Genomic DNA, 55,033 nt, shown 5'->3' with positions numbered 1-55,033 from the left:
ACGGCCACGCGGTGGCGCAGGGCGGCGGAGAGCAGGCTGATGCCGACGATGCCGTTGCAGGTGATCATGACGGCGGCGAACACCGTGTCCCGGGCGAGGGTGGCGCTCTTGTCGCCGCCGTCGGCCATCAGCGTGACGATGAGGGCCACTTCGATGATGGTGACGGCGACGGCGAGGACCAGGGAGCCGAAGGGTTCGCCGACGCGGTGGGCGACGACCTCGGCGTGGTGGACGGCCGCGAGGACGGACGCGGCGAGGACGACGGAGGCGATCGCGACGACGGCACCGGGCAGATCGCGCCCCCAGGTGAACCCGAGCAGCACGACCGCCACCACCGGGACGACGACGTACCACTGGGTGGCGAGGGCCCGGAGTCTGGTGATCATGCCTCGATGGTGCCCGGGGGCGGGCGGGGGCGCGACTTCGGCGCGGGCCGTCGGGTGGGTCAGGCGGCGGTCGGCGCCGGAGCGGCGGGCTGCCTCACTTCAGCTCGCGGGAGTCGGTCAGGTCGCAATTGGTGAAGACCGGCGGGCGCGTGCACAGGGCGACGAGCTGCTCGCTGAGCTTGTTGATCTCGGGCCGGTCGTTGTTGCGCATCGCGTCCTCGTACGACTCGAACTCGACGATCGCGAGGTGGCGGCCCTCGGTGTCGCGGTCCGCGAGCATCATGCGGTGCGTGGGCGCGCTGTCGGGACGCGGAGACTGCGCCATCATCTGCTGCTCGAAGTCGAGGAGGAGCGCTCGCACCTCGTCGATGCGCTGCGTCTCGAAGTCGATGATCTGAACGAATTTCTGGCTCATGGGGTCCATCCCCGTCGTGCCGTGGCTCCCCGGAGCGGGGAGCCCTCATAGCCAAACAAGCACCGGGAGGCGCGTGCGGCAACCGGACGCCGCACCTCCCGGTGCTGGTGTTTTCTACGCCTGCTGTCGTCAGGCCTCGACGCTGTCCTTCGCGGACTCTTCGGCGGCTTCCCGCTGGGCCTGCTTCTTGGAGGCGACGAGGCTCGTGATCGTCGTGATGACGAGGACGCCGCAGATGACCGCGAGCGAGACCGGGATGGAGATCTCGGGCACGTGCACCCCGGACTCGTGCAGCGCGTGCAGCACGAGCTTGATGCCGATGAAGCCGAGGACCACCGACAGGCCGTAGCTGAGGTGGACCAGCTTGCGCAGCAGACCGCCGATGAGGAAGTACAGCTGGCGCAGGCCCATCAGCGCGAACGCGTTGGCCGTGAAGACGATGTACGGGTCCTGGGTGAGGCCGAAGATCGCGGGGATCGAGTCCATCGCGAACAGCACGTCGGTCATGCCGATGGCGAGCATGACGACCAGGAGCGGCGTCATGACCTTCTTGCCGTGCTGCACGATGAAGAGCTTGGTGCCGTGGTAGCGGTCCGCGACGCCGAACTTCTTCTCGATGGACTTCAGGAGCCGGTTCTCCTCGAACTCCTCGTCCTCCTCGTCCGCCATGGCCTCCTTGATGAGCTTCCAGGCGGTGTAGATGAGGAAGGCACCGAAGAGGTAGAAGACCCACGAGAAGCTGGCGATGATCGCCGCGCCGGCCGCGATGAAGATCGCCCGCAGGACGAGCGCGATGAGCACGCCGAAGAGCAGCACGCGCTGCTGCAGGTGGGACGGCACCGAGAACTTCGCCATGATCAGGATGAACACGAAGAGGTTGTCGACACTGAGCGACTTCTCGGTGATGAAGCCCGCGAAGAACTCGCCGCCGGCCTGTCCGCTGCCCCAGATCGTGATGCCGACGCCGAAGAGCGCGGCGAGCACGATCCAGACCACCGTCCAGATGCCCGCTTCCTTGATCGACACGTCATGGGGCTTGCGCCCGATGAAGAAGTCGACCGCGATGAGGGCACCCAGACCGAGAACGGTCAGTACCCAGAGAGTGATCGATACGTCCACTGCGCCTCCGGCGTCGTACGGCTACTGATCAGCGTCGTCGCTGCCGGAGGTCTCTTCCACCCGGGCGCGGGGACCGCGCCGCGGGCCGACGCCCCGGGATCCACGGCATCGGGCCGGGTCCGTATTGACGGGAACGTCGCGCATGGGGAGTACTCCCCTCCGCGTAAAGGAGAGTACCCGAATGCCCCACGAAAGGTAAAGGCTTAAGTAAAGGAATCTCCAAATACGCAGGTCAGGGGCTCAGCGACCTCTTTCCCCTCGAAGATCCGCACGCGCTCTGGCCACCTCGGCGAGGGCCTGGCGCAGCACCGCGCTGCCGTGCGGGACGGTGGGCGGCTCGTACGTCCACGCGTGCCCGACCCAGGGATCGGCCAGGTGGTCGTCCGGCACGGGCGTCAGGCGGAGCAGCGCGCGCCACAGCGGGTCCAGGAGCGGCCCGTACTCGGCGGCGTCCTCCCGATCGGCGACCAGCATCAGGTGGACGCCGACCCGGGGGCCCTCGTCCGCGAGATAGCGCAGCCGGGTCACCGCGCGGTCGTCGAAGCCGTGCGGGAAGTCGTGCACGATCAGGAGCTGCTCGGCGAGGTCCAGGTCGGGCGGGAGCGCGTCGGCGGCGCCGGCCCGGACCGCCATCTGCACCAGGTCGACGCGCTCGGTCAGCCGGGCGAGCGTCTCGGAGACCCCGGCCGCTCCCCTGGCCACCGGTCCGGCGAGCACCCCCGCGTCGACGAGCGGAGCGAGCGCTCCCGCCGCCGTGCCCGCGGGGTCGATCACGTGGACGGCGAACTCGCCGGCCGGGTAGGCGGCGAGGAGCCGGGCCGCGTGCAGGACCGCGGTGCGGGCGGCGCGGGAGCGCAGCTCGTCGGCGTTGGTGAGCGCGTCACCGGCCGCGGAGCCGGAGTCGATCCACAGGCCGCGCTCCAGCGGAAGGCGCACCAGCATCGGGATGCCGATCCCGGCGGCCTCGCCCTCGGGCAGCCGCAGATCGCCGAGCCGGACCGCCATGGGCATCTCCATGGGGCTGCGGTAGGCGTGCCAGCACGGGTTGTCCCAGCGGGCGTACGGGGCCGGGAGCGCCGGCTCGACGACATCGGCCTCGGCGGCGAGCTGCGCCAGGTCCCGGTCCAGGGCCTCACGCGCGCGGTCGACGAGGGAGTCGTGCTTGGCACGGGCGGCCTCGCGCGCCGCGTCCGCCTGCCCGCCGATGCGGCTGCGCGGGTCGGAGAGGACCTGGTCGAGCTCCTGCTCCCGGCGGGAGTCGGCGAAGTCGACGGCGCTGCGGTAGGCGGCCGTGCTGCGGGCCATGTCCTCGAACATGCCCCACACCTGGTTGTAGAGCCGCTCCTCCATGGACCAGCCGGTGGCGTCGCCCGCGACCGGGGTCGCGGGGTGGTCCGGCTCGGCCGGTGCCGCGGCCGGGGGCGGCGGGGGTGCCTGGCGGCCCGGGTGTTTGTAGTCGATCGGGCCGCCCGTCGGCGGGGTGCTGCTCGGGGGCGGCGCGGTGGGCGGCAGGCCGCCCGTGGCGGCGCCGGCGGCCGCCGTCTGGCGGACCTGCGTCTCGTCGCTCGACCGGGGCGGCGGCGCGACCGCGCGGGCCAGTCCGCGGGCGACCGCGTCGTGGACGGCGCCGGCGAGTGCGGGCGCGTCGGTCAGGCCCTGGTCGGCGAGGAGCGCGGCGAGGCCGTCGGCGTAGCCCTGGCCGATGGCGCGCACCTTCCAGGCGCCCGCTCTGCGGTACAGCTCCAGGGCGACGACCGCCGACTCCGTGTCGAGGTCGGTGATCGTGTAGCTGGCCTGCTCGGCGCCGTCGAGACCGGTGACCGCCAGGAACGGGGCCGCGACGGCACCGAACCGGCTCGGGCCGCCGGTGCCGAGCGGCAGGGCGAGGAGGACGGTGACACGGTGCACGTCCTGCGGCATCGCGTCGAGGTCGACGGCGATGCGGTGGTCGGCCGCCGCCTGACGTGGAACCTCCAGGCCCGGCAGCGAGGGCGCGCCGGGATGGGCCACGCGCGCGGTGCCGTGCACGGCACCGCGGTCGTCGGCGAGCGTGGCGCCCGCGACGACCGGGTGCCCGGCCGACACCCGGATCTCCAGACGGGTTTCGGTGAGGGGATGGTTCTGCCCCCTCACCAGTTCGGCCGCCATCCCGGGCCCGCTACAGGGCGGGCAGGATCGCGGGCATCAGGTCCTGGAACGTACGGCCGTTGGCCGCGTTGCCCAGGGCCGTCATCTTCCAGCCCGCTCCGGCACGGTGGACCTTGGCCATGATCTGCGCCGTGTACTGGCCGCCGCCGTCCAGCGTGTAGCGCGCCAGCTCCTGGCCGTTCGACTCGTCGACCAGGCGGCAGAACGCGTTCTGCACCTCCTGGAAGGTCTGGCCCGTGAACGAGTTGACCGTGAAGACGATCTGGTCGATGTGGACCGGGACGCGCTGCAGGTCGACGAGGATCGCCTCGTCGTCCCCGCCCTGGCCGACGCCGCCGACCAGGTTGTCCCCGGTGTGGCGGACCGAGCCGTCGTCGCTGACGAGGTGGCGGAAGAAGACCACGTCGACGGGCTGCTTGTCGGCGAAGAGGACCGCCGAGGCGTCCAGGTCGATCTCGCGGGTGCGCGAGCCGAACAGTCCGCGACGCGGGGCCGCCTGCCAGCCGAGCCCCATGCGCACCGCGGTGAGGGTGCCTCCGTCCTGCTTCTCCAGGCTGATGGCCTGACCCTTGGTCAAGTCGATGCCCACGCGCTGTCCCCTCTCGAACCGTCCCCTGTTGCCGCGGCCTGCGCTCGCGGTTGGTCCAAACCCTAGAGGGCGGCACCGGCAGCGCCGCCTCCTCGGGCAGGGTTTGTGTCGTTCTTGCAACACAGCAGGTGCCCCGCCCGGGCGCCGGTCAGGCGATGCCCGCCTCCCTCATCTGCCGCAGCTCCTTCTTCATCTCCGACACCTCGTCGCGCAGGCGTGCCGCGATCTCGAACTGGAGGTCCGCGGCGGCGGCCCGCATCCGCTCCGTCAGTTCCTCGATCTGCTCGGAGAGTTCGGCGGCGGGGCGGTCGGTGGGCTTCGCCGGCTCGGACTTGCCGCGCTTCTTCTTGGCCGTCTCCTTGCCGAGCGCGGGCACCGGGGTCTTGAGACCCTGCCCGTCCTTGCCGCCCTTGCGGTAGCCGCTGCCCAGCAGCTCCTCGGTGTCGACGTCCTCGCGCGCGATGGACGCGACGATGTCGTTGATCTTCTTGCGGAGCGGCTGCGGGTCGATGCCGTGCGCCTCGTTGTACGCGACCTGCTTCTCGCGGCGGCGATTGGTCTCGTCGATGGCCTTCTCCATCGCCGGGGTGATCTTGTCCGCGTACATGTGGACCTGGCCCGAGACATTGCGCGCCGCGCGGCCGATCGTCTGGATCAGCGAGGTGCCGGAGCGCAGGAAGCCCTCCTTGTCGGCGTCGAGGATCGCCACCAGGGAGACCTCGGGCAGGTCGAGGCCCTCGCGCAGCAGGTTGATGCCGACCAGGACGTCGTACTCGCCGGCGCGCAGCTCGCGCAGCAGCTCGACGCGGCGCAGGGTGTCGACGTCGCTGTGCAGGTAGCGCACCTGGATGCCGAGCTCCAGGAAGTAGTCGGTGAGGTCCTCGGCCATCTTCTTGGTGAGCGTGGTGACCAGGACGCGCTCGTCCTTCTCGGTGCGCGTGCGGATCTCGTGCACCAGGTCGTCGATCTGCCCCTCGGTGGGCTTGACCACGACCTCCGGGTCGACGAGTCCGGTGGGGCGGATGATCTGCTCGACGTAGCCGTCGGAACGGGCGAGCTCGTACTGGCCCGGTGTCGCCGACAGATAGACGGTCTGGCCGACGCGCTCCTGGAACTCCTCCCACTTCAGCGGGCGGTTGTCGAGCGCGGACGGCAGCCGGAAGCCGTGGTCGACGAGGGTGCGCTTGCGGGAGGCGTCCCCCTCGTACATGGCGCCGATCTGCGGGACGGTGACGTGCGACTCGTCGATGACGAGCAGGAAGTCGTCCGGGAAGTAGTCCAGCAGCGTGTTCGGCGGGGAGCCGGGCTCGCGGCCGTCGAAGTGCATCGAGTAGTTCTCCACGCCGGAGCAGGAGCCGATCTGGCGGAGCATCTCGAGGTCGTACGTGGTGCGCATGCGCAGCCGCTGGGCCTCGAGCATCTTGCCCTGCTTCTCGAGCTCGGTGAGGCGCTCCGCGAGCTCCTTCTCGATGTCGTTCGCCGCGCGCTCCAGGCGCTCGGGGCCGGCCACGTAGTGCGTGGCCGGGAAGACGTAGAGCGACTCGTCGTCGCTGATGACCTCGCCGGTCAGGGGGTGGAGGGTGGAGAGGGACTCGATCTCGTCGCCGAACATCTCGATGCGGACGGCGAGCTCCTCGTAGACCGGGAAGATCTCGATGGTGTCGCCGCGGACGCGGAACGTGCCGCGGCTGAACGCCACGTCGTTGCGCGTGTACTGGATGTCGACGAAGCGGCGCAGCAGCTCGTCGCGGTCGATCTCGTCGCCGACCTTCAGCTGGACCATGCGGTCCACGTACTCCTGCGGGGTGCCGAGGCCGTAGATGCAGGAGACGGAGGCGACCACGACTACGTCGCGGCGGGTCAGCAGCGAGTTCGTCGCGGAGTGGCGCAGGCGCTCCACCTCCTCGTTGATCGAGGAGTCCTTCTCGATGTAGGTGTCCGACTGCGGGACGTAGGCCTCGGGCTGGTAGTAGTCGTAGTACGAGACGAAGTACTCGACCGCGTTGTTCGGCAGGAGCTCGCGGAACTCGTTGGCCAGCTGGGCTGCCAGCGTCTTGTTCGGCGCCATCACCAGGGTGGGGCGCTGCAGCTTCTCGATCATCCACGCCGTGGTGGCGGACTTGCCGGTGCCGGTCGCGCCGAGGAGGACCACGTCCTTCTCACCTGCGCGGATGCGCTGGTCCAGCTCGGCGATGGCCGCGGGCTGGTCACCGCTGGGCTGGTAGGGGCTGACGACCTCGAAGGGCGCCACCGTGCGTTCGATCTTGGATACGGGCCGCATGGGATCCACCGTACGACCCACCACTGACAACCGGGTGCGAACCGGCGTCGAACCCGGCGCCCGGCGCCGCTCTCACCAGCGCTGCGGGCTCCGGGAAGGCTGCTTGTCGGGGGCGCGGCGGGGGCGCGGGATCCGGGCGGCGGGGGCGCCCACCTCGCGGGCGGCGTCCCGGGCGTCGCGCCAGTCGGGGCGGCCCATGACCATCATCGGGTCGAACAGGACGACCACCCCGGCCAGCAGGAGGAAGCACAGGGGGCCGATCAGCATGGGGGCGAGGATGCCGGCGGCCGAGTCCCCGGCGGGGCTGCCGGTCGCGGCGTCGTGCAGCTGGACGCTGACGCCCGCCATTCCCATGTAGTGCATGCCGGAGACGGCGAGCCCCATGACGAGGCTCGCGCCGAGGCTCCACAGGATGCCGCGCACCTGGACGGCCGCCCACAGGGCCGCGGTGGAGGCCACCATGGCGATCACCACGGAGGCCGCGACGGTGTACGTGTTGTACTGAAGCGTCCCGTGGAGTCGCATTCCGGCCATGCCCAGGTAGTGCATCGAGGCGACCCCCAGGCCGGTGATCGTCCCTCCGGTGAAGAGGGCGGGGCCGGTCGCGCCCTTGTAGCCGACGATGAAGACGCCCACGCCCACCATGACGACGGCGACGCCGAGGCTCGCGAAGGTCGTCGGCTTGTCGTAGTGGATCGGCACCCCGCGCACGGTGAAGCCCATCATCGCGATGAAGTGCATCGTCCAGATGCCGGAGCCGATGGCCGCGGACCCGAGACCGAGCCAGCCGGCCCTCCAGGTGTGCGCCACATGGAGGGATCTCGTGGTGCAGCGCAGACCGAGCGCGCCTCCCAGGCAGGCCATGAGATACGCCACCACCGGAGTGACGAGTCCATAACTGAAGCCGTCGACCGTGCCCTGCATACGACGCAGCCCTTCCACCCTTTTGCCCCTACATGTCCTGCACGTTCCCCCTTCTGCCAACGGCCGCCGGGGTGACCGTGGTTGAGGCTGAGAGTAGAACCCTCACCGGAACGTTCGAACGATTTTCCGGCAAAGACCTGGCGCGTACGTCACGGGGTGGGTCGCAGTTGGATAACGCCGTTCAACTCCTGACCGTTCTTCGCCTGTTTGGCGTTGGCCCCGCGGTGTCAGTCTCATGCGAGTCCGTGTTGTCACGACCCATGAGGAGCAGACGTGTACGCACGCGCAGCAGCCGCACTCACCTCGGTGACGGGATCCGTCGTCGTCGCCGTCCTGGTCCTTCCCGGCACGGCGCAGGCCGCCGACGGAACCGACAGACAGGTGGTGATCGCGCACCGCGGCGCCTCCGCCTACGCCCCGGAGAACACCCTGGAGGCCGTCGACAAGGCGGACGAACTGGGGATCTCCTGGGTCGAGAACGACGTGCAGCGCACCAAGGACGGCGCGCTGGTCGTCATCCACGACAACACCCTGGCCCGCACCACGAACGTCGAGCAGGTGTACCCCGACCGGGCTCCGTGGAACGTACGCGACTTCACGGCCGCCGAGATCGCCAAGCTGGACGCGGGCAGCTGGAAGGGCGCCCAGTTCGCCGGCGCGCGGATCCCGACGCTCCATCAGTACCTGGAGCGTGTCGACCACAACCACCAGCGGCTGCTCCTGGAGATCAAGTCGCCCGAGCTCTATCCCGGCATCGAGGACCAGATCCTGCGTCAGCTCGGCCGGGACGGCTGGCTGCGGCACAGCCGGGTCAAGCACCGCCTCGTCGTCCAGAGCTTCAGCGCGGACAGCTTGAAGACCGTGCACCAGCGCCGCCCCGACCTCAAGACCGGCTTCCTCGGCACGCCCGCCGTGGCCGACCTGCCCGCGTACGCGAAGTTCGCCGACCAGATCAACCCCTCGCACACGACGATCTCCGCCGGCTACGTCGACGCGGTGCACGCCCTCAAGGGCCCGCACGACAAGCCGCTCGAGGTCTTCACCTGGACCGTGAACGACACGGCGAACGCGGTGAAGGCCATCGGGTTCGGGGTCGACGGGATCATCACGAACAACCCGGACGTGGTCCGCGACGCCGTGGACGCCATGTCGTACTGACCGCCGGCGGCCGGCTCCGGCCGCCGGACGAGCGGCTCCGGCCGGGCGTTGTCAGTGCCCGGCCGTACCGTGGTCGGCATGGACTCCATCGGCCGTACCGGGCAGGACGGGCAGAACGAGAGCGCACGGGTCGTGTGGACCGTCGTGGGCAGCGACATCGGTCCGCTGCTGCTGGCGGCGACGGACACGGGGCTCGTGACCGTGGGCTTCCACGCCACGGACACCGTGCGCGACCAGGCGCTCGCCCGGCTCGCCTCCCGCTTCGGGACCGAGCCGGTCGAGGCGCCCGACGCGCCGCTGCTCGCCGAGGCGAGAGCCCAGCTGGCGGGCTACTTCGCCGGGCGCCGGCACGCCTTCGACCTGCCGCTCGACTGGTCGCTCAGCGCGGGGTTCAACCGGGAGGTGCTGCGCGAGCTGGCGAGCGGGGTGCCGTACGGGGCGGTCGTCGGTTACGGGGATCTGGCGCGCCGGGTCGGTCAGCCGGGGGCGGCGCAGGCGGTGGGCGCGGCGATGGGGTCGAATCCGCTGCCCGTCGTGGTGCCGTGCCACCGGGTCGTGGAGAGCGACGGGGGTCTCGGCGGGTTCGGGGGCGGCCTGGAGACGAAGCGGAAGCTGCTGGCGCTCGAAGGGGTGTTGCCCGAGCCGCTGTTCTGAGAAGGTCCCGGGGCGGGACGCGGTGATCGGTACGGGGTGTGCAGGGGGTGGGGTCGATGGGCGCGGGTGCGCTGGGATCGGGTGAGACGCCGGGCGCGGACGAGGTGCGCGCCGAGCCGGCCGGGGAGTCGGTGGGGCCGGGCGGCGGGGTCGGGGAGGCCGTTCAGAGACGGACGCAGCGCGTGCTGGTCGCCTCGCAGATACTCGGCGGGCTCGGCACCGCCACCGGGATCGCGCTGGCCGCGGTGCTCGCCAAGAAGGTGAGCGGCGACGAGGCGCTGTCCGGCCTCGCGTCCACGGCCAGCGTGGTGGGGACGGCGGTGCTGTCGATGCCGCTGGCCGCGTTGATGAACGCGCGCGGGCGGCGGGCCGGGCTCGTCCTCGCCTATCTGGTCGGTGCGGCGGGCGCGCTGCTGACCGTGGTCGCCGCCGCGGTGGGGAACTTTCCGCTGCTGCTCGTGGGCCTCGCCGGGTTCGGCGCCGCCTCCTCGGCCAATCTGCAGGCACGCTACGCGGCGGCCGATCTGGCGGAGCCGGACCGGCGGGCGCGCGCCATCTCGACGGTGGTGTGGGCGACGACGATCGGCGCGGTCCTCGGGCCGAACATCGCGGCGCCCGCGGGCCGCAGCGTGACCGGGCTCGGCATCCCCGAGGAGTCCGGGCCGTTCGTGTGGGCGGCCGGGGTCTTCCTGATCTCCGCCGTCCTCGTGCATCTGCTGCTGAGACCCGACCCCCTGCTGACCGCCCGGGCGCTGGCCCCGGCGGCGGAGCAGTCGGCGGAGGCGCGCTCGCTGCGCGCGGGGTTCGCGGCCGTGTCGGCGTCTCCCATGGCCCGGCTCGCGCTCGTGACGGTCGCGGTGGCGCACACGGCGATGGTGTCGGTCATGTCGATGACACCGGTGGACCTGGAGCACCACGGCGCCGGCATCGAGCTGATCGGACTCGTCATCAGCGGTCACATCGCCGGCATGTACGCGTTCTCGCCGGTGATGGGGCGGCTCGCGGACCGGTTCGGGCGGCTGACGGTGATCGGGCTCGCTGTCGGGCTGCTGGCGCTGGCCGCCCTGCTCGCGGGGACGGCGGGCGGCAGCCATGTGCGCAGCGCGGCCGGGCTGTTCGTGCTGGGGCTCGGCTGGTCGGCGGGGCTGGTCGCCGGTTCCGCGCTGCTCACCGACTCGGTGCCGCAGGCCGCGCGCGCCGCCGCGCAGGGCTTGTCGGACCTGACGACGAGTCTGGCGGCGGGCGTCGGCGGCGCGACGGCCGGTCTGGTGGTGGCGACGGCGAGCTACGCGTGGCTGAACCTGGCGGCGGCCTGTCTGCTGCTGCCGCTCGGTGCGCTCGCCCTGTTCACGAGACGGTTCAGCTCAGGCCTCAGCTCAGGCTGATCTGGTAGGCCTTGCGCAGCGTCTCGTGCACGGTCCACGTCGTCCGGTCGCCCTCGCGCAGCACGGCGGCGGTGCCGGGACCGAGCTCCAGGGTGTCGCCGCCCTCGATCTCGACGGTGGCGCGTCCGCTGACGACGACGAACAGCTCGTCGGCCTCGGTGTCGGTGACCACGCCGGGCGTGATCTGCCAGATGCCCCGCAGCTGCTTGCCGTCGGCGGACTCCCACAGCACCGCGCCGGTGACTTCGGGGGTGCCCGAGACGATCTGGGCGGGGTCGAGCGGCTCCGGCTCCAGGGTCACGTCGGGGACGTGGACGGCGAAGGAGGGGACGGGGCCGGTGGTGGGCTGAGCGTTCGTGGTCATGGCCGGACCCTAGTTGACCTGCGCCCCTTCGCTCACTGGACGCCTCGTAGCGTCGTACGGCCGCCGACTGGACGGGCCGTCGAGCCGTGGCGGCGTCGCGCCCGGAAGCCGGGGCGCGCGTGTCGCCGTCTTCCGGGTGGTGTTTGAGGAGGAGGCTCGTCCGCCAGGGATCTGAGGGACGGCACATCCGGGTCCGACCGGCGGAGGGATGACGGCATGGTGGTCGTGGCGGACGAGGTTCGGGACGCGCTCGCGCAGGGGCGTCCGGTGGTGGCACTGGAGTCGACGATCATCGCGCACGGGCTGCCGAGGCCGCGCAATCTGCGGGTGGCGGGCGAGCTGGAGCAGCTCGTGCGGGACGCGGGCGCGGTGCCCGCGACCATCGCCGTGCTCGACGGGAAGCCGTACATCGGCCTGGACAAGGGGCAGTTGGAGCGGGTCGCGAGCGAGGACGGCATCCGCAAGCTCAGCCGGCGGGACCTTCCGCTCGCCGTCGCCACGGGGGCGAGCGGGGCGACCACGGTGTCGGCCACGGCTCTGCTGGCGGCGCTCGTGGGGGTACGGGTGTTCGCCACGGGCGGGCTCGGCGGGGTGCACCGGGGCTGGACGGAGACGCAGGACGAGTCGGCGGACCTCGGGCTGCTGGCGCGGACACGGATCACGGTGGTGTGCGCGGGCGTGAAGTCCGTCCTGGACGTCCCGGCGACGCTGCAGCGTCTGGAGACGCTCGGGGTGTCCGTGGCGGGGTACGGGACGGACCGCTTCCCGGGGTTCTACCTGGCCGACTCGGGTGAGCCGGTGGACTGGACGCTGCGCTCGCCGGACGAGGTGGCGGCGGTGATGCGGGCCCAGGACGAGCTGCCCGGTACGGACGCGGCGCTGATCGTCGCCAACCCGGTGCCGGAGGCGGAGCAGTTGGATCCGTTGCTGCACGCGCGCGTGCTGGAGAACGGGCTGCGGGAGTGCGCGGAGCGTGAGGTGAGCGGGCAGGCGGTGACCCCGTTCCTGCTCGACTATCTGGTGCGGCACACGGACGGCGCGTCCTTGGAGGCGAACCTGGCGGCCGTCCGCGGGAACGTGCGGCTCGCCGGGCGGATCGCGGTCGCCTGGGCGGGGGCGTGACGGGGCGCGGGCTGCTGGTGGTCGGTGATGTCGTCACGGACGTCGTGGCGCGTCATCGCGGGCCGCTCGCCACCGGGACGGACACACCGGCCGCCATCCGTACGGTGCCGGGCGGTGCGGGGGCGAACGTCGCGTGCTGGGCGGCGTATCGGGGGTGCCCGGTCGTCACGCTGCTGGGGCGGGTCGGGGCGGAGTCCGCGCGCTGGCACGAGGAGGCGCTCGTACGGGCCGGGGTGCGGCCGCGCCTCGTGGTGGACCCCGACGCGCCGACCGGGTCCGTGGTCTGTCTCGTGGACGCGGCGGACGGGGGTGAGCGGACGTTCCTGACGGACAGTGGGGCGTGTCTGCGGATCGGGCCCGAGGACTGGTCGGCCGGGCTGCTCGACGGGGTCGGCTGGCTGCACCTGTCCGGGTATCTGTTCTTCTCGGCGACCGGCCGGGAACTGGTGGCGGTCGCGGTGCGGGACGCACGCGCGCGGGCGGGGCGTGCCGGTGAGTGTGGATCCGGCGTCGGCGGGGTTTCTGCGGGAGTGGGGCGCCGAGCGGTTTCTGGGGCTCGCGGAGGGGGTGGACGTGCTGCTGCCCAGCCGGGACGAGGCGGTGCTGCTCGCGGGCGGTACCGCTGCCACTGCCGGTGACGGTGGAGTGGACGAGGCTGCGGCGGGGTTGAGCGGGCGGTTCCCCGTGGTCGTCGTGAAGGCGGGGGCGCGCGGGGCCTGTGTGGCGCGGGATGGGGTGGTGCGCGCGTGGGTGGAGGCGGTGCCGGGGGTGGCGGTGCGGGATGCGACGGGGGCGGGGGACGCGTTCGTGGGGGCGGTCGTGGGGGCTCGGGTGCGGGGGGCTTCCTGGGGGGCCGCGTTGAGGGACGGGTGTCGGGCCGGGGCGGAGGCGGTCGGGGTGATCGGGGGTCGGCCGCCGGGCGGGTCATAGGCACCGGAGGCCTGGGGCGCCCACCGGGTTGCCTGTTCGGTTCGTCGGCGGCCAACGGCCGGTGGGGCTTCTCACGCAGTTCCCCGCGCCCCTGACGGCATGCGGCTTCGCCGCGCCCGCAGGCAGCGTGCGCACCCGCAGACGCACCCCTCCCCGACTGACGAGCCCGGTGACATCAGGGTCAGGGCTTCTTGCCCCAGGCCGAGATCAGCGGGGAGGTCGCCAGGTCCATCGTGCCGTGGGTGATGTTGGCGAGGTGGCGGTCGATCTCCTCGTTCGTGGCGAGGCCGGCCTGGACAAGGGACCCGCGGACCTGCTCGACCGTGGCCGCCTCCAGCGCCGTGCAGGCGGGCGAGGCGAGAGGGAAGTACGCGTCGGCCTCGACCTGACGCAGGCCCGCCGCCCGCAGCAGCCCCGGAAGCTTGCGCCCGTACGAGAGATCCGCACCGCGCCTGGCGAGCAGGGAGCGGAATCCGTGGCGCAGGCGGTTGGCGAGCTGCTCCTCGGGGCCGCGCTCGTCGGGGCAGAGCAGAGGCTGGAGCGCCGGGTCCGCGTCCTCCACGAGCAGCCGGCCGCCGGGCCGCAGGCCGCGGATCATCGACTGCAACGCCCGCTCCCGGTCGGGGACATGGACGAGGACGAGCCGCGCGTGCACCAGGTCGAAGGACTCGGCGGGCGGCTCGTCGGCGCCGATGTCGTGGCGGCGCACCTCGACGGGCGGACGGGGCGTGCTCTGCTGCCAGGAGGTATCGATGTCGGTGGCCAGGACGCGTCCGGTCGGCCCGACCTTGCGGGCCAGCCAGGAGACGACGGAGGTGCCGCCGGCACCGACCTCCCAGCAGCGCCAGCCGGAGCCGATGCCGAGCCGCTCGATGTGCCGGAACGTCGTGGGGTCGAACAGCGTCGACAGGGCGTCGAAACGCTGCCCCGCCTCGGGCTGCTGGTTGTCCAGGAGGTACGCGTGGCCGCCGGATCGCATCATGACCCGATCATCTCAGCAGGCCCCGGCCACACCGGACATTTCGGAACGGAATCCTCCGTTCCCCCAGGCCCTGACGCGCGGTCGGCGTTCGCTGGCAGACTGGCCCGCCAGGTCGTCCTCGTCGCGAGGACGACCCGGTCAGACACGAGTACGTGAGAATCCGGCGCGAGGAGCCGAGCATGTCGATGGCGGGCAATCTGCGGAAGGTCGGCAGCCTGCGCAAGGTGGGCGGGCTGCGCAGAGTGGCACGGCTGGCGCGCCGGCAGCCCCGGGTGGACCTGAGTCACCCGGCACGCTCGCCGCTCGGGTCCGCGGTGGTCAACTGCGTGACGTACATCGACGGACGGCGCAAGGAGGGTGACCACGACCTCCGCGAGGCCGTGCGGCGGGTGCGCAAGAGCGAGGAGGGCTTCGTCTGGCTCGGCCTGCACGAGCCGACGGAGTCGGAGATCGCCGAGGTCGCCGAGCTGTTCGACCTGCACCCGCTGGCGGTCGAGGACGCGGTGCACGCGCATCAGCGGCCGAAGGTGGAGCGGTACGGGCAGACGCTGTTCGCCGTGCTCAAGACGGTCTGCTACGTGGAGCACACCCAGGTCACCGCGACGAGCGAGGTCGTCGACACCGGCGAGATCATGGTGTTCGTCGGCGGCGACTTCGTGATCACGGTGCGGCACGGCCGGCACGGCTCGCTCGGGCCGGTGCGCGAGGGCCTGGAGGCGGATCCGGAGCAGCTCGCCAAGGGGCCGGCGGCGGTGCTGCACGCGATCGCGGACAGTGTGGTCGACGACTATCTGACGGTGCTCGACGAGTTCCAGGCCGACATAGACGAGGTCGAGGCGGCGGTCTTCGCGCAGAACGGCGCGAAGGTCGACCCGGGCCGGATCTACCAGCTCAAGCGCGAACTGCTGGAGCTGAAGCGGGCCGTGGTCCCGCTGTCCCGGCCGGTGCTCGAGCTGGCCGGGCGGCCGCTGCCGGCGGTGCCGCCGGAGATACAGGCGTACTTCCGTGACGTCTCCGACCATCTGCTGCGGGCGGCCGAGCAGATAGCGGCGTTCGACGAACTGCTCAACTCGATCCTGCAGGCCCATCTCGCGCAGGTGACGGTCGCGCAGAACGAGGACATGCGCAAGATCACGGCATGGGCGGCGATCGTGGCCGTGCCGACGATGGGCTGCGGCATCTACGGGATGAACTTCGACCACATGCCGGAGCTGCACTGGCGCTACGGCTACCCGCTGATGCTGTCGGTGATAGCCGGACTCTGTCTCGTCGTGTACCGGGGGTTCAAGCGCAACGGCTGGCTGTGAGGTCACGCCGGCCGGGCCGCACTAGTCTGTACCGTCCATGTCAGCGCCCAGGGGGGTGAGCGATGCCGTTGCGGGAGGACGATCCCGAGTCGATCGGCGGCTACCGGATCGAGTCGCGGATCGGCACCGGCGGCATGGGGGTCGTGTATCGCGCCCGCACGCCGTCGGGCCGGACCGTCGCCGTCAAGGTGGTGCACGCGCAGTACGCGGACGACCCGGAGTTCCGGGCGCGGTTCCGTCAGGAGGTCAGGGCCGCCCGCCGGGTGAGCGGGGCGTTCACGGCGCCGGTCGTGGACGCGGACCCGGATGCGGCGCGCCCCTGGATGGCGACCGTGTACGTCGCCGGGGACACGCTCGCGCAGCGGGTCGCCGAGCAGGGCACGCTGGACTGGACGCAGTTGCGCCGGCTCGGGGTGGAACTGGCGGAGGCCCTGCGGGAGTTGCACCGGGCGGAGGTCGTGCACCGTGACCTGAAGCCGAGCAATGTGCTGCTGCTCGGTTCGGGCAAGGGCGACGCGGGCGGGCCGGATCCGGACGGGGACGCGGGTGCGGTGCGGGTCATCGACTTCGGCATCTCGCGGGCCGCGCAGAGCGATGTGCGCACACAGACGGGCATGGTGCTGGGTTCGCCGCCCTTCATGGCGCCCGAGCAGTTCAGCACTCCGCGGGACGTGGGTCCGCCGGTCGACGTGTTCTCGTTCGGGGCGCTGCTGGTGTACGCGGCGACCGGTCGCAGCCCGTTCGAGGCGGAGAACGCGTATCTGGCGGCGTACCAGACGGTGCATCACGAACCCGAACTGGGCGCGCTGCCCGTCGAGTTGCGCCCTCTGGTGCTGTCCTGCCTCGCGAAGGCGCCGCAGGATCGACCGACTCCGGACGCGTTGCGGGAGGCGCTGGCCGCGCTGCCGGAGCGGACGGCCGGTGCGGAAGGGACCGCGCGGGCGGGGACGCCGGGCGGTCCGACACTGGCGCTCAGTGGCACTGACGCGACAGCGCCGGGTGCGTCGTTGCGCGTCGGCGAGGGCGGCGGCACCGACCTCACCCCCGTCACGCCGCGCGCCGGCCGTGACAGCGCAGCCGCTTCCTCCGGCGGCGACGACACCCCGGTCGCCGCGGTGAGCGGAGTGCCGGACGGCCCGGCCCCTGTCCGGTCGAGGTCGAGGCGCCGGCGGATCGCCGTGGCGGCGAGCGCGCTCGCCGTGGCCCTGGTGGCGGCCGCCGGGATCTCCGTCGCGGTGCGGGGCGGCGCGTCCGGCGGCGGTTCGGCGGCGCGGCAGGGCGCACCCGTGACCGTGGCGGGCTGGCGGCCCTGGACGACGTCGCTCACGAAGGCACCGAAGGACGGCAAGGACGGGCCGGAGGAGCCGGACCCGCGCGAGTTGCTGCCGGACTCGTACCAGTGCACCCCCTCGCGGCTCGGCGTCTACTGCTCGTCGTTCACCACGACGCTGATCAGGCTGGACCCGGCGTCCGGCAAGGTCGACTGGAAGGTCCCGATGGGCGACGCGGACCGGTCGGGCGGCACGCTGACGCGTCCGGTGGTGGCGGCGGGCGAGGGGCTCGTCTTCGCGTTCAGCGGCGACGGCACGCAGGGCGTGGACGCCTACGACGCCGACACGGGGCACCGGATGTGGCGGAAGAAGGGCCCGCACGCCGAGTTCGCGCTGATGAGCGGCGTACTGGTCGTGCATCTGGGCGAGCTGGGGCCGTCCTCCACGGCCACCTACGCGGCGTTCGATCCGCGCAGCGGCAAGGAGTTGTGGCGGCGCGCGCTCACCACGGACTCGCCGAGCCCGCTGTACGCGGGGGCCGACGGGACGCTCGTGGCCGATCTGCGCCGGGCGAAGGCGGGCGTGCGCGCGGTGGAGCGGCTCGACGCCCGTACGGGCCGGACGCTGGACCGGGCGCAGGCCCCGAACGGCGATCTGTGGCTGGCGACCGTGCGGGGGAACCGGGCGTACTACGCGCGCTGGGAGGACGACACGGGCGTCTCGTCCCGCATCTTCGTCCAGGACCTCATATCCGGCCGGGTCCGCTCCGTGGACTTCCCCTGGGCCGTCGAGCCGGAGGCGCCGCCGCTGGTCGTGGGCGACACGATGTACCTCTTCGACTACGCGAACGAGATCGTGCTGGCGCTGGACCTGAAGCGCGGCAAGGCGCTGTGGACGACCTCGCGCGAGCTGCGGCTGTTCAGCGAGCCGACGGTGAGCGGCGACACGCTGTACGCGACGACGCCGAGCAACAGTGTGGTGGCGATCGACACCCGCACCGGCAAGGAGCGCTGGCGCACCCGGCCTCCCGTGGAGCCCACGGGAGAGCACGGGAAGCCCCGGAAGAACGGCGGCACGATCGACCAGCGGTCGCCCAGCGGGACCGGCCCGCTGCGGGTCGGTGACGTGTTCTACGGGGTGACCGGGGACGGCGCGTTCTCGGTGGCCGCGCCGGGGAAGGAAGCACGGCCACCGAGATGACGACGGCGCGGAATCCGCGGCGGGTCGGCGCGGGTCAGGACTTGGCGTAGACGCTCTCGACCCAGGCGGCGATCTGGTCGTCGTTCAGGTGCATGGCCAGGTCGGCCTCGCTGATCATGCCGACGAGCTTCTTGTCCTTGATCACGGGCAGGCGGCGGATCTGGTGGTCCTGCATCTCGTGGAGGACCTCGCCGATGTCGGCGCCGGCGTCGATCCAGCGCGGGGTGCCCTTGGCCATCTCACCCGCGGTGACCTTGGCGGGGTCGTGCCCCATGGCGACACAGCCGACCACGATGTCGCGGTCGGTGAGGATGCCGCACAGCCGCTCGTTCTCGTCGCTGATGGGCAGGGCGCCGACGTTCAGTTCACGCATCAACTGGGCGGCGCGGTCCAGGGTTTCGTGGGCGGGGATCCAGCGTGCGCCGGAGTGCATGATGTCCGCGGCGGTGGTCATGGTGGTACCTCCCGATGCCGGGTCGAAGGGGGTTCCCGGCGCCGTCCCTCATTCTCGTCCCGGTCGCTACGGGGCGCATGTCATGGCTGTGACCTGCACCTTCGCACTCAGCGCCGCTCGGGTCAGCCGTTCCAGGCGGGGTGGCGGGGGTCGTCGGCGCGGATGACGAGGTCGGCCGCCGTGCCCGGGCCGGTCTCGTCGTCGTAGCGGGTGAAGGCGGGAAGGGTCCACTGCTCGGACTCGGGGGTGCGGCGGCGCAGCGCGCCCGCGGAGAGGCTGATGTGCACGGTGAGGTCGAAGGGGAACCAGTGGTTGAGGAGGAAGGGGCCGTGCAGCAACAGGGGGCTGCCGGGCGGGAGTTCGACGTAGTCGCTGCGGGTGGCGCGGTCGGTGGCCGGGTCCCACAGGTCGGGCAGGACGCGGCCGGTGCCGTCCGCCTCCAGGGGGCCGAAGACCTCGCGCCACAGGGCGCCGGTGTCGAGCCAGCCGCTGTAGTAGGCCTCGGTGTCCTGGTGGCCGTACTCGAGGCGGAGCGAGGCGGGGCGCAGGAAGCCGTCGGCGGGCACGACCAGGGAGGTGCGACCGCGGACCCGCAGGGCCTCGGCGACGCGGCCGGCGAGGTCGCCGGGGCGGGCGGCCGGGGCGCCGTCGAAGGCGATCCGCGGCCAGGGAGAGCCGTCGGCCGGGGCCAGGTCGAGCAGGCGCTCGGCGAGGGTGTCGCCGAGCCGTTCCCAGGTGATCGCTTGGAGTCGCACGGGTCCATGATGCCGGGGCCCGTCCGGGTGACCACGCGCGGTGCCGAAGGGGTGCCGGACGGTGCCCGGCCGGGCATGGAACGGGTATGAGCAGCGTCGTCCCGCCGTCGCCCCTCGCGGTGCGCGGCCCCCTCGTGTTCATGCCCGTCCGGCGCCAAAGGTGCGCGGTGTGCCGGAGCGGGCCGCTGCGGCTGCTGGTCCTGGACGAGGGACGGCCACGCTGTCTGGACTGTGCGGATCTGGCGCATCTGGTGTTCCTGCCGCGCGGCGACACGGCCCTGACGCGGCGGGCGCGGGAGGAGAGCGGACTGTCGGCGGTGGTGGTGCGCTTCCATCGGCGGCGTGGCCGGTACGAGCGGCAGGGGGTGCTGGTCGAGCCGGCGGGGCTCGCGCGGGCGGAGGCGCGTTGTCTGGCGGACGCGGAGGCGCGGGCGCGGCGGCGGGAGCGGGACGCGGCGCGGCGGGCGGTGCGGGACGAGGTGTTCGTGGCGGCGTTCGCGGCGGAGATCCGGCGGCTGTTCCCGGGGTGCCCGGTGGAGCGGGCCGAGGCGATCGCCGGGCACGCGGGGGCGCGGGGCAGCGGCCGGGTCGGGCGGACGGCGGCGGGCCGGGCGCTGTCGGAGGGCGCGGTGCGGGCGGCGGTCCGGGCGGGCGTCCGGCATGTGGAGACGCCGTACGACGCGTTGCTGATGTCCGGGGTGCCGTGGCGGGAGGCGCGGGCGCGGGTGGCGGCGCCGGTGGAGGCGGTGCTGGCGGCGTGGCGGGTGCCGGACGCGGAGCGCGAGCCGGCCGGGGCCGAGCCCGAGGCGTCCTGAGTCCGGACCCCGAACCCCGAACCCGGAGCCCTGAATCCCCGAACCCCGAACCCCCTCCCCTCCCCTTAATCCCCTGCCGCCCTCCGCCGGACTGCGGCATGATCTCGGGGTCGGTGGCGGCGGGGCCGTACGGGGCCGGGGGCCGGCCGGCCGAGGGGGTTGGCATGATCGAAGGACCGTACTTCGTGCTCGTCGTGTTCGGGGCCCTGTGGTGCGGGCTCGCCGCAGGCGTCTTCGTCGCGTTCTCGACGTTCGTGATGCGCGGCCTGGGCGCCCTGCCGCCGGACCGCGGGATCGCCGCGATGAACGCGATCAACGGGGCGGCCGTGAACCCGGCGTTCATGGTCGTCTTCCTCGGCGCCGCGGCGCTGTGCGCCGTGATCGCCGTCGTGACGTTCGTGCTCTGGCCCAAGCAGGGCACCTTTGAGCTGCTGCTGGGCTGCGCGCTGTATCTGGTCGGTTCGTTCGGTGTGACGGTGCTGGCGAACGTCCCGCGCAACGAGGCGCTGGCGAAGCTGGCCGGTGACGAGGAGGCGGAGGCGAGCGCCGCGTACTGGCGGACGTATCTGAGCGAGTGGGTGGGCTGGAACCACCTGCGCGGCGGCGCCTCGCTCGCCGCGTCCGCCTCCTTCCTGCTCGCGCTGACCTGAGATGTCCCCGGGCCTGGGCGGACGTATCGTGGCGAAAAGAGCCGCGGCGTAGGGAGACGGCCATGGCCGACCCCAAGGGCTTTCTCAGGACGCCCCGGCGGGAGGCGCCGCGCCGCCCCGTCGAGGAGCGCGTCCGGGACTGGGACGAGGTGTACGTGCCGGGCGGCCTGCTGCCGATCGTCGGCGGGCAGGCCGACCGGTGCATGGACTGCGGTGTCCCCTTCTGCCACGACGCGTGCCCGCTCGGGAACCTGATCCCGGAGTGGAACGACCTGGTCGCGCGGGACGACTGGCGGGCGGCGAGCGAGCGGCTGCACGCCACGAACAACTTCCCCGAGTTCACCGGCACGCTCTGCCCGGCCCCGTGCGAGGCGGGTTGTGTGCTCGCGATCAACCAGCCGGCCGTGACCATCAAGAACGTGGAGCTGGCGATCGCCGACCGCGCGTGGGAGGAGGGCTTCGTGTCCGTGCGCCCGCCGGATCGCCTGTCGGGCCGCAGCGTCGCCGTGGTCGGCTCGGGGCCCGCGGGGCTCGCCGCGGCCCAACAGCTGGTCCGCGCGGGCCACACCGTCGCGGTGTACGAGCGGGACGACCGGCCGGGCGGGCTGCTCCGGTACGGCATCCCGTCGTTCAAGATGGGCAAGGACCGGCTGGATCGCAGGCTGCGGCAGCTGGCGGACGAGGGCGTGCGGTTCCGTACGTCGACGGAGGTCGGCCGGGATGTCGGGGCGGCCGAGCTGCGGGCCCGGCACGACGCGGTCGTGATCGCCACGGGTGCCACGCAATGGCGCGAACTGGACGTGCCGGGGCGCGACTTGGCCGGGATCCATCAGGCGATGGAGTACCTGCCGTCGGCGAACCGGGTGGGCGGGGGCGATCTGCCGGTCTCCCCGCTGTGCGCCGAGGGCCGGCACGTCGTGATCGTCGGCGGCGGCGACACGGGCGCGGACTGTCTGGGGACGGCGCTGCGCGAGCGGGCCGCGTCCGTGACCCAGCTCGACATCTACGGCAGGCCGGGCGACGAGCGCGACGAGGAGGCGGAGCCCTGGCCGACGTATCCGAAGCTGTATCGCCTGTCGCCGGCGCACGAGGAGGCCGAGGCGCTGGGGTCGTCGCCGCTCGCGCACGCGGACGCGCGGCTGTTCGCGGCGTCGACGCTGCGGTTCACGGGGGACGAGCGGGGCCGGGTGCGGGAGCTGCACCTCGTGGAGGTGGACGCGGGCCGGCGGCCACGACCGGGTACGGAGCAGGTGCTGCCCGCCGATCTGGTGCTGCTCGCGCTCGGGTTCCAGGGGCCGGAGCGGCGGCCCGGGGGTCTCGTGGACCAGTTGGGGCTCGGCGCGGACGCGCGGGGCGGGCTGTCCCGGGACGCGGGGTTCGCGACGCCGGTGCCGGGCGTGTTCGTCGCGGGGGACGCCGGGCGCGGGCAGTCGCTGGTGGTGTGGGCGATCGCGGAGGGCCGGGCGGTCGCCGCGGCCGTCGACCGGTGGCTCACCGGGGCAACGGTGCTGCCGGCCCCGATAGGGGCGCACGACCGGCCGATGACCGCGTGAGGCCCCGCCGGCCACTGCCGGAGCGGGTCAGGACAGCAGGAAGTCCGCGTCCCCGGCCTTGGCGCCCTCGATGAACGCGGTGATCTCACCCGGGGTGTAGATGAGCGCGGGCCCGTCCGGGTCGGAGGACTGGCGCACGGCGACGCGGCCGTCGGCCAGCTTCATGGCCTCCACGCAGTTGCCCCCGTTCCCCCCGCTCCAGGGCTTGTGCCAGCCCTCGGTGCCGAGTTCGCGCGCGGGCATGCCGTTGTAGACCGGCTCGCCGTCCACGCCTCGTATCCGGTCCTTGATCCGGTCCATTCAGAGCTCCTTGCGGAGATCGCTCAGGATCTCCTTTGTGCGTTGTGCCGTCGCGGCGTGCGCCGCCATGCGGTCCATGACCTCCAGGTGGGTGGCCACCTCGGGGCGCGCGTCGAGGTAGACGGCGCCGGTCAGGTACTCGCTGTAGACCATGTCCGGGAGTTCGGGCACGGCGAAGCGGAACAGGACGAAGGGTCCGTACGTGCCCGGGTGCGGGCCGGACGCGAACTCCGCGACCTGAAGCGTGACGTTGGGCAGCTCCATCACGTCGAGCAGCCGGTCGATCTGGGCGCGCATCACGTCCGCGCCCCCGACCGGGCGGCGCAGCGCGGTCTCGTCCATGACCACCCACACGCGGGGCGCGTCCTCGCGGGTGAGCAGGGCCTGGCGCCGCATCCGCAGGTCGACGTGGCGGTCGACGACCTCCGGGTCCTCGACGAGCGCCCGGCCGACGGCCCCGGAGCGGAGCACGCCCCGCGCGTAGTCCGCGGTCTGGAGCAGTCCGGGCACGAAGTGCGGCTCGTACGACCTGATGAGGGAGGCGGCGCCCTCCAGGCTGACGTACATCGAGAACCAGCCGGGCAGGATGTCGTGGAACCGCTGCCACCAGCCCGGCTTGTTCGCCTCCTCGGCGAGCTGCACGAACGCGTCGGCCTCGTCACGGGCGACGTCGTAGGACTTCAGGAGCAGCTGGAGGTAGGGGATCTTGAGGGCGACCTCGGCGGTCTCCATGCGCCGGATCGTCGCGGCGGTCACGCGCAGTACACGCGCGGCATCCTCGCGCTTGAGCCCCGCGCTCTCCCGCAGGTCCTGGAGACGCCGGCCGAGGACGACCTGGCCGACCGTCGGCGCGGACCGCGGTTCGCTCACGCCCCTGCCCTCCCAGTAGTCCCTGTGTCGAGTTCCAGCCGCGGAAGAAGGCCGGGAACCATCAGGTCACCGGCCGATTCCCCGCGGTCCACCCGCATGGGGCGCCGCGCGACGAGCTGTTGGCAGCAGTGTGCCATGCCCGTTCCGAACGGCACACTGCACTCTGCACTTTTCAGAGTGGCTCTTGCCAAGTGTTCACGACGGGGAGATAGTGGCAAGCGTGACTCCGTCCGCGCCCTTAGGAACAGCAGCCCGCGAAGCTACGCTCGGTGACCTTTCCGGTACGCCGTTCGGGCCACCGGCCCGCCGCAGCAGCTTCGAACTGGCTCCCCACCCGGGCTCCGCCGCACAGGCCCGGCGCATGACGCGTGCCCATCTCACGGGATGGGGCGCGTGCGAGGACACCTGCGACGCGGCGGCTCTCGTCGTGTCCGAGCTGGTCACGAACGCGATCGTGCACACCGCCAGCCGCCGGATCCACTGCGAGCTGCACGAGCTGTGCGACGACGCGGGCGAGCGTGTGCGGATAGCCGTGCGCGACGAGGGCCGGATGCCCGGCGACTCGGCTCCGGCGGGCCGGATCGCACCCGAGGAGGAGCACGGCAGGGGGCTTCTTCTCGTGGCCGCGGTCTCCAGCGCGTGGGGCGCTCAGGAGACCGGGCCGGGCCTGGTCGTGTGGGCCGAACTGCCGCGCGACGGAGGGCAGGGCGCCGTCCCGGACCCGGTGGCCGAGGCCTCCGGCCCCGCCGACTGGTCCTGGTGAACGGCCGGTGCGTACAGCCGGCGAGAACGGCTGCACGGACGACCTGAACGTGCTGGTGAACGTCCGCCCCGAGCGGTTTGGCGGAGAACGACGAGCGTGCTGAGCGGGAACGGATGGGCGTGTTGACGACGAGGACGATGCACCTGGACTCGCTGGTCGGCCTCGCGCGGCGACGGCCGATATCGAGCCCCGTCCCACCGACCCTGCGCCTGGGCGTTCCTGACGGCATGACGGCTCCGCTCGGCTGCGACGCCGTGTCCGTCCCCGAGGACTTCGCGCGCGAGATGACGCGCCGGCTGCCCCACATGGGCTGCGTGTACGCGGACGGCGCGCACTGGTGGTGGATCGTGCCCTCGGACTCGGACGTGGCCCTGGAGTGGCCCGCGCCGGCCCGCTACACGACGGGCGCACTGGTGCCGGACGCCCGGCGCGCACCCGCGCTCATCCACTGCCCCGACGGGGCCGTGCCGTACACGCCGCCGATCCCGCTGTACCTGGCGCTGTGCCGGGTGACGGGGACGACGCCGTCCTGGTCCCGCTCGGCGGCCTGAGCGGGCGTCAGTCGACGTACTCGTCGTGGTAGCGCACCGCCGCGCTGCCCGCGGGAGCGCCGAGCGCCGAGGACCGCCCCGCGGGCAGCTCCCACTCCTCCTGCCGCCCCAGCGCGGTGAGGTCCAGCAGGTTCGTGGTGAAGCCGATGCCGTCGAGGCCGCGGTCGAACGTCGAGTAGGTGTGGAAGACCCGCTCGCCGTCACGCAGGAAGCAGCTGATCGCGGGGCGCTCCTGGAGGCAGCCGCCGACCTCCACGGTGGTGCCGAAGTCCTGGTTGAAGTCGCTGAGGTTCGAGGAGTACCAGGGCACCGTCCAGCCCATGCGGGCCTTGAACGGCAGGATCTTGGTGAACGGGGCGCGGGAGACGGCCGCGAAGGCGGTGCCGCGGGCCCGCAGATGGGCCAGGTGCCCGATCTGGTCGAGGAATCCGGAGCAGCTGGGGCAGCCGGCCTCCCACTCGGGCGCGAACATGAAGTGGTAGACGACGAGTTGGGTCCGGCCCTCGAACAGGTCGAGCAGTTCGGCCTTGCCGTCCGGGCCCTCGAAGACGTAGAGCTTGTCGATCTCGACCATGGGCAGCTCGCGCCGTCGCGCGTTCAGTGCGTCGCGCGCCCGGGTCGCCGCCTTCTCCAGTGCGAGCAGTTCCTCGCGGGCGGCGCGCCACTCCTCGTGCGTGACCACCTTCGGCAGCCCCATGGTTCCTCCTCGGATCGGGGTCTCTGGGAGGTGTGACCGGGGGTGTGCGCGGAACTCATCGCTGCCGCCGAAGTTTTTTCCGTCAATTCTGGTGGGGTTCCCGGGGGTTCTCCGCATGTTCGCTCAGGGTGCACTGTTGTCCGCTGAGCCCGACACCATCACAATGCTCATGCCAAACATGGCGCTCGGTGCACCACTCTCACCTCGGGAGAGGAACCCCCCACTATGAAGAAGTCTCTCGTCGGCGCGCTCTTCGGCGTGCTCCTGCTGGGCGCGACCGCCGCCCCGGCCACGGCCCTCGGCGACACCGCGACGTCCCAGCACACGGCGAAGGTCAGGCCCAAGGCCGTCAGCTTCGCCGGCACGGTGGCGCTCAGCAACTGTTCCGGCTCGGTCGTGCGCGTGCCGAACTCGCAGCCGACCGACCCGGCCCTGGTGATGTCCAACGGCCACTGCCTGGAGTCCGGTTTCCCCGGCCCCGGCGAGGTCGTCGTCGACCAGCCCTCGACCCGCAGCTTCAGCCTGCTCAACTCGTCGGGCAGCAAGGTCGCGACGCTGCGCGCGAGCAAGGTCGCGTACGGGACGATGACCGACACGGACGTCTCCCTGTACGAACTCACCAGCACGTACCAGCAGATCGAGAGCTCCTACGGCATCAAGGCCCTGGAGCTGTCCGCGGACCACCCCACGCAGGGCACGGCGATCAGCGTCGTCTCGGGCTACTGGAAGAAGATCTACAACTGCTCGATCGACGGCTTCGCCTACCGCCTGAAGGAGGGCGACTGGACCTGGAAGGACTCGGTCCGCTACACCTCCGCCTGCGACACGATCGGCGGCACCTCGGGCTCCCCGGTGCTCGACCAGGCGACCGGCAAGGTCGTCGCGGTCAACAACACCGGCAACGAGAACGGTGAGGAGTGCACGGACAACAACCCGTGCGAGGTGGACGAGAACGGCCAGGTGACCGTGCGCCAGGGCATCAACTACGCCCAGGAGACGTACGGGATCGTGCCGTGCGTCGGCACAGGCAACAAGATCGACCTGTCGGCTCCGGGCTGCGCCCTGCCCAAGCCGTGACCTGACCGGCCCGTCCTCGCGCCCCGCCCCACAGGGGGCGCGCGGACGGGTCTCCGGCACCGGTGTGACACTGGGGCACGTGAGCAGGGACGACACGGCGGCGGACGACGACGGATGGCCGGACGTCGCGGGCGACACCGCCCTGACGATCCACGTCCCGGAGGCCGACGCGCTGGTGCGCACCCCGTCCCGGGCGCACGTCACGGTGCTCTACCCGTTCCTGCCGCTCCCCCGCCTCACCGGCGCGCCCGACGCACGGCTGGCCGCCCTCTTCGCCGCCGCGCGCCCCTTCACGCTGACCTTCCGCGAGACGCGCCGCTGGCCGGGCGTCCTGTATCTGGCGCCGGAACCGGACGATCCGCTGCGCGCCCTGACGAAGGCGGTGCGCGATCTCTGGCCGGAGGCCGTCCCCTACCGCGGCGTCTTCGGACACGAAGGGCTCGACCCGCATCTCACGCTCGCGAGCGGAGACGGTACGGACGCCCTGCCCGCCCGCGACTTCACCGCGGCCCTGCCCGTCCGCACCCGGGTCGAGGAGGTCCGGCTGATCGTGACGGACGGGCCCGGGACCGGCTGGCGCGATGTCCGCACGTACCGGCTCGGCGCCGCTCAGCCCTGACCGCGCGCCGCGCGCACCGCACCCTCCAGCAACTCCCGTGCCCGGTCGACGAGTCGGCCCAGGTCCGGTTCGGCCAGGACGTCGTCGATGCCGCGCAGTCCGGCGCGGGCCAGCAGCCGCTTCTCGTTGGTGACCCATGCTCCGCGCGCGGCGAGCACGGCGTGCGCGGCCTGCATCGCCGCGACGCTCACGGCGCCGACGACCTCGGCCCTGCCCCCGTTCGGCACGTTCCCCCCGCGCGCGTAGCCGAGCGTCAGGGCGGCCTTGCCCCACCAGTCCTCGGCGGCGGCCTCGCGCAGCGCCGGCGGGTAGCGGTCGACCGTGGGGGCCGTGCCGCGCAGGACGCGGTTGAGGGCGAGTTCGGCGACGACGAGGTAGCTGGGGATCCCGGCGAGGTGGAACATGAGCGGCTCCCACCGCATGCGCCCCGCCTCCGCCTCCTTCACCTCGTGCTCGACCTCGTCGAGGTCGCGGTAGTGCACGTCGACCCGCCGCCCGTCGACGACGAGCCAGGCCCCGCCGTTGAACACCCCGCCGCCCCAGCCGCCGATCTCCGACGCCTCGCCCTCCCAGCCGAGGTCCCGCAGGTCCTGCGGGTCGAAGGCGCCCCGGTAGTACACGGCGAGGTCCCAGTCGCTGGACTCCGTGTGTGTGCCCTGGGCCCGTGATCCGCCGAGGGCGACGGCGTGCACGTGCGGGAGGGAGGCGAGGCGGTCGGCTACGGAGTCGAGGAACGCGGCGTCCTGGTCGAGGAGGCCCTCGGTGGCGGTCTGGGGGTCCATGGGGCAGCACGGTAGCGGGAGTTCACCGGCGGCCGGGCAGGAGGTGCGTCCTCGCGGGCGGGGGCGGGCTGTTGCGGGCCAGCTCCAGCGCGCCGCTCTCCCACCACTGCCCGGCCGGGGGTCCGCCGCGGCAGGTCCCGTCGGACTCGCCGGGGCGCTTGATCCAGAGGTAGGCGTCCAGGGCGGGGTCCGCCGTCTCGGTGGTGGGCGGGGTGCCGAGGGCGCGGCCGGGCGGGTTGCACCAGGCGTCGGTGCCTTCGTAGGGGCCGTTGCCGTTGCGGCTGCTGTCGATGACGAAGTGCGGGGTGCCGCCGAGGGCGGCGAGGAGGCGGTGACCGTAGGCGGACGTCTCGGTGTCCGTACGGTAGTTGGCGACGTTCAGGGCGATGCCGGTGGCCGCGGCGACGCCCGAGCGGCGCAGCGGGTCGACCAGGCGGGCGGGGTCGGGGATCCAGCCCGCGTTGCCGGCGTCGAGGTAGACGCGGGTGCCGGGGCGGGCGGCGAGGCGCTGGACCGCGTAGGCCAGGAGGGTGTAGCGCTCCTCGGTGTCGGCGCCGGGGCAGCCGGCGACGGCCGAGGCGACGGCGTCGGGCTCCACGACGACGTAGGCGCCGCCGCGGCCGAGGCCGGACGCGAGGGAGTCGATGTAGGCGCGGTAGGCGGCGGCGTCGGGGGCGCCGCCCGCGGAGTAGGAACCGCAGTCGCGGTGCGGGATGTGGTAGGCGACCAGGACGGCGATGCGGCCCGCGCGGGCGGCCGCTTCGGTGACGGCGCGGGCGGTGGGGCCGGGGTCGGCCCCGTTGAGCCAGACCGCCTGCGGGCGGGCGGCGATGCGGTCGACGAGCGCGGCGTCGGCGGTGCGGCCCTGCGCGCGGTACGCCGCGGCCTGGCGGGCCGCCGCGCTGTCCGGGTCGACCCAGAAGACGGTGCCGGCCGGGGCACCGTGCCCGGCGGCGGCCGGGGCGAGACTCAACAACGCCGCCAGCAGAGCGCCCAGTACCGGGCGCGAGGACTTGGCCATGGCGGGATGATGTCGGCCCCCGCCCGCGCCGGGGCACCCGGAGGGCCCCGGCGCCGGAAGGTGCACCCGTTCGGCCGCTCGGATCACCGCGGGCGGGCCGGGCCGCGGGTCCGGGGCGGCCGGGAACCGGCCCCGGACCCGTCCGCGCGGTCCCCTGTGATCAGACCTCGGCCGGTTCCACCGGCTCCGGCGTCGCCGACTCCGCTCGCTCCGCGCGGCAGATCAGCCCGTAGAGGAGCGCCGAGACCGCCGTGCCGATGAACCACGAGTACGCGGCGACCGAGTCGAAGGCCGGGACGAGCGCCAGGACCACGGCGAGGCCGGCGGAGGGGACGAAGGCTGCCAGGGCCTTCGGGTTGACGCCGCCGCGGTAGTGGTAGCGGGAGCCGGGGGTCGCGTCGAAGAGGGCTCGGTCGTCGATGCGTCCGCGCTTCACCCAGAAGTAGTCGAGCATGATGATGCCGAACAGCGGGCCGAGGAAGGCGCCCAGGCCGCCGAGGAAGTAGTTCACGACGGTCGGGTTGGAGTACAGGTTCCAGGGCGTGACGACGAGGGCGAGGACCGTCGAGATCGCGCCGCCGACCTTGAAGCTGATCTTCTGGGGCCAGACGTTCGCCAGGTCGTAGGCGGGCGAGACGAAGTTGGCGACGATGTTGACGCCCATGGTGGCGACGGCGAAGGTCAGCGCGCCGAAGACGAGGACCCAGGTGTTGCCGATGCGGGCGACGAGGAGCGCCGGGTCGGTGATCGCCTCGCCGAAGACCTCGACGCTGCCGGCGGTGACGACGACCGAGAGGACCACGAACGCGGTGGAGTTGACGGGCAGGCCCCAGAAGTTGCCGCGCCGCACGGTCCGGTAGTCGGGCGCGAAGCGGGAGAAGTCGCAGAAGTTCAGCATCAGCGTGCCGTAGGTGGCGAGGATCAGGCCGATCGCGCCGAACCACTGGCGGAACTGCTCGCCGGTGGACACCGGGTGCGGGGTCGTGGTCAGCGAGATGGTCCAGCCGGCCTTGGCCCAGATCCAGATCGCGAGGGCGAGCATCACGATCCAGATCGCGGGCCCGCAGAAGTCCTGGAACTTGCGGACGGACTCCATGCCGCGCGTGATGATCAGGGACTGCACGAGCCACAGCGCGAGGAAGGACGCCCAGCCCAGGGCGTGCAGGCCGAGGAAGGAGTGCTCGGTCCAGGACTTCATCCCGGGGAAGGCGGCGAGCACCATCACGTTGACGGCGACGGAGGCCAGGTAGGTCTGGATGCCGTACCACATGATGGCGATGACGGCCCGGATCAGGGCGGGGATGTTGGCGCCCCAGACGCCGAAGCTGATGCGGCTGACGACGGGGAACGGGACGCCGTGGCGCTGCCCGATGCGGCCCATCGCGTTGCAGCCGGCGTAGATGAGGACGAAGCCGATGAGCAGGGCGCTGAAGACCTGCCAGGCGTTGAGGCCGAGGACCAACAGGCCGGCCGCGAAGGTGTAGTTGCCGAGGTTGTGGACGTCGGACATCCACAGGGCGAAGAGGTCGTAGACCTTCCATTTTCGGTCCGCGGCGGGCGCGAGGTCCTCGTTGACCAGGCGCGGGTCGGGAGTGAAGGCGACAGCCTGCGTGGGCGTGGGTTCGGCCACGGGCATGGGGTACCTCCCAGGGTGCTGTGACGAGCTGAGTGCTGTGACGAGCAGAGGCTGTGACGAGCAGCGAAAGGGGTTTGGTATACCAAAGCGGCGTCATCGTCCCGCTCCCGAGGGCCCTCGGCAATGTCCCTACGGTTACGTCTCGGTAAAACCGCGGCCCCAACTCCCGGGCGTGATCGGGGAAGATGGGCGCATGGCGACGGCGGAACCCCTGGGGGCGGTGCGCGAGCGCGTGCTCGCGACCCTGCGGCAGGACATCATCGGCGGACGGTCACGACCGGGCGAGCGGCTGGTCGAGCGGGAGCTCGCGGAGCGCTTCGGGGTCTCACGGGTGCCGGTGCGGGAGGCGATCAGGGCGCTCGTGACGGAGGGCTTCGTGACGTTCGAGACGCCGCGCCGGGCCGTGGTCCGCACCCTGACCCGCACCGATGTGACCGAACTCTACGAACTGCGCGAGGTGTTGGAGGTGCACGCGGCCGGGCTCGCCGCCGAGCGGGCGGGCCGGGGCGATCTGGACGGGCTCGCGGAGCTGCTCGACGTGGCCGCGCGGGCCACGGAGCGGGACGACGCGGACACCCTCACGGACGTGAACTCCCGTTTTCACGACGTCCTGTTGGCGGCGGCGGGCAACAGCCTGCTGGCCGACGTGATGCGGCCGGTCGGCGGCCGGCTGCGCTGGCTGACCCGGCGCAACGAGGAGTGGGCCCAGCAGCTCGCCGAGCACCGGGAGCTGTACGCGGCGGTGGCGGCCGGCGACGCGGAGCGGGCCAGAGCGGTCGCCCTGGCCCACGTCCGCATGAATCACCGCTCCACGGTCCGCCACCTGTTCGACGACGACGCCCCGGACGGCTGAGGCGCAACGAGGGCACGCGCCAGGGTGCGTACAGCGCGGCTCAGAGGACGGCGAGCCGGTCCACCACGAGCTGGGCTCTGCGGTCGACGTCCCCGGCAGGCAGGCGGCCCGCCCGGGTCAGGGTCGCCTGGCCGTGCAGGGCCGCCCAGAACACCTCGGTGAACAGCCCCGGATGCACCCCCTCCCCCGCGACCTCGCCAAGAGTCTCCATGAGGGCGGCGAACGCGTCCTTCAGCGGCTCCGGAGTGTCCTCCTGGGCGTACGGGAGGCCGCCGTCGAGCTGGAACAGGGCGTCGTAGACCGCCGGGTTGCGCGCGGCGAAGTCGAGATAGGCGCGGGCGAGGGCGGTGACGCGCTCGCGCGGGCCGTCCGCGGCGGCGGTCGCCGCCCGCACGGCGACCGCCAGGTCGGCGGCGCCCTGGAGGGCGACGGCGCCGATGATCTCGCGTTTACCGCGGAAGTGGCTGTAGAGGACGGGCTGGCTGTATTCGATGGCCTCGGCGAGCCGGCGGGTCGTCACGGCGTCCCAGCCCTGCTGCTCGGCGAGCTCGCGGGCGGTGTCCACGATGAGACGCTCGCGGTCCGCCCGTTCACGCTGCTTGCGTTCCTGTACCGACATGACTCGATCCTAGCACCGCTAGACAAGCGAGCGACATTAGGTCTAGCGCTGCATCATCAGCTAGCAACGCTAGAAAGTTGGGGTCAGCATGCTCGCCCCGCTAGGGCGTCGCGGCGGACACCGTCCGCATGCGCCCGTACGCGTACACGCAGCCGGCGAGCGCCAGGTCGGACAGGAGCATGAAGCCGATGCTGTACGAGTCCTCGGCGCTGTAGATGGCGCCCATGACGAGCGGCGGGACGAAGCCGCCGAGGCCGCCCATCGCGCCGACGATGCCGGTGACGGAGCCGACCTGGGGCTGCGGGGTGACCTGCGAGACGAGGGCGAACACGCTGCCGCTGGCGGTGCCGAGACCGGCCGCCATCAGCATGAAGCAGACGGTGCCCATGGGGTTCAGGGCCGGGTCGAAGGCCTGCATGATGGCGAACAGGGCGACGACGGCCAGCGCGCACGCGGTCACCACGGCCGGGTGGATCCGGTCCGAGAGCCAGCCGCCGATGGGCCGGAAGACGACCGTGACCAGGGCGAATCCGGCCGCCTTGGTGCCGGCCTCGGTGGGGCTGAGCTCGTACCAGGTCTTCAGGTAGGTGGGCAGGTAGACGCCGAAGGCGACGATGCCGCCGAAGCCGATCGCGTAGAGGGCCGACAGCTCCCAGGTCACGCGCAGCTTGCCGGCCGCGCCGAGCCGCGTGCCGAGCGACGTCGTGGGGATCGTGCGGTCGGGGTGGTCGGTGATCAGGAGGGCGGCGACGACCGCGTAGACGGCCAGGGCGATGGCGACGACGAGGAACGGCAGGTTCTCGCCGTGCCGGGCGATGCGCGGTGTGAAGTAGCCGGACAGGGCGACGCCGCCCATGCCCATGCCGAAGACGCCGAGCGCGAGGCCCCGGCGCGCGGGCGGGAACCAGGAGTTCACCAGCGGGATGCCGATGGCGAAGGTGGTGCCGCCGAGCCCGAGCAGGAAGCCGACGGCGAGCATCGCGCCGAAGTGGTGCCGGGCCGGGATGACCAGGAGCACCGGGACGATGGTGAGCGCGGAGATCAGCGGGAACAGCAGCTTGGCGCCGTAGCGGTCGGTGAGGGCGCCGACCGGGATCCGCCCGAGCGACCCCACGAGCACGGGCACCGCGACGAGGAAGGACTGCGCGAACGAGCTGAGGTTCAGGTCCGAACCGAAGACACCGGCGAGCGGCGCGATCAGGTTCCAGGCCCAGAAGGTGAGCGCGAAGCCGACGGTGGCCACGATGAGATTGCGGTAGGCGGCTACCGAGGGCCTGCTCGCGGCCGGTGTTCCGGCCGCCGTTCGCGTCGTGCGCGCGGAGGAAGTCGTCACGGCTTCACGCTAGGAATCGGCCCCCGTGCCCTCCTGATCTGCTGCTCCGTTCGAGCGAACGGGCAGACCCGCCTCCGTGGCCGCGGCGTGCAGCACGGCCCGCAGCATGGCCGGGGTGAGCCGCCCGGTGAAGGTGTTGCGCTGGCTGACGTGGAAGCAGCCGTAGAGGGCGGGCCCGTCGGCGAGGGCGACGCGGGTTCCGTGGGCGAAGGCGGGGCGGGGGCGCGGCACGTCCAGGCCCGCGGCGGCGAGCGCGGGCAGGGTCGCCTGCCAGCCGAAGGCGCCGAGGACGACGACGGCACGGAGCGTGGGCCGCAGCAGTTCGAGTTCGGTGACGAGCCAGGGGCGGCAGGTGTCGCGCTCGGCCGGGGTGGGTTTGTTGGCGGGCGGCGCGCAGTGCACGGGCGAGGTGAGGCGGACGCCGTGCAGGGTGAGGCCGTCGTCGGCGGAGACGGCGTCGGGGCGGGAGGCGAGCCCGAGGTCGTACAGGGCGCGGAAGAGGACGTCGCCGGAGCGGTCGCCGGTGAACATGCGGCCGGTGCGGTTGGCGCCGTGCGCGGCGGGGGCGAGGCCGACGACCAGCAGGGCCGCGTCGTGCGGGCCGAAGCCGGGCACGGGCCGGCCCCAGTAGGTCTGGTCGGCGAAGGCGGCGCGCTTGGTGCGGGCGACCTCCTCGCGCCAGGCGACGAGCCGTGGACAGGCCCGGCACCCGGTGATCCGCGCGTCGAGCCGCCCGATCCCGTCCCGCCCGCCCCGTCCGTTCGTCCCGCCCGTCCCGTGGGTCGCGTCCATCACTCCACCGTAGGCGGGACCGGGGTTCGCCGACCGCGGGAGGCTCTAAGGTCGAGGCATGGCAGCGGAGAATGCGCGGAGTTCGGGAACGCCGGAGGCCCCCGGCGGCGGTGCCGGTGTGCGGGTCGACAGCTGGATCTGGGCCGTGCGCCTGGTCAAGACCCGCTCGGCGGGCGCGGCGGCCTGCAAGGGCGGCCATGTGAAGGTCAACGGGACGAGCGTGAAGCCCGCCCACACCCTGCGCGTCGGCGACGAGGTCCGGGTGCGCAGGCCCGGGGACCGCGAGCACCTGGTGATCGTCAAGCGGCTGATCCGCAAGCGGGTCGGTGCCCCCGTCGCGGTCGAGTGCTACGTGGACAACTCGCCGCCGCCTCCGCCGCGCGGGGCCGTCGCCCCGGTCGGGGTGCGCGACCGGGGCACGGGCCGGCCCACCAAGCGGGACCGGCGTGAGCTGGAGCGGCTGCGCGGGATCTTCGGCCAGGGCCCGGGCTCCGACGACGACAGCGGCCACGACGACGACTGAGGCGGGCCGGAGGCCGGTCGGGAGTCGGGTCGGGAGGCGGCTCAGGAGGCGGCTCAGGAGGCGGGTCAGAAAGCGGCCCAGGAGGCGCGTCGCAGCAGCGCGATCAGCTCGCGGTTGTGCGCGCGGTGCGCCCACGCCAGGACGGCGAGCGGCACCATGAAGATCAGCGGTGTCACCGCGTTCTCCCCGTCGAACACCGTCAGTTGGACGACGAAGGCGCCGACCAGCAGGCCGCACAGGGCGATCGGGGTGATCCCGGAGAGCACCGGGACCAACAGGCCGATCGCCCCGGCCAGTTCGAGCAGGCCGATCGCGTACATGCCGGGCGCTCCCCAGCCGATTCTGTCGAAGGCCTCGACGGCCGTGGAGTGCCCGATCAGCTTGGGCAGGGCGCTCGCGAAGGCGAAGAACAGGGCGAGCAGCACGGTGACCGTGCGCAGCGCGATCCGGGCGGCGCGGGAGCGGGCCGGAGCGGCGACGGGGGTGGAGACGGGGGCGGGGGCTGCGTTCGACACGATGACTCCTCGGGAACTGACGTGCGGTGTTCTTACGCAGGGTCAGACCCGCCCGGTCATCGGAACTCATCGCTGTTCCCACCCCCGATCAGGCGGGAATCTCCCCGGATCACCCCCGGACCACCCCCGGCTCCCGCGGGAGTCGCCCGCGCTCACACGGGAATCGCCCGCACCCACGCCCCGTCCGGCGTCAGCAGCCGGTCGACCTTCAACCCGGCCTCCGCCAGCGCCTGTTCGAACTCCCGCTCGGTCAGTGGCCGGCACCGGTACGTCTGCGTCCACACCACGTCCGGGAACACGTACTCCACCTTCACCGCGCGCACCCCGTCGCCCACCGGCTCCGAGTACAGCTTGCGGATCGTGAAGCGGTCGTCGACAACCAGCTCGCGCGGCAGGTTCTCGTGCGCGCCCGCCCGCTCGCGCTGGATCAGCACGCAGCCGTCGTCGGCGACATGGCGGCGGCAGGCGGCGAGCATGCCGCGCCGCACCTCCGCGTCCCCCGTGTGCACCAGGATCGACGCGAGCATCACCACGTCGAACGTCTCGCCCAGGTCGAGCCCCTCGATGGTGGAACGCACCGTGCGGGCGCCTCTGACCCGCTCCAGCATCTGCGGCGACTCGTCCACGGCGGTCACCCGGAAGCCCCGCTCGACCAGCGGGTGCGTCACCCGACCCACCCCGCAGCCCAGCTCCAGGAGCGTGGCACCCGCGGGCACGGCCGCCGCGACGATGTCCGGCTCGTCCTCCACGGGCAGCCGCGCGTACAGCTCCACCGCGCATCCGTCGGGTGTGATGGCCCCGGGCCCCGTCGCCTCGTACCCCTCGCGCATCTCAAGGTCCATGCACGGGGAACGAGCCGCCCGCCCACGCCGTTCCCGCTCCGCGCCGCGGAGAGGCACCATGGAAGGGGTACCTCTTCGTCGGCCGAAGGGAGAGTGACCATGCATCTCGCGCATCTGTCCCGCACCGGTGACGAGCCGCTCACGGCCCGCAGCCCGCTGCGCATGCGGTTGGGTCTCGCCCTGTTCGGCCTGGTCTGGACGGTGTTCGGCACCGTCGCGTTCCTGATCGCGCACCGTCCGTGGTGGGCGCTGGCCTGCGGGATCCTGTGGCTGATCACGACGGTCGACCTCTATCTGATCGTCCGCCACATCCGGCAGGGGCCGCACTACCAGCCCGGGCGCGACGTGCCGCCGTACCACCACGCCCCGTGACGGGGGCGGCCGTCAGTCGTCGAAACGGGCCGCCGCGACGTACTCGGGCTGCGGGTCGAGCGCGGCGGCCAGCCGGAAGTGCCGACGGGCCTGCTGCGGGCGCAGCCAGCGCTCGTAGGTTCTGGCCAGGGCGAAGTGCGCGAACGCGTTGTCCGGCTCGCGCTCCAGGACGATGGAGAACTCCAGCTCGGCGGCGCGCAGTTGGGCCGCGGCGAAGAAGGCACGGGCCCTGAGCAGCCGGGCCGCCGTGTTCTCCGGGTGAGCCGCGATCACGTCGTCCAGAAGCTTCACCGCGCCCCGGGGGTCACGCGCGGCGAGAAGCTGCTCGGCGGCTCGGTAGTCGATGACGTGCGTCTCGGGGGTGGCGTCGGGCACGGGGAACTCCCTCCTGGTGTCGACCACGTCAACACCACGGACCGTAAGGCGTATTCCTGCCCAGCCGCGCCGTACGCGAACACGCGGCCGGTCGCCCGGGACGCCTCAGGGCCCGCTCAGCGCGACCGCGAGCACCATCCCGACGACCACGAGCACGGCACCGGCGATCATGAACGCCCGGTCGACGCCGGGCCGCTCGGCCCCGAGCACCACGGTCTCGCGCGGATCGTCGACGTCGTACGCGACGCTGACCACGCCACCGGGCGGCAGCGGGCGCCGTCGGCTGGGCGGCACCGGCGAGGCGACCTCGACGACGCGTCCGTCACCGGTCTCGAACTGCAGCAGCGGCCGCCCGGAGCCCTGCGGGGGCGGCTTGACCAGGGCCTCGGCGATATTGGCCGCGCTCCGCAGCCGCCGGGTGCGCTGGAGTCCGTACGCCCCGGCGATCAGTGCGACCAGTCCGCCCATCGCGACGCACGCGGCCAGCAGGATCACGCCGTCGCGGCCTGCGCGCGCCGCACGAGCTCGGCCCACACGGTGTCGACCTGCTCCACGAGGCGCTCACGCGGGCCGTCGTTGTCGATGACGAGGTCGGCGATCTCGCGGCGCTGCTCGCGGGTGGCCTGGGCGGCCATCCGGGCGCGCGCGTCCTCCTCGGTCATGCCGCGCAGCCGGGTCAGCCGGTCCAGCTGGGTCTCGGGGCTCGCGTCGACCACGATCACCAGGTCGTAGAAGGGGGCGAGGCCGTTCTCGGTGAGGAGCGGGACGTCGTGGACGACGACCGCGTCGGTGCCGGCCGCCGCTTCCAGTTCGGCCGACCTGGCCCCCACCAGCGGGTGCACGATCTTGTTCAGCACGGCGAGCCGGTCCGCGTCGGCGAAGACGATCGCGCCGAGCCGGGGCCGGTCCAGCGTGCCGTCGGGGGCGAGCACCTCCTCGCCGAAGGCCTCGACGACGGCCGCCAGTCCCGGCGTGCCGGGCTCGACGACCTCCCGTGCGATGCGGTCCGCGTCGATCAGGACGGCCCCGCGCTCCACCAGGAGCCGGGACACCTCGCTCTTGCCGGCGCCGATACCGCCGGTCAGCCCCACCTTCACCATGAGCGGAAGCTTAGGGCAGACCCCGCGCCCGCTCACCCGCCGGTCAGGAGTCCCCGGTCAGGAGTCGCCCTCGCGCTCGGCGAGGAACCGCTCGAACTCGAGGCCGATCTCGTCGGCGGAGGGGATGTCGACCGGCTCGGCCAGCATGTTCCCCCGCGACGAGGCGCCGGCCGCGGCGTCGTACTGGTGCTCAAGGCCCTGGACGAGCGAGACGAGCTCCTCGTCGCCCTCCTGCACCTGGCGGTCGATCTCCGTCTGGGTGCGGTGCGCGGCGGTGCGCAGTCCGTGCGCGATGCCGGGCAGGACCAGGCCGGTCGCGCCGGTGATCGCCTCCAGGACGGTGAGCGCGGCGTCCGGGTACGCGGAGCGCGCGATGTAGTGCGGGACGTGCGCGGCGACTCCGAGGACGTCGAATCCGGCCTCGATCAGGCGGTACTCGATCAGCGACTCGGCGCTGCCCGGGACCTGCGCCTCGTCGAACGGGCTGCGCTGGCCGGGGACCAGCTCCGACCTGTTCCCGTGCGGGGTGAGGCCGACGGGGCGGGTGTGCGGGACACCCATCGGGATGCCGTGGAAGTTCACCGCGAGCCGCACGCCGAGGCGCTCGATGATCTGCTGCACGGCGGCCGCGAATCGCTCCCACTCCACGTCGGGCTCGGGCCCGGAGAGCAGCAGGAACGGGGCGCCGGTGGCGTCCTGCACGAGCCGCACGTCGAGCGAGGGCACCTCGTAGTCGGTGAACTGGTCGCGGCGGAAGGTCAGCAGCGGGCGGCGGGCCCGGTAGTCGACCAGCCGGTCGTGGTCGAAGCGCGCGACGACCTGGTGCGGCAGCGAGTCGAGGAGCCGGTCGACGATCTGGTCGCCGGTCTCGCCCGCGTCGATGTAACCGTCGAAGTGATAGAGCATGACGAGGCCTGCCGACTCCTGGGCGAGCGCCATGTCGACCACGGCGAGCCCTTCCGGCTCCCACGTATACAAATCCTGCGGATCCAGCACAGTGACCGCTCCTCCTCGTCCTCAACAGACAGAAGAACAAGCCCCCCCACCTGATCCATTCCCCGCGGGGCTGTATCCATCAGCGGCTCCGCCGCGGGGCCGCGACCAACGATCCCCTGGGGCGCACGAAGTGCGCCCTCAGGGGCGCGGGGAACTGCGCGAGCAACCACGATGGCGCGGCACCCGCCACCGAACCCGCGACCCCCTCCGCGGAGGCGCAAAAACAGTGGGCCCGCACCAAAAGGTGCGGGCCCACTGTTCAACTAGCTGCTAGCGCAGAGCGATTCAGCTCTGGCCACCCGCCAGCTTCTCACGCAGCGCGGCAAGCGCCTCGTCCGAAGCGAGCGCGCCCGAGTTGTCGTCCGACTCCGAGGAGTACGAACCGCCACCGGACGCGGCCGGAGCCGCACCGGCGCCGGCGACGGCACCCTCGGCCTCGGCCTGAGCGTCGGCCTCGCGGGACTTGATGACCTGAGCCTGGTGCTGCTCGAAGCGCTGCTGCGCCTCGGCGTACTGGGTCTCCCAGGCCTCGCGCTGGGTCTCGAAGCCCTCGAGCCAGTCGTTGGTCTCGGGGTCGAAGCCCTCGGGGTAGATGTAGTTGCCCTGGTCGTCGTACGACGCGGCCATGCCGTACAGGGTCGGGTCGAACTCGACGGCCGACGGGTCGGCGCCGAAGGCCTCGTTGGCCTGCTTCAGCGAGAGGCTGATGCGGCGACGCTCGAGGTCGATGTCGATGACCTTGACGAAGATCTCGTCGTTGACCTGGACGACCTGCTCCGGGATCTCCACGTGGCGCTCGGCCAGCTCGGAGATGTGGACCAGACCCTCGATGCCCTCGTCCACGCGGACGAACGCACCGAACGGAACCAGCTTCGTGACCTTACCCGGGACGACCTGGCCGATCTGGTGGGTACGGGCGAACTGCTGCCACGGGTCCTCCTGCGTCGCCTTCAGCGACAGGGAGACACGCTCGCGGTCCATGTCGACGTCGAGGACCTCGACGGTGACTTCCTGGCCGACCTCGACAACCTCGGACGGGTGGTCGATGTGCTTCCAGGAGAGCTCGGAGACGTGAACCAGACCGTCGACGCCACCCAGGTCCACGAAGGCACCGAAGTTGACGATCGAGGACACGACGCCGGAGCGGACCTGACCCTTCTGGAGGGTCGTGAGGAACGTCTGGCGGACCTCGGACTGGGTCTGCTCCAGCCAGGCACGGCGGGACAGGACCACGTTGTTGCGGTTCTTGTCCAGCTCGATGATCTTCGCCTCGAGCTCCTTGCCCACGTAAGGCTGGAGGTCGCGGACACGGCGCATCTCGACCAGGGAGGCCGGGAGGAAGCCGCGGAGGCCGATGTCGAGGATGAGACCACCCTTGACGACCTCGATGACGGTACCGGTGACGATGCCGTCCTCTTCCTTGATCTTCTCGATGGTGCCCCAGGCACGCTCGTACTGAGCGCGCTTCTTCGAGAGGATCAGGCGGCCTTCCTTGTCCTCCTTCTGGAGAACCAGGGCCTCGATCTCGTCGCCGACGGCCACGACCTCGTTCGGGTCGACGTCGTGCTTGATCGAGAGCTCGCGGCTCGGGATGACACCTTCGGTCTTGTAACCGATGTCGAGGAGAACCTCGTCCCGGTCAACCTTGACGATGACGCCGTCGACGATGTCGCCATCGTTGAAGTACTTGATCGTCTCGTCGATGGCGGCGAGGAAAGCTTCCTCGTTACCGATGTCGTTGACCGCAACCTGCGGGGTGGTGGCGGTGGTCTCGGTGCTGCTCGTCATGTGGGAAAGGGCTCCGGCGGACATTGAAAGTCGGTGGGTACTGCTACGCCGGGACCTGTTTCGCACCGAAGAAGCCGGACAGCCTAGGAAGCGCCTGCCCGGAACCGGGGGCGCCTCGACAACCGAGGGGACATGCAACAGATGCGAGCACAGCCTGCTATGTCTGAGGTGCGCAGGCCCGCAGCGCAACTTGTAGCATACGGGGGCTGCCGGGCACGGTCAATGCGCGAAGGCGCACACCAGGGGCGGATCGCCGCAATCCCGGCAGAAATCCAGTCGCACGAGGCTACGAGGGCCGCAGCGAACGCTCGCGGCGCCCTCTTCCCGGCGGCGGGGTTACGGAAGAGTACGACGAGGGAGCTCATCATCCAAGAGTCCGGACGCATGCAAGAGCACGAGTCCCTGCCGGCGGCACCGGCGTCCTCCGTGGACGAGGATTCGACGGCGACCCGGCGCGACGCCGACACGGGCGAGAGCTCCCGGGCCAACCGCGGCTGGTGGGACCGGAACGCGGACGAGTACCAGGTCGAGCACGGCACCTTCCTCGGCGACGACCGCTTCGTGTGGGGCCCCGAGGGCCTCGACGAGGTGGAGGCCGAGCTGCTCGGCCCCGCGGAGGAGCTGGCCGGCCGCGACGTCCTGGAGATCGGCGCCGGCGCCGCCCAGTGCTCGCGATGGCTCGCCGCGCAGGGCGCCCGCCCGGTCGCCCTCGACCTCTCGCACCGCCAGCTCCAGCACGCCCTGCGCATCGACGGCGGGAAGGTGCCGCTGGTGGAGGCGGACGCGGGGGCGCTCCCCTTCCTGGACGGCTCCTTCGACCTGGCCTGCTCCGCCTACGGCGCGCTGCCCTTCGTCGCCGACCCGGTACAGGTGCTGCGCGAGGTGCGTCGCGTGCTGCGGCCCGGCGGTCGCTTCGTCTTCTCCGTGACGCACCCGATCCGCTGGGCGTTCCCGGACGAGCCGGGCCCCGAGGGGCTGAGCGTCGCCGCCTCCTATTTCGACCGCACTCCTTATGTGGAGCAGGACGAGGAGGGCCGCGCCGTGTACGTGGAGCACCACCGCACGGTCGGCGACCGGGTGCGGGACGTGGTCGCGGGCGGCTTCCGGCTCGTGGACCTCGTCGAACCGGAGTGGCCCGCGTGGAACACGCAGGAGTGGGGCGGCTGGTCGCCGCTGCGCGGGAACCTGATCCCGGGCACCGCCATCTTCGTGTGCGAGCGGGACTAGGGCGTGTGTCGAAAGTCCCGTCGTCCGCCCGAAGGGCGGGCCCCGCGGTGTCCGGTGCGTGCGATCGCAAGGCGCCGGAGCGTCCTCATAGCGGAGCTATTAGGTCGTTTCGGCAACGCCGCGAGCGTGCGTGCCGGACACCGCGGGGCAGGCGGGACTTTCGACACACGCCCTAGAACGCACGAGACACTGGCCGGGTGATCCGTGACGCCGCCCTGGAGGCCCTGCCCGTCCGTTCCGCGCTGCCCGCGCTGCGCTCCGCGCTCGACGCGGGCGGGGTCGCGGTGCTCGTCGCCCCTCCGGGCACCGGCAAGACGACGCTGGTGCCGCTGTTCCTGGCCGGGCTGCTCGGCGGGGACGGGCCGGTGCGCCGGGTCGTGGTCGCCGAGCCGCGCCGGATCGCGGCGCGGGCGGCGGCGCGGCGGATGGCGTGGCTGCTGGGCGAGCGGGTCGGCGAGCGGGTGGGTTTCACGGTGCGCGGCGAGCGGACCGTCGGGCCGCGCACCGTCGTGGAGGTCGTGACCACGGGTGTCCTGGTGCAGCGGCTCCAGCGGGACCAGGAGCTGGCCGGGGTCGACGTGGTCCTGCTCGACGAGGTGCACGAGCGGCATCTGGACGCGGACACGGTGGCGGCGTTCCTGTGGGACGTGCGCGCGACGCTGCGGCCCGAGCTGGAACTGGTCGCGGCGTCGGCGACGACCGACGCGCAGGGCTGGTCGGCGCTGCTCGGGGGCGCGCCGGTGGTCGAGGCCGAGGGCGCCGCGTTCCCGGTGGAGACGGTGTGGGCGCCGCCGGCCCGGCCGGTGCGACCGCCGCACGGGATGCGGGTGGATCCGGCGCTGCTCACGCATGTGGCGTCGGTGGTGCGGCGGGCGCTCGCGGAGCGGTCCGGGGACGTGCTGTGTTTCCTTCCCGGGGTCGGCGAGATCGCGCGGGTGGCCGGTCAGCTGGGGGCTCTCGGTGACGTGGAGGTGCTCCCGGTGCACGGGCGGGCACCGGCCGCGGTGCAGGACGCGGTGCTCTCCCCCGGTGAGCGGCGCCGGGTGGTCCTGGCCACGGCCGTCGCCGAGTCGTCGCTGACCGTGCCGGGGGTGCGGGTCGTCGTGGACGCGGGGCTGGCGCGGGAGCCGCGGGTGGATCACGCGCGGGGGCTGAGCGCGCTGACGACGGTACGGGCGTCCCGGGCGTCCGGCACCCAGCGGGCGGGGCGCGCCGGGCGTGAGGCGCCCGGGTCCGTGTACCGCTGCTGGGACGAGGCGGAGGACGCCCGTCTGTCCCGCTTCCCGTCGCCGGAGATCAAGGTGGCGGACCTGACGGCGTTCGCGTTGCAGGCCGCGTGCTGGGGCAGCCCCGACGCCTCGGACCTCGCCCTTCTCGACGAGCCGCCCGCCGGGGCGATGGCGGCGGCTCGGGAGGTCCTGACGGCGGTCGGCGCGGTGGAGCCCGACTCGGGGCGGGTCACGGACCGGGGCCGGCGCCTGTCCCGCCTCGGCCTGCATCCCCGGCTCGGCCGGGCGCTGCTCGACGCGGCGCCAGTGGTGACGCCCCGGCGGGCGGCGGAGGCGGTGGCCCTGCTGAGCGAGGAGCCGCCGCGCGAGTACGGGGACGATCTGGCCGGGGCGCTGCGGGCGGCGCGGCGCGGGGGTGACGCGTACGGCGGGCGCTGGCGTCAGGAGGTGCGGCGGCTGGCGTCGCTCGCGGGTGACTCCGCGCCGGAGGGGACCGACGGCGGTCCGGTGCCGACGCGGGGGCAGGGCGGGGACGAGTACGTCGTGGGGGTCGTCGCGGCCCTCGCGTTTCCCGAGCGGATCGCCCGTAAGGACAAGGGGTCGTGGCTCATGGTGTCCGGGACGCGGGCCGAGGCCGGGGACGGGAGCGCGCTGCGGGACGCGGCGTGGGTGGCCGTCGCGGTGGCGGACCGGCCGGTGGGCGCCGGGCACGCGCGCGTGCGGCTCGGGGCCGTCGTGGACGAGGACGTCGCACGGTGGGCGGCGGGCTCGCTGTACGGCGAGGGCGACGAAGTGGCGTGGGTGGACGGGGAGTTGGTGGCCCGGCACGTCGAGCGGCTCGGGGCCGTCGAGCTGACCGTGCGTCCGATCCGGGACCCCGCGCCCGGGCTCGTACGGGAAGGATTGCTGGAGGGGCTGCGGCGGGAGGGGGTCGGGCTGCTGCGGTGGGACCGGGACGCGCGGGGGCTGCGGGAGCGCCTCGCGTTCCTGTGGCATCGGCTCGGGGAGCCGTGGCCGGACGTGAGCGACGAGGCGTTGCTCGCGCGGGCCGACGAGTGGCTGGAGCCGGAGCTGAGTGCGGCGCGGCGGCGGGCCGATCTGGGGCGGATCGACGCGGGGCGGGCGCTGACGCGGCTGCTGCCGTGGGCGGGCGGGGAGGCGGCGCGGCTCGACGAGCTGGCGCCGGAGCGGCTCGAGGTGCCGAGCGGTTCGCGGATCCGGGTCGACTACGCGGATCCGGAGCGGCCGGTGCTCGCGGTGAAGCTGCAGGAGATGTTCGGGCTGCAGGAGACGCCGCGCCTGGCCGGGGTGCCGGTGCTCGTGCATCTGCTGTCCCCGGCCGGGCGTCCGGCGGCGGTGACCGCCGATCTGGCGTCGTTCTGGCGCGAGGGCTATCGCGCGGTGCGGGCCGATCTGCGCGGCCGGTACCCGAAGCATCCGTGGCCGGAGGACCCGGCGGCGGCCGAGCCGACCCGGCACACGAACGCGCGGCTCAGGCGCTGACCGTTTCGGGGTGCGGCACGGCCGTGCCCTCCGGGTCCCCGGGGCGCCGGCTGCGGGCCTCCAGCCACAGGGAGAGGGCGAGCAGGAGGATGCCGACGCCGAGGAAGCCCCAGGGCAGGTACGAGGTGAGCAGGAGGACGAGGACGCGGTTGGAGCTGACGAGGTCGACGGTGGCCTGGATGGAGTCCTCGCGCATCTTGACGTGTCCCTTGAACACGGTGACCTTGTCCCGGCCGCCGAGCAGGGTGCCGCCGCGCAGCTCGTTCTCCATGATCTCCTCGCCGTAGACCGGTGCGCCGGTGGTGGGTTCGACCCAGAACTTGCGTGTGGTCGTGTACCAGCGGGTGGTGCCGGTCTTGGCGACGGACTCGGGGGTGATGCCCTTGACCGGCATCGTCCTGGGCAGCGGGACCTTCATCCAGGGGATGGTCTGCTCGAAGTAGTAGACCTTGATGCCGCGGAAGGTCGTGGTGCCCTTGTAGTGGATGGGGCGGGTGATGCGGGCCTGGGCGTCGAAGTACTCGTAGTCGCGTTTCTCGGTGAGGAAGGGCCACTTGAACTCGATGCCGTCGCGCCGGACCGGGTCGCCGTCGACCATCTCGCCGGTGGCGTGGACGGGTTCGGAGCTGTGGGCGTCGAAGATGTAGCGCTCGGGGATCTTGGAGACCATCTTGCCGTCGGGTCCGACGACGTAGGACAGGGCGTCCCAGACGACGACGTCGCGGCCGGCGCTGTCGCTGATGCGTTTCGCCTTCTCGACGTCGCCCTTGAGGGTCTGCACGATGCTGACCTTGGAGACCTTCTTGGCCTGCATGGTGCCGTAGTCGAGCAGGGTGGGGTTCTTGGCCTCCAGGACGACGTTCTGGTACTGGCTGGGCGGGATCTTCGCCAGGCGCGGGAACGCGTACCAGCGCATGAGCGGGGACATCGCCGTGAAGAACACGGCGAAGGCGAGCAGGATCAGGCTTGCCTTGCGGCGCATCTCGGCGGCCCTCCTCGGCGGTCCGGTCAGACGTGCGGGGTCGTTCGGACGGGGTCGGTTCAGACGTGCTTGGGGACGGTGGTGAGCAGTGGTTTCGGCGAGGTCTTGCCCGCCGGGGCGCCGATCGCCGTGATCGTGAGCACGAGGGCGAGGGCCGCGGCCAGTCCGATCGCGGCCGCGATGAGGGCGCGCATGTCCGACCTCCATATCTGATGGGGCGTCAGGCCTCTTGGGTCGGTGCACCGTAGCAATGCCGGGGGCAGATGAGAACAGGCGGAACAGGACGACCCGAGCCCCCGGCCTTCAGGGGCCGGGGGCTCGGGTCGTCTCGGGTCGTGCGAGGTGCGGCGCTATGCGGACGGGCTCGCGGAGGGCGACGGGGACTCGGAGGGCGTGGGGCTCTCGGAGGCGCCGCCGGTCGGGGCCGCCGTCACCTTCAGCTCCACGGTCAGCGTCGCGCCGCCCGTCGTGGTGACGCGCAGCAGGAACGTGCCGGTCGCGTCGTCCGCGTACAGCTTCGGCAGCAGGAGCGTGCCGTCGGCGGCGGTCTCGAGGCCCTTGACGGTGCGGATCGCCTTGCCGTCGGCGTCCTTGAAGTAGGGGCCCTTGTCGGCCTCGGTCGCGTCGTCCGCGGACTTGATCAGGGTGGCGGTGGCGGCGACGCCGTCGGCCGCCGCGCCCTTGTAGGTCGCCTTCACGGTGACGCGGTCGGCGAACTCCTGGCCGGCCACGCAGCTGAGTTCCTTGTCGCCGACCCGGGCCAGTGCGTCGGCGGCCCGTGCGGTGACGGTCGCCTTGTGGTCGGCGCCGGACAGGGAGCGGCCGACGACGGTGGCGCGGACGGTGAACTCGCCCGTCTTCTCACCGGCCTTCATCGCGGGCGCGGTGGCCACGCCCGAACTGTTCGTCGTCGCCAAGGCGGTGGTGGCGCCGCCGGAGAACGTGGCATCGGTGTCGCCGACGACCGCGAAGCGGATCTGTACGCCGCCGACGCCCCGGCCCAGCCCGTTCGTGGCGCGCACGGCGGCCTTCTCGGTGAACACGTCGCCCGCCATGGCGCTGAGGTCGCCCGTGCCGGCGACGCCGAGCTTGGTCACGGTCTGGGCGGGGCTGGTGCTCGTCGGCGGGTCCGTGGGGCCGGTGGGGTCGGTGGGCTTCGACGGCTCGGACGGGTCGGTGGGCTTCGTCGGGTCGGTCGAGGGCTTCGGCGGCTTCGCGGGCTTCGTCGGGGACGGGCTCTTGCCGCCGCCCGTTCCGGGCAGGGACGGGGTGGTCCGCGACGGGTTCGCGCCGCCGCCGGTGCTCGGGTGGCGCGGGAGGACGCCGGTGCCGTCGGGGACCTGGTGCGCGCCCTTGCGGTAGAACTCCAGCCAGGACAGCACGGTGGCCAGGTAGTCCGACGAGTGGTTGTAGCTGAGGATCGCCGCGTTCAGGTCGCCCGCGTCGGACAGGTCGCGGTCGGCGCGGCACAGGTAGTGGCCGGTGGCGAGGGCGGCGTCGTAGATGTTGTTGGGGTCCTTCTTGCCGTCCCCGTTGCCGTCGCGGCCGGCCCAGGCCCAGGTCGTCGGGATGAACTGCATGGGGCCGACGGCCCGGTCGTACACCGTGTCACCGTCGTAGAGACCGCCGTCGGTGTCCTTGATGTGGGCGAAGCCCTTGCCGTTGAGGGGCGGGCCCTTGATGGGGTCGATCGTGGTGCCGTTCGCGTCCACGTTGCCGCCGCTCGCCTGGCCGGACTCGACCTTGCCGATCGCGGCGAGCAGTTCCCACGACACGTTGCACCCGGGCTTGGTGCGGGCGAGTTCGGCCTCGGCCTTCTTGTACGCGTCCAGGACGGTCGCCGGTATGCCCGCCTCGGCGTCGCCCGTGGCTCCGCCGCCGGGGCCGGCGGTCGGGTCGTCGGTCGGGCTGTTCAGCTTCGGCAGGTCGGTGTAGTAGTCCGGGCCGGACGCGCCGTCGGGGCCGGAGGCTTCGTCGGAACTGTCGGCCGCCGAACGGCCGTTGTCCGGCTGGGGCGAGGGAACCCCCGGGGCCTGCGACGCGGAGAGCGCCGCCACCGCCGCGGCGGCGACCGCCGCGGTCACCGCGCCCCTGCGCAGCCGCCTGCCGAATACCGCCGCCATGCCGCGAACCCCTCCCAGTCGCCCGACTTCGCCCGTGTGCCCGGTCCGCCCCGGATCGCGGGACTTCGTGGAGCTTCGTGGACGCGTTCGCTCCGCGGCGCACGGACGCAGCCGACCCTACGACAACTTCCTGCGCGCAGACACCTGTTCGCGTCCGGTATTCACCGATTGATCGGGGAGATGTCCTCTGCCGTACGCTGCCTGGCTCAGTCGGTCCCGCAACCGGGCCCCGAACGGGGAGGATCTTTCGTGCCGTTCACTCTCAGCCATGCCGCGGCGGTGCTGCCGCTGATCCGGCGCGACGGTTCGGGGCGGGGCCCGTTCGTGCCGTCGGTCCTGGTCGCCGGGTCGTTCGCGCCGGACGTCACGTACTTCGCGGCGAGCGCGGTGCCGGGGGCGATGCGGTTCGGCGAGGTCACGCACTCCTTCCCCGGAGTGTTCACCGTGGACGTGCCGATCGCTGTCGCGCTGGTCGGACTGTGGCGGCTGGCGGCCGGGCCGCTGACGGGGCTGCTGCCGGACCGGGTACGGGGCCGGGTACGGGCCCTGGCCGGAAGCGGGCCCCCGTGGCCGACCGGATGGCGGGGGCTGAGCCGCTGGTACGTCTCGGCGGCGCTCGGCGCGCTGACGCACGTGGTCTGGGACGCGTTCACGCACCTGGACCGCTGGGGCATGCGGGTCCTGCCGGTCCTGGGCGAGAAGATCGCCGGATCGCCGCTCTACTGGTACGCGCAGTACGGGGGTTCGGCCCTGGCCCTCGGCGTGATCGGCCTGTTCCTGTGGCGGGCCCTGCGGGGAGCCGGCCCGGATGACCTGCCGGACGACGCGCCCCGCACCGCCGCGCGCGGCCAGGCGCTGGTCCTGATCGGCGGCTGCGCGGGCATCGGCGCGGTCCTGCGGGTCGCGCGCCGGCTGGCGTACGTGGACGAGTCGGGCCTGGAGTGGAAGCCCTGGGAGATCATCCCGACGCTGTGCTTCGGGGCGGGGGCCGGGCTGGCGGTCGGCACGGTCCTGTTCGCGGCGGTGCGGCGGCTGCGGGGGCGTTCTTCAGAGCTGTTTCGGCGCCGGGGCAGATGCGCCCCGTAAGGGGCGCGGGGAACTGCGCGACCAGCCACGACGGCGCTGCACCCGGCGACGATCCTCGGCCCCTACGGCGGGCGGCGCGCCCCGCCAGGGGCGCGGGGCTGTTTGATGTGCGGCTCGCCGCGTGGGCGCGAGCAAGCACCACGGCGCGGCACCCGGCGATGAGGCAAGGCCCCAGGGCGCATGAGAACGGGGCAGGACCACATGGTCCTGCCCCGTCATGTCTCCGGTCACCCGGCGGCGCCGGTCAGTGGGCCGCCGACTCCCAGTCCGGGCCGAGGCCCACCGAGACGTCCAGCGGAGCCCGGAGGTGAACCGCGGCGGCCATCTCACGACGGACCAGCGCCTCCGCCGCCTCGGCCTCGCCGGGGGCGATCTCCAGGACGATTTCGTCGTGGACCTGGAGCAGCATCCGGGACGTGAGCTTCGCCTCGGTCAGCGCCTTGTCCACGTTCAGCATCGCGATCTTGACGATGTCGGCGGCGGTGCCCTGGATCGGCGCGTTGAGCGCCATGCGCTCGGCCATCTCACGGCGCTGCCGGTTGTCCGAGTTCAGATCGGGCAGGTAGCGGCGGCGGCCGAGCATCGTCTCCGTGTACCCCGTGGCGCGGGCCTCGTCGACGACACGGCGCAGATAGTCGCGCACCCCGCCGAACCGCTCGAAGTACGTGTCCATCAGGGCGCGCGCCTCGCCCGCCTCGATGTTCAGCTGCTGGGAGAGGCCGAACGCGGACAGGCCGTAGGCGAGCCCGTACGACATGGCCTTGATCTTGCGGCGCATCTCGGCGTCGACGGCGGTGGGCGCCACGTCGAAGACCTGGGAGGCGACCGTGTTGTGCAGGTCCTCGCCGGAGTTGAACGCCTCCAGGAGGCCCTCGTCCTCGGACAGGTGGGCCATGACGCGCAGCTCGATCTGGCTGTAGTCGGCCGTCATCAGGGACTCGAAGCCCTCGCCGACGACGAAGCCGCGGCGGATGGCGCGGCCCTCGTCGGTACGGACCGGGATGTTCTGCAGGTTCGGGTCCGTGGAGGACAGCCGGCCGGTCGCGGCCACCGTCTGGTTGAACGTCGTGTGGATCCGGGAGTCGGCGGCGATCGTCTTGATCAGACCCTCGACGGTGACGCGGAGCTTGGCCTGCTCACGGTGGCGCAGCATGATCACGGGCAGCTCGTGGTCGGTCTGCGTGGCGAGCCAGGCGAGCGCGTCGGCGTCCGTCGTGTACCCGGTCTTGGTCTTCTTGGTCTTCGGCAGGTCGAGCTCGCCGAAGAACACCTCCTGGAGCTGCTTGGGCGAGCCGAGGTTGAACTCGTGGCCGACGGAGGCGTGCGCCTCCTTCACGGCCTGCTGCACGGCGCCCGCGAACATCTGCTCCATCGCCTCGAGGTGCGCGCGGTCCGCGGCGATGCCGTGCCGCTCCATGCGGGCGAGCAGCGCGGAGGTGGGCAGCTCGATGTCGGTGAGCAGCTCGGCCGCGCCGACCTCCTTGAGTCGCTCGCCGAACGCCTCGCCGAGGTCGAGGATCGCGCGGGCCTTGATCATCAGCGCGTCGGCCTCGGCCTGCTCGTCCTCGTCCGTGCCGAAGGCGAGCTGCCCGTCGGCGGGGGCGGGGGCCAGCTCGCGGCCCAGGTACTCCAGGGACAGCGCGTCCAGCGCGAAGGAGCGGCGGCCGGGCTTGACCAGGTACGCGGCGAGCGCCGTGTCCATGGTGACGCCCTCGACCCGCCAGCCGTGCTCGGCGAAGACCCGCATGGCGCCCTTGGCGTTGTGCAGGACCTTCGGCTTCGCGGCGTCGGACAGCCAGGCGGCGAAGGCCTGCTCGTCGGCCTCGTCGAGCGTCGACGGGTCGAACCAGGCGGCCTCTCCCCCGGCGGCGGCGAGCGCGATCTCGGTGACCGTGCCGGTGCCGAGCGACCAGCTGTCGACGCTGGCCAGACCCAGCACCGCGTTCCCGTGCTCGGCGAGCCAGGGGGCGACCTCGCCGGTGGCGAGGACCGTGCCGTCGAGCTCGACGCCGGGCTCGGCCGGGGTCTCCTCGGCCTCCTCGGCGCCCGGGTCGACGGCGAACAGGCGCTCGCGCAGCGACGGGTTCCGGATCTCCAGGGTGTCCAGGATCATCGTGACCGTCTTGCGGTCGTACGCCTCGCGGGCCAGGTCACCGACCGTCTTGGGCAGCTCGACGTCGCGGACCATCTCGGTCAGCCGCCGGTTCAGCTTCACCGCGTCGAGGTGCTCGCGGAGATTGGCGCCGGCCTTGCCCTTGACCTCGTCGACGCGCTCGACCAGCTCGGCGAAGGAACCGAACTGGTTGATCCACTTCGCCGCCGTCTTCTCGCCGACGCCCGGGATGCCCGGCAGGTTGTCCGACGGGTCGCCGCGCAGCGCCGCGAAGTCCGGGTACTGCGACGGCGTCAGACCGTACTTCTCCTGGACCTTCTCCGGCGTGAACCGGGTCAGCTCGGAGACGCCCTTCGTCGGGTACAGGACGGTCACATGGTCCGAGACCAGCTGGAACGAGTCACGGTCGCCGGTGACGATGAGGACCTCGAAGCCCTCGGCCTCGGCCTGCGTGGCGAGCGTGGCGATCACGTCGTCGGCCTCGAAGCCGTCGACCGCGAAGCGCGGCGTGTGCATCGCGTCGAGGAGCTCGCCGATCAGCTCGACCTGGCCCTTGAACTCGTCCGGGGTCTTCGACCGGTTCGCCTTGTACTCGGTGAACTCCTCGGAGCGCCACGTCTTGCGGGACACGTCGAACGCCACCGCGAAGTGCGTGGGCGCCTCGTCGCGCAGCGTGTTCGCCAGCATGGACGCGAAGCCGTAGATCGCGTTCGTCGGCTGGCCCGTCGCCGTCGTGAAGTTCTCCGCGGGCAGCGCGAAGAACGCCCGGTACGCCAGCGAGTGCCCGTCCATGAGCATCAGCCGGGGGCGTCCCCCGGCACCGGAGCCCGTCGCCTTCGTCGCGCTTGTCTTCGCCGTCTTCGCTGCTGTTTCTGCCACGTCCCCGATCCTGCCAGACCCCACTGACACTCCGGCCCACCGCACAGCGGGCGGCCACGCTGTCGGTGGCCCGTGCGAGGATCGGAGACACAGCTCACAGCCCGTCCGCAGCACCCGCTCGAAGGGGAGCAAGCCATGGCCAGCAAGCCGCCCGCGTCGGACCCGGTCCAGGACGCACCGCAGGTCGCGGCGCCGCAGCACCACGCGGCCGGGCTCCCCGCCGTCAAGGAGTCCCTGCGCATCGCCCGCGAGCAGATGGGCGTACGGCGCACGGCACTGACCCTGCTGCGGGTCAACCAGAAGGACGGATTCGACTGCCCCGGCTGCGCCTGGCCCGAGCCCGAGCACCGGCATGCGGCGGAGTTCTGCGAGAACGGGGCGAAGGCGGTCGCCGAGGAGGCCACCCTGCGCCGGGTGACCCCGGAGTTCTTCGCCGCGCACCCGGTGGCGGACCTCGCGCGCCGCTCCGGGTACTGGCTGGGCCAGCAGGGCCGGCTCACCCACCCCATGTACCTGGCCGAGGGCGCGGACCGGTACGAGCCGGTGACCTGGGAGCGCGCCGTCGACATCATCGGCGAGGAGCTGACCGCGCTCGCCTCCCCCGACGAGGCGGTCTTCTACACCTCGGGCCGCACCAGCAACGAGGCGGCGTTCCTCTACCAGCTCTTCGCCCGCGAGTTCGGCACGAACAACCTGCCCGACTGTTCGAACATGTGCCACGAGTCCTCCGGCTCCGCCCTCACCGAGACGATCGGCGTCGGCAAGGGCAGCATCCTGCTCGAGGACCTCTACAAGGCGGACCTGATCATCGTCGCCGGGCAGAACCCGGGCACGAACCACCCGAGGATGCTCTCCGCACTGGAGAAGGCGAAGGAGGGCGGCGCCCGCATCATCTCGGTGAACCCGCTGCCGGAGGCGGGCCTGGAGAAGTTCAAGAACCCGCAGACCCCCAAGGGCCTCACCAAGGGCGCCTCGCTCACCGACCTGTTCCTGCAGATCCGCCTCGGCGGCGACCAGGCCCTGTTCCGCCTCCTCAACAAGCTGATCATCGAGACCGAAGGCGCCACGGACGAGGCGTTCATCGCCGAACACACCCACGGCTACGAGGAGTTCGCCGAAGCCGCCCGCGCCGCCGACTGGGACGAGACCCTCAAGGCGACCGGCCTCTCCCGCGCCGACATCGATCGCGCCCTGGAGATGATCCTCGACTCCCGCCGCACCGTCGTGTGCTGGGCCATGGGCCTGACCCAGCACAAGCACTCCGTGCCGACCATCCGCGAAGTGGTCAACTTCCTCCTCCTGCGCGGCAACATCGGCCGCCCCGGCGCCGGCGTCTGCCCCGTGCGCGGCCACTCGAACGTCCAGGGCGACCGCACCATGGGCATCTTCGAGCGCCCCGCGCCCGCCTTCCTCGACGCCCTGGAGAAGGAGTTCGGCTTCGCACCGCCCCGCGCACACGGCTACGACGTCGTACGCGCCATCCGCGCCCTGCGCGACGGCGAGGCCAAGGTCTTCCTCGCCATGGGCGGCAACTTCGTCGCCGCGTCCCCCGACACCGAGGTCACCGAGGCCGCGATGCGCCGCGCCCGCCTCACCGTCCACGTCTCCACGAAGCTGAACCGCTCGCACGCCGTCACCGGCGCCCGCGCCCTGATCCTGCCCACGCTCGGCCGCACCGAGCGCGATCTCCAGGGCGGCGGCGAGCAGTTCGTCACCGTCGAGGACTCGATGGGCATGGTGCACGCCTCGCGCGGCCGGCTCGACCCCGCGAGCCGGCACCTCCTCTCCGAGCCCGCCATCGTGGCCCGCCTGGCCCGCCGTGTCCTCGGCGACGCCTCGCACACGCCGTGGGAGGAGTTCGAGAAGGACTACGCGACGATCCGCGACCGCATAGCCCGCGTCGTCCCCGGCTTCGAGGACTTCAACGCGCGCGTGGCGCACCCCGGAGGCTTCACACTCCCGCACGCCCCGCGCGACGAGCGCCGCTTCCCCACCGCCACCGGCAAAGCCAACTTCACCGCCGCGCCCGTCGAGTATCCGCACCTGCCCGAGGGCCGCCTCCTGCTGCAGACCCTGCGCTCGCACGACCAGTACAACACCACGATCTACGGCCTCGACGACCGCTACCGGGGCATCAGGAACGGCCGCCGCGTCGTCCTCGTCAACCCGGAGGACGCCCGCGACCTCGCGCTCGCCGACGGCTCCTACGTCGACCTCGTCAGCGAGTGGCGCGACGGCGTCGAGCGGCGCGCCCCCGGCTTCCGCGTCGTGCACTACCCGACGGCCCGGGGCTGCGCCGCCGCGTACTACCCGGAGACCAATGTGCTGGTGCCGCTGGACGCCACGGCGGACGTGAGCAACACCCCCGCCGGGAAGTCCGTGGTCGTCCGCCTGGAACAATCGACGACCGACTGAGCGTTCGCTCAGCCGATACGTCACTTCGGAACAGGTACGACGAACGGAGCCGGGCCCCATGGGCGACCAGCACAGCGTGAAGTTCCCGCAAGAGGTCATCGACGAGTACGCCGCGCTCGGCGTGGACCTGCCGGCCCTGTTCTCGGCCGGGGACCTCGGCAGGCGCATGGGCATCGACATCAAGGAAGCCTCGGCGGACCGGGTCGTCGCCACGATGCCCGTCGCCGGCAACACCCAGCCCTACGGCCTGCTCCACGGCGGAGCCTCCGCCGTCCTCGCCGAGACCCTCGGCTCCGTCGGCTCCATGCTGCACGGCGGCTCCGGCAAGATCGCCGTCGGCGTCGACCTGAACTGCACGCACCACCGCAGCGCCCGCTCCGGCCTCGTCACGGGCGTGGCGACGCCGGTCCACCGGGGCCGTACGACGGCCACGTACGAGGTCGTCATCACGGACGACCAGGACCGCCGCGTCTGCACCGCCCGCCTGACCTGCATCCTCAAGGACGCCCCGCCCCAGTAGCACCCCGAGGCGCACTCCCCTGGGTCCAGCGACCCCGTCGCTGGGGGCGACCAGCATGCCCCTGGGGGCG

The 55,033-nt window shown here is 72.5% G+C and carries 52 protein-coding genes and 1 pseudogene (1 of these 53 only partly in view); 22 read left to right on the top strand and 31 right to left on the bottom strand.

The features are described from left to right. The 7 genes from ACZ4E1_RS02775 to ACZ4E1_RS02745 all read right to left on the bottom strand — a co-directional run. A protein-coding gene (locus tag ACZ4E1_RS02775) for a calcium:cation antiporter (RefSeq protein ID WP_467535129.1) crosses the window boundary here: on the bottom strand, positions 1-386 show its beginning. 715 nt of this gene lie to the left of the window's left edge; only the first 386 of its 1,101 coding nucleotides appear in the window; its start codon is at positions 384-386; the stop codon falls past the left edge of the window. A 94-nt stretch (positions 387-480) separates the two neighbouring features. Further along, positions 481-801 carry a hypothetical protein gene (locus ACZ4E1_RS02770; protein WP_467535128.1) on the bottom strand — a complete coding sequence of 107 codons (321 nt, stop codon included), beginning with the start codon at positions 799-801 and terminating at the stop codon, positions 481-483. Positions 802-930: 129 nt separating this feature from the next. Beyond that, entirely contained in the window at positions 931-1,920 is a 990-nt protein-coding gene (locus ACZ4E1_RS02765; RefSeq protein WP_467535126.1) for a TerC/Alx family metal homeostasis membrane protein, read from the bottom strand. Positions 1,921-2,160: 240 nt separating this feature from the next. Further along, positions 2,161-4,068, bottom strand: a complete 1,908-nt coding sequence (locus ACZ4E1_RS02760; protein WP_467535124.1) for a TerD family protein — start codon at positions 4,066-4,068, stop codon at positions 2,161-2,163. 10 nt (positions 4,069-4,078) lie between these two features. After that, positions 4,079-4,657 carry a TerD family protein gene (locus ACZ4E1_RS02755; RefSeq protein WP_188339566.1) on the bottom strand — a complete coding sequence of 193 codons (579 nt, stop codon included), beginning with the start codon at positions 4,655-4,657 and terminating at the stop codon, positions 4,079-4,081. A gap of 148 nt (positions 4,658-4,805) precedes the next feature. After that, on the bottom strand, positions 4,806-6,938 hold the full coding sequence (uvrB, locus tag ACZ4E1_RS02750; protein WP_467535122.1) for an excinuclease ABC subunit UvrB: 2,133 nt from the start codon (positions 6,936-6,938) through the stop codon (positions 4,806-4,808). Positions 6,939-7,010: 72 nt separating this feature from the next. Beyond that, on the bottom strand, positions 7,011-7,862 hold the full coding sequence (locus ACZ4E1_RS02745) for an MHYT domain-containing protein (RefSeq protein ID WP_467535422.1): 852 nt from the start codon (positions 7,860-7,862) through the stop codon (positions 7,011-7,013). Between the two features lie 273 nt (positions 7,863-8,135). On the opposite strand from ACZ4E1_RS02745, the gene ACZ4E1_RS02740 reads away from it, so the two are divergent. The 3 genes from ACZ4E1_RS02740 to ACZ4E1_RS02730 all read left to right on the top strand — a co-directional run bounded on the left by ACZ4E1_RS02740 (position 8,136) and on the right by ACZ4E1_RS02730 (position 11,059). Beyond that, positions 8,136-9,020 (top strand): glycerophosphodiester phosphodiesterase, encoded by an 885-nt coding sequence (locus ACZ4E1_RS02740; protein WP_467535120.1) that lies wholly within the window; start codon positions 8,136-8,138, stop codon positions 9,018-9,020. 78 nt (positions 9,021-9,098) lie between these two features. Next, the gene (locus ACZ4E1_RS02735; RefSeq protein WP_467535118.1) at positions 9,099-9,674 is read left to right on the top strand and encodes a methylated-DNA--[protein]-cysteine S-methyltransferase; all 576 of its coding nucleotides are present in this window, start codon (positions 9,099-9,101) and stop codon (positions 9,672-9,674) included. A gap of 56 nt (positions 9,675-9,730) precedes the next feature. Continuing rightward, positions 9,731-11,059 carry an MFS transporter gene (locus tag ACZ4E1_RS02730; RefSeq protein ID WP_467535116.1) on the top strand — a complete coding sequence of 443 codons (1,329 nt, stop codon included), beginning with the start codon at positions 9,731-9,733 and terminating at the stop codon, positions 11,057-11,059. On the opposite strand, the gene ACZ4E1_RS02725 is transcribed toward ACZ4E1_RS02730, so the two are convergent. Further along, on the bottom strand, positions 11,046-11,423 hold the full coding sequence (locus ACZ4E1_RS02725; RefSeq protein ID WP_467535114.1) for a cupin domain-containing protein: 378 nt from the start codon (positions 11,421-11,423) through the stop codon (positions 11,046-11,048). The genes ACZ4E1_RS02730 and ACZ4E1_RS02725 overlap by 14 nt on opposite strands. Positions 11,424-11,639: 216 nt before the next feature. On the opposite strand from ACZ4E1_RS02725, the gene ACZ4E1_RS02720 reads away from it, so the two are divergent. Both ACZ4E1_RS02720 and ACZ4E1_RS02715 read left to right on the top strand, forming a co-directional pair. Beyond that, on the top strand, positions 11,640-12,545 hold the full coding sequence (locus tag ACZ4E1_RS02720) for a pseudouridine-5'-phosphate glycosidase (protein WP_467535112.1): 906 nt from the start codon (positions 11,640-11,642) through the stop codon (positions 12,543-12,545). Then, positions 12,530-13,475: pseudogene (locus ACZ4E1_RS02715) on the top strand (carbohydrate kinase family protein). Before ACZ4E1_RS02720 ends, ACZ4E1_RS02715 begins: the two are co-directional and overlap by 16 nt. Before the next feature lie 181 nt (positions 13,476-13,656). Here the strand turns inward: ACZ4E1_RS02715 and ACZ4E1_RS02710 are convergent. Then, the gene (locus ACZ4E1_RS02710) at positions 13,657-14,457 is read right to left on the bottom strand and encodes a methyltransferase domain-containing protein (RefSeq protein ID WP_467535110.1); all 801 of its coding nucleotides are present in this window, start codon (positions 14,455-14,457) and stop codon (positions 13,657-13,659) included. 179 nt (positions 14,458-14,636) lie between these two features. Here ACZ4E1_RS02710 and ACZ4E1_RS02705 point away from each other — a divergent pair, with 179 nt between their 5' ends. Together ACZ4E1_RS02705 and ACZ4E1_RS02700 are read left to right on the top strand one after the other, a co-directional pair. Next, complete coding sequence (locus ACZ4E1_RS02705) at positions 14,637-15,764, top strand: magnesium and cobalt transport protein CorA (protein ID WP_467535108.1); 1,128 nt, start codon at positions 14,637-14,639, stop codon at positions 15,762-15,764. A gap of 62 nt (positions 15,765-15,826) precedes the next feature. After that, a complete protein-coding gene (locus ACZ4E1_RS02700; protein ID WP_467535106.1) occupies positions 15,827-18,235 on the top strand; it encodes a protein kinase domain-containing protein in 2,409 nt (802 codons plus the stop codon). A gap of 34 nt (positions 18,236-18,269) precedes the next feature. Here the strand turns inward: ACZ4E1_RS02700 and ACZ4E1_RS02695 are convergent, their stop codons facing one another. Next, entirely contained in the window at positions 18,270-18,689 is a 420-nt protein-coding gene (locus ACZ4E1_RS02695) for a CBS domain-containing protein (protein WP_384621539.1), read from the bottom strand. A gap of 122 nt (positions 18,690-18,811) precedes the next feature. Then, on the bottom strand, positions 18,812-19,444 hold the full coding sequence (locus ACZ4E1_RS02690) for a nucleoside/nucleotide kinase family protein (RefSeq protein WP_467535104.1): 633 nt from the start codon (positions 19,442-19,444) through the stop codon (positions 18,812-18,814). An 86-nt stretch (positions 19,445-19,530) separates the two neighbouring features. Between ACZ4E1_RS02690 and ACZ4E1_RS02685 the strand changes: the two genes are divergently transcribed. From ACZ4E1_RS02685 to ACZ4E1_RS02675, 3 genes are all read left to right on the top strand, one after another. Further along, positions 19,531-20,259: a DUF2293 domain-containing protein gene (locus ACZ4E1_RS02685; RefSeq protein WP_467535102.1), complete on the top strand. Its 729-nt coding sequence runs from the start codon at positions 19,531-19,533 to the stop codon at positions 20,257-20,259. Positions 20,260-20,423: 164 nt separating this feature from the next. Next, entirely contained in the window at positions 20,424-20,909 is a 486-nt protein-coding gene (locus tag ACZ4E1_RS02680; protein WP_467535101.1) for an anthrone oxygenase family protein, read from the top strand. Positions 20,910-20,971: 62 nt separating this feature from the next. Further along, positions 20,972-22,462: a glutamate synthase subunit beta gene (locus ACZ4E1_RS02675; protein ID WP_467535099.1), complete on the top strand. Its 1,491-nt coding sequence runs from the start codon at positions 20,972-20,974 to the stop codon at positions 22,460-22,462. A 27-nt stretch (positions 22,463-22,489) separates the two neighbouring features. Here ACZ4E1_RS02675 and ACZ4E1_RS02670 read toward each other — a convergent pair whose 3' ends face one another. Both ACZ4E1_RS02670 and ACZ4E1_RS02665 read right to left on the bottom strand, forming a co-directional pair. Further along, positions 22,490-22,762: a DUF397 domain-containing protein gene (locus ACZ4E1_RS02670; protein WP_399126640.1), complete on the bottom strand. Its 273-nt coding sequence runs from the start codon at positions 22,760-22,762 to the stop codon at positions 22,490-22,492. After that, on the bottom strand, positions 22,763-23,632 hold the full coding sequence (locus tag ACZ4E1_RS02665) for a helix-turn-helix domain-containing protein (RefSeq protein ID WP_467535097.1): 870 nt from the start codon (positions 23,630-23,632) through the stop codon (positions 22,763-22,765). It lies immediately after the preceding gene. A 361-nt stretch (positions 23,633-23,993) separates the two neighbouring features. Between ACZ4E1_RS02665 and ACZ4E1_RS02660 the strand changes: the two genes are divergently transcribed. Further along, positions 23,994-24,395, top strand: coding sequence for an ATP-binding protein (locus tag ACZ4E1_RS02660; protein WP_467535095.1), 402 nt, complete (start codon positions 23,994-23,996; stop codon positions 24,393-24,395). A 113-nt stretch (positions 24,396-24,508) separates the two neighbouring features. Further along, positions 24,509-24,946, top strand: coding sequence for a hypothetical protein (locus tag ACZ4E1_RS02655; protein WP_467535094.1), 438 nt, complete (start codon positions 24,509-24,511; stop codon positions 24,944-24,946). Between the two features lie 7 nt (positions 24,947-24,953). On the opposite strand, the gene ACZ4E1_RS02650 is transcribed toward ACZ4E1_RS02655, so the two are convergent. Continuing rightward, the gene (locus tag ACZ4E1_RS02650; RefSeq protein ID WP_188339547.1) at positions 24,954-25,643 is read right to left on the bottom strand and encodes a DUF899 domain-containing protein; all 690 of its coding nucleotides are present in this window, start codon (positions 25,641-25,643) and stop codon (positions 24,954-24,956) included. A gap of 225 nt (positions 25,644-25,868) precedes the next feature. Here ACZ4E1_RS02650 and ACZ4E1_RS02645 point away from each other — a divergent pair, with 225 nt between their 5' ends. Continuing rightward, positions 25,869-26,720 carry a S1 family peptidase gene (locus ACZ4E1_RS02645; RefSeq protein ID WP_467535092.1) on the top strand — a complete coding sequence of 284 codons (852 nt, stop codon included), beginning with the start codon at positions 25,869-25,871 and terminating at the stop codon, positions 26,718-26,720. Between the two features lie 79 nt (positions 26,721-26,799). Beyond that, the gene (locus tag ACZ4E1_RS02640) at positions 26,800-27,339 is read left to right on the top strand and encodes a 2'-5' RNA ligase family protein (RefSeq protein ID WP_467535090.1); all 540 of its coding nucleotides are present in this window, start codon (positions 26,800-26,802) and stop codon (positions 27,337-27,339) included. On the opposite strand, the gene ACZ4E1_RS02635 is transcribed toward ACZ4E1_RS02640, so the two are convergent. From ACZ4E1_RS02635 to ACZ4E1_RS02625, 3 genes are all read right to left on the bottom strand, one after another. Continuing rightward, positions 27,330-28,121, bottom strand: a complete 792-nt coding sequence (locus ACZ4E1_RS02635; protein WP_467535088.1) for a nucleotidyltransferase domain-containing protein — start codon at positions 28,119-28,121, stop codon at positions 27,330-27,332. The genes ACZ4E1_RS02640 and ACZ4E1_RS02635 overlap by 10 nt on opposite strands. A 22-nt stretch (positions 28,122-28,143) precedes the next feature. After that, complete coding sequence (locus ACZ4E1_RS02630) at positions 28,144-29,142, bottom strand: glycoside hydrolase family 6 protein (protein WP_467535086.1); 999 nt, start codon at positions 29,140-29,142, stop codon at positions 28,144-28,146. A 160-nt stretch (positions 29,143-29,302) separates the two neighbouring features. Further along, positions 29,303-30,778, bottom strand: coding sequence for an NCS1 family nucleobase:cation symporter-1 (locus ACZ4E1_RS02625; RefSeq protein WP_467535084.1), 1,476 nt, complete (start codon positions 30,776-30,778; stop codon positions 29,303-29,305). 193 nt (positions 30,779-30,971) lie between these two features. Here ACZ4E1_RS02625 and ACZ4E1_RS02620 point away from each other — a divergent pair, with 193 nt between their 5' ends. Further along, positions 30,972-31,631 carry a GntR family transcriptional regulator gene (locus ACZ4E1_RS02620; protein WP_467535082.1) on the top strand — a complete coding sequence of 220 codons (660 nt, stop codon included), beginning with the start codon at positions 30,972-30,974 and terminating at the stop codon, positions 31,629-31,631. Between the two features lie 40 nt (positions 31,632-31,671). Here the strand turns inward: ACZ4E1_RS02620 and ACZ4E1_RS02615 are convergent, their stop codons facing one another. The 3 genes from ACZ4E1_RS02615 to ACZ4E1_RS02605 all read right to left on the bottom strand — a co-directional run bounded on the left by ACZ4E1_RS02615 (position 31,672) and on the right by ACZ4E1_RS02605 (position 34,375). After that, positions 31,672-32,250 carry a TetR/AcrR family transcriptional regulator gene (locus tag ACZ4E1_RS02615; RefSeq protein ID WP_467535081.1) on the bottom strand — a complete coding sequence of 193 codons (579 nt, stop codon included), beginning with the start codon at positions 32,248-32,250 and terminating at the stop codon, positions 31,672-31,674. Positions 32,251-32,350: 100 nt separating this feature from the next. Next, complete coding sequence (locus ACZ4E1_RS02610; RefSeq protein WP_467535080.1) at positions 32,351-33,583, bottom strand: MFS transporter; 1,233 nt, start codon at positions 33,581-33,583, stop codon at positions 32,351-32,353. A 9-nt stretch (positions 33,584-33,592) separates the two neighbouring features. Continuing rightward, positions 33,593-34,375 (bottom strand): uracil-DNA glycosylase, encoded by a 783-nt coding sequence (locus ACZ4E1_RS02605; RefSeq protein WP_467535079.1) that lies wholly within the window; start codon positions 34,373-34,375, stop codon positions 33,593-33,595. A gap of 58 nt (positions 34,376-34,433) precedes the next feature. On the opposite strand from ACZ4E1_RS02605, the gene ACZ4E1_RS02600 reads away from it, so the two are divergent. Beyond that, entirely contained in the window at positions 34,434-34,898 is a 465-nt protein-coding gene (locus ACZ4E1_RS02600; protein ID WP_467535077.1) for an RNA-binding S4 domain-containing protein, read from the top strand. 65 nt (positions 34,899-34,963) lie between these two features. On the opposite strand, the gene ACZ4E1_RS02595 is transcribed toward ACZ4E1_RS02600, so the two are convergent. Beyond that, the gene (locus tag ACZ4E1_RS02595; protein ID WP_467535075.1) at positions 34,964-35,413 is read right to left on the bottom strand and encodes a DoxX family protein; all 450 of its coding nucleotides are present in this window, start codon (positions 35,411-35,413) and stop codon (positions 34,964-34,966) included. 152 nt (positions 35,414-35,565) lie between these two features. Continuing rightward, a complete protein-coding gene (locus tag ACZ4E1_RS02590; protein WP_467535073.1) occupies positions 35,566-36,255 on the bottom strand; it encodes a class I SAM-dependent methyltransferase in 690 nt (229 codons plus the stop codon). A 99-nt stretch (positions 36,256-36,354) separates the two neighbouring features. On the opposite strand from ACZ4E1_RS02590, the gene ACZ4E1_RS02585 reads away from it, so the two are divergent. Next, positions 36,355-36,627 (top strand): DUF6343 family protein, encoded by a 273-nt coding sequence (locus tag ACZ4E1_RS02585; protein ID WP_467535071.1) that lies wholly within the window; start codon positions 36,355-36,357, stop codon positions 36,625-36,627. A 12-nt stretch (positions 36,628-36,639) separates the two neighbouring features. On the opposite strand, the gene ACZ4E1_RS02580 is transcribed toward ACZ4E1_RS02585, so the two are convergent. From ACZ4E1_RS02580 to rpsA, 5 genes are all read right to left on the bottom strand, one after another. Further along, positions 36,640-37,002, bottom strand: coding sequence for a tetratricopeptide repeat protein (locus ACZ4E1_RS02580; RefSeq protein ID WP_467535069.1), 363 nt, complete (start codon positions 37,000-37,002; stop codon positions 36,640-36,642). Positions 37,003-37,107: 105 nt separating this feature from the next. Then, complete coding sequence (locus tag ACZ4E1_RS02575) at positions 37,108-37,497, bottom strand: hypothetical protein (RefSeq protein ID WP_467535067.1); 390 nt, start codon at positions 37,495-37,497, stop codon at positions 37,108-37,110. Further along, positions 37,494-38,102 carry a dephospho-CoA kinase gene (gene coaE, locus ACZ4E1_RS02570; RefSeq protein ID WP_467535066.1) on the bottom strand — a complete coding sequence of 203 codons (609 nt, stop codon included), beginning with the start codon at positions 38,100-38,102 and terminating at the stop codon, positions 37,494-37,496. Before coaE ends, ACZ4E1_RS02575 begins: the two co-directional genes overlap by 4 nt. 57 nt (positions 38,103-38,159) lie before the next feature. Continuing rightward, positions 38,160-39,098 (bottom strand): PAC2 family protein, encoded by a 939-nt coding sequence (locus tag ACZ4E1_RS02565; RefSeq protein WP_467535064.1) that lies wholly within the window; start codon positions 39,096-39,098, stop codon positions 38,160-38,162. Between the two features lie 285 nt (positions 39,099-39,383). Next, positions 39,384-40,886 carry a 30S ribosomal protein S1 gene (gene rpsA / locus ACZ4E1_RS02560; RefSeq protein ID WP_161305797.1) on the bottom strand — a complete coding sequence of 501 codons (1,503 nt, stop codon included), beginning with the start codon at positions 40,884-40,886 and terminating at the stop codon, positions 39,384-39,386. A 384-nt stretch (positions 40,887-41,270) separates the two neighbouring features. Here rpsA and ACZ4E1_RS02555 point away from each other — a divergent pair, with 384 nt between their 5' ends. Together ACZ4E1_RS02555 and hrpB are read left to right on the top strand one after the other, a co-directional pair. Further along, positions 41,271-42,113, top strand: a complete 843-nt coding sequence (locus ACZ4E1_RS02555) for a class I SAM-dependent methyltransferase (RefSeq protein ID WP_467535061.1) — start codon at positions 41,271-41,273, stop codon at positions 42,111-42,113. Between the two features lie 197 nt (positions 42,114-42,310). Beyond that, entirely contained in the window at positions 42,311-44,845 is a 2,535-nt protein-coding gene (hrpB, locus tag ACZ4E1_RS02550; RefSeq protein WP_467535059.1) for an ATP-dependent helicase HrpB, read from the top strand. On the opposite strand, the gene pgfA is transcribed toward hrpB, so the two are convergent. From pgfA to ACZ4E1_RS02535, 3 genes are all read right to left on the bottom strand, one after another. Further along, positions 44,835-45,827 (bottom strand): cell envelope lipid trafficking protein PgfA, encoded by a 993-nt coding sequence (gene pgfA, locus ACZ4E1_RS02545; RefSeq protein ID WP_467535057.1) that lies wholly within the window; start codon positions 45,825-45,827, stop codon positions 44,835-44,837. The genes hrpB and pgfA overlap by 11 nt on opposite strands. A 59-nt stretch (positions 45,828-45,886) precedes the next feature. Continuing rightward, positions 45,887-46,021, bottom strand: coding sequence for an SPW_0924 family protein (locus ACZ4E1_RS02540; protein WP_188339526.1), 135 nt, complete (start codon positions 46,019-46,021; stop codon positions 45,887-45,889). 156 nt (positions 46,022-46,177) lie between these two features. After that, positions 46,178-47,950: a lytic transglycosylase domain-containing protein gene (locus ACZ4E1_RS02535; protein ID WP_467535055.1), complete on the bottom strand. Its 1,773-nt coding sequence runs from the start codon at positions 47,948-47,950 to the stop codon at positions 46,178-46,180. 249 nt (positions 47,951-48,199) lie between these two features. Here ACZ4E1_RS02535 and ACZ4E1_RS02530 point away from each other — a divergent pair, with 249 nt between their 5' ends. Further along, positions 48,200-49,036 carry a DUF4184 family protein gene (locus ACZ4E1_RS02530; RefSeq protein WP_467535053.1) on the top strand — a complete coding sequence of 279 codons (837 nt, stop codon included), beginning with the start codon at positions 48,200-48,202 and terminating at the stop codon, positions 49,034-49,036. 244 nt (positions 49,037-49,280) lie between these two features. Here ACZ4E1_RS02530 and polA read toward each other — a convergent pair whose 3' ends face one another. Further along, a complete protein-coding gene (gene polA / locus ACZ4E1_RS02525; protein ID WP_467535420.1) occupies positions 49,281-51,947 on the bottom strand; it encodes a DNA polymerase I in 2,667 nt (888 codons plus the stop codon). Between the two features lie 216 nt (positions 51,948-52,163). Here polA and ACZ4E1_RS02520 point away from each other — a divergent pair, with 216 nt between their 5' ends. Together ACZ4E1_RS02520 and ACZ4E1_RS02515 are read left to right on the top strand one after the other, a co-directional pair. After that, a complete protein-coding gene (locus tag ACZ4E1_RS02520; RefSeq protein ID WP_467535051.1) occupies positions 52,164-54,443 on the top strand; it encodes an FdhF/YdeP family oxidoreductase in 2,280 nt (759 codons plus the stop codon). A gap of 58 nt (positions 54,444-54,501) precedes the next feature. Further along, positions 54,502-54,963, top strand: a complete 462-nt coding sequence (locus ACZ4E1_RS02515; protein WP_467535049.1) for a PaaI family thioesterase — start codon at positions 54,502-54,504, stop codon at positions 54,961-54,963. Positions 54,964-55,033: the final 70 nt, after the last annotated feature.

This window comes from Streptomyces sp. NPDC025806 (assembly GCF_055558275.1).
The sequence above is the reverse complement of the archived record's forward strand: the minus strand, read 5'-3'. Positions and strand labels throughout refer to the sequence as shown.

Bases quoted from the DNA above. Each gene is read 5' to 3' on its own strand.
- ACZ4E1_RS02615 (WP_467535081.1), bottom strand. From the start codon at position 32,250: ATGTCGGTACAGGAACGCAAGCAGCGTGAACGGGCGGACCGCGAGCGT.
- polA (WP_467535420.1), bottom strand. From the start codon at position 51,947: ATGCTCATGGACGGGCACTCGCTGGCGTACCGGGCGTTCTTCGCGCTG.
- ACZ4E1_RS02705 (WP_467535108.1), top strand. From the start codon at position 14,637: ATGTCGATGGCGGGCAATCTGCGGAAGGTCGGCAGCCTGCGCAAGGTG.
- ACZ4E1_RS02625 (WP_467535084.1), bottom strand. From the start codon at position 30,778: ATGCCCGTGGCCGAACCCACGCCCACGCAGGCTGTCGCCTTCACTCCC.
- ACZ4E1_RS02680 (WP_467535101.1), top strand. From the start codon at position 20,424: ATGATCGAAGGACCGTACTTCGTGCTCGTCGTGTTCGGGGCCCTGTGG.
- ACZ4E1_RS02540 (WP_188339526.1), bottom strand. From the start codon at position 46,021: ATGCGCGCCCTCATCGCGGCCGCGATCGGACTGGCCGCGGCCCTCGCC.
- ACZ4E1_RS02725 (WP_467535114.1), bottom strand. From the start codon at position 11,423: ATGACCACGAACGCTCAGCCCACCACCGGCCCCGTCCCCTCCTTCGCC.
- uvrB (WP_467535122.1), bottom strand. From the start codon at position 6,938: ATGCGGCCCGTATCCAAGATCGAACGCACGGTGGCGCCCTTCGAGGTC.
- coaE (WP_467535066.1), bottom strand. From the start codon at position 38,102: ATGGTGAAGGTGGGGCTGACCGGCGGTATCGGCGCCGGCAAGAGCGAG.
- ACZ4E1_RS02720 (WP_467535112.1), top strand. From the start codon at position 11,640: ATGGTGGTCGTGGCGGACGAGGTTCGGGACGCGCTCGCGCAGGGGCGT.
- ACZ4E1_RS02600 (WP_467535077.1), top strand. From the start codon at position 34,434: ATGGCAGCGGAGAATGCGCGGAGTTCGGGAACGCCGGAGGCCCCCGGC.
- ACZ4E1_RS02760 (WP_467535124.1), bottom strand. From the start codon at position 4,068: ATGGCGGCCGAACTGGTGAGGGGGCAGAACCATCCCCTCACCGAAACC.
- ACZ4E1_RS02745 (WP_467535422.1), bottom strand. From the start codon at position 7,862: ATGCAGGGCACGGTCGACGGCTTCAGTTATGGACTCGTCACTCCGGTG.
- ACZ4E1_RS02605 (WP_467535079.1), bottom strand. From the start codon at position 34,375: ATGGACGCGACCCACGGGACGGGCGGGACGAACGGACGGGGCGGGCGG.
- ACZ4E1_RS02695 (WP_384621539.1), bottom strand. From the start codon at position 18,689: ATGACCACCGCCGCGGACATCATGCACTCCGGCGCACGCTGGATCCCC.
- ACZ4E1_RS02650 (WP_188339547.1), bottom strand. From the start codon at position 25,643: ATGGGGCTGCCGAAGGTGGTCACGCACGAGGAGTGGCGCGCCGCCCGC.
- ACZ4E1_RS02660 (WP_467535095.1), top strand. From the start codon at position 23,994: ATGACGCGTGCCCATCTCACGGGATGGGGCGCGTGCGAGGACACCTGC.
- ACZ4E1_RS02555 (WP_467535061.1), top strand. From the start codon at position 41,271: ATGCAAGAGCACGAGTCCCTGCCGGCGGCACCGGCGTCCTCCGTGGAC.
- ACZ4E1_RS02635 (WP_467535088.1), bottom strand. From the start codon at position 28,121: ATGGACCCCCAGACCGCCACCGAGGGCCTCCTCGACCAGGACGCCGCG.
- ACZ4E1_RS02535 (WP_467535055.1), bottom strand. From the start codon at position 47,950: ATGGCGGCGGTATTCGGCAGGCGGCTGCGCAGGGGCGCGGTGACCGCG.
- ACZ4E1_RS02770 (WP_467535128.1), bottom strand. From the start codon at position 801: ATGAGCCAGAAATTCGTTCAGATCATCGACTTCGAGACGCAGCGCATC.
- ACZ4E1_RS02620 (WP_467535082.1), top strand. From the start codon at position 30,972: ATGGCGACGGCGGAACCCCTGGGGGCGGTGCGCGAGCGCGTGCTCGCG.
- ACZ4E1_RS02670 (WP_399126640.1), bottom strand. From the start codon at position 22,762: ATGGACCGGATCAAGGACCGGATACGAGGCGTGGACGGCGAGCCGGTC.
- ACZ4E1_RS02520 (WP_467535051.1), top strand. From the start codon at position 52,164: ATGGCCAGCAAGCCGCCCGCGTCGGACCCGGTCCAGGACGCACCGCAG.
- ACZ4E1_RS02675 (WP_467535099.1), top strand. From the start codon at position 20,972: ATGGCCGACCCCAAGGGCTTTCTCAGGACGCCCCGGCGGGAGGCGCCG.
- ACZ4E1_RS02735 (WP_467535118.1), top strand. From the start codon at position 9,099: ATGGACTCCATCGGCCGTACCGGGCAGGACGGGCAGAACGAGAGCGCA.
- rpsA (WP_161305797.1), bottom strand. From the start codon at position 40,886: ATGACGAGCAGCACCGAGACCACCGCCACCACCCCGCAGGTTGCGGTC.
- ACZ4E1_RS02585 (WP_467535071.1), top strand. From the start codon at position 36,355: ATGCATCTCGCGCATCTGTCCCGCACCGGTGACGAGCCGCTCACGGCC.
- ACZ4E1_RS02515 (WP_467535049.1), top strand. From the start codon at position 54,502: ATGGGCGACCAGCACAGCGTGAAGTTCCCGCAAGAGGTCATCGACGAG.
- ACZ4E1_RS02700 (WP_467535106.1), top strand. From the start codon at position 15,827: ATGCCGTTGCGGGAGGACGATCCCGAGTCGATCGGCGGCTACCGGATC.
- ACZ4E1_RS02710 (WP_467535110.1), bottom strand. From the start codon at position 14,457: ATGATGCGATCCGGCGGCCACGCGTACCTCCTGGACAACCAGCAGCCC.
- ACZ4E1_RS02685 (WP_467535102.1), top strand. From the start codon at position 19,531: ATGAGCAGCGTCGTCCCGCCGTCGCCCCTCGCGGTGCGCGGCCCCCTC.
- pgfA (WP_467535057.1), bottom strand. From the start codon at position 45,827: ATGCGCCGCAAGGCAAGCCTGATCCTGCTCGCCTTCGCCGTGTTCTTC.
- ACZ4E1_RS02655 (WP_467535094.1), top strand. From the start codon at position 24,509: ATGGGCGTGTTGACGACGAGGACGATGCACCTGGACTCGCTGGTCGGC.
- ACZ4E1_RS02645 (WP_467535092.1), top strand. From the start codon at position 25,869: ATGAAGAAGTCTCTCGTCGGCGCGCTCTTCGGCGTGCTCCTGCTGGGC.
- ACZ4E1_RS02590 (WP_467535073.1), bottom strand. From the start codon at position 36,255: ATGGACCTTGAGATGCGCGAGGGGTACGAGGCGACGGGGCCCGGGGCC.
- ACZ4E1_RS02730 (WP_467535116.1), top strand. From the start codon at position 9,731: ATGGGCGCGGGTGCGCTGGGATCGGGTGAGACGCCGGGCGCGGACGAG.
- ACZ4E1_RS02630 (WP_467535086.1), bottom strand. From the start codon at position 29,142: ATGGCCAAGTCCTCGCGCCCGGTACTGGGCGCTCTGCTGGCGGCGTTG.